This window comes from Streptomyces sp. NBC_01003, from assembly GCF_045162695.1.
GTDB lineage: Bacteria > Actinomycetota > Actinomycetes > Streptomycetales > Streptomycetaceae > Streptomyces.
Map to the genome: position 1 here is coordinate 7515217 of NZ_CP108707.1, position 56717 is coordinate 7571933.

Sequence of the window (56717 nt, forward strand, 5' to 3'; positions counted from 1 at the left end):
GTCGGCGACGACGGCGCGCACCACGTCGGACGACGAACAGATCCGCTTCCAGTGCGCCTCGAAGTGGCCCCAGTCGGACCCCCTGGGGGAGACGAACGCGGCGACGCGGGCCGCCTCCGGGTCGTTCATGTGCCGGAAGAAGGCGCGGATGTCACTCTCCTCGACGGCACGCAGCGCGACCTCCATCAGAGCCTCCGCGTCGCCAGCGTCAGCCGGTCCCGGGCGTCGAACAGCGCGTCCTTCACCATCTGCTCGTGCGCGGGGGTCAGGCGCGCCACCGGCACCGAGCAGCTGATCGCGTCACGCGCCGGTGTGCGGTACGGGATCGCGACGCCGAAGCAGCGAAGCCCCAGCGTGTTCTCCTCGCGGTCCACCGCGATGCCCTGCTCGCGCACCGTGTGCAGCTCCTCGATGAGCTTCTCGCGGTCGGTGATGGTGTGCTCGGTGAGCGCCGGGAGCGTCTCGGGGAGCATCTTGCGGACCTGCTCGTCGGTGTGGGTCGCGAGCAGTGCCTTGCCGAGGGAGGTGGAGTGCGCGGGCAGCCGGCGGCCGACGCGGGTGAAGGGCCGCAGATAGTGCTGCGACTGGCGCGTGGCGAGATAGACGACGTTCGTGCCGTCGAGGCGCGCCAGGTGGATCGTCTCCGTGGTGTCGTCGGAGAGCCGGTCGAGGGTGGGGCGGGCCGCGGCCACCACCTCGTCGCCGTCGATGTACGACGTGCCGACGAGCAGGGCGCGTACGCCGATGCCGTACCGCGTGCCCGTCGCGTCCGTCTCCACCCAGCCGAGCTCGACGAGCGTGCGAAGGAGCATGTACAGGCTGGACTTGGGGTAACCGACCGCTTCCTGGACGGCCGCCAGGGAGTGCATTCCGGGTCGGCCCGCGAAGTATTCGAGCAATTCCACGGTCCGTACCGCGGACTTGACCTGAGCCCCGCCGCCCGTCTCACCTGCCGACATTCCCTTGACCCCTTCGTTCGACCAGAATTAGTGTCCTGAGTCCGTAGCGTATTCATCATCAGGGACAGCGTTCAGCATATCGAACAGCTGCTGTTCATTGTCAGGTGAGCGGCACAAATCTGGAGGAACCCGCGGTGGCAGCAGCACCAGTCTGGAGTGTCGACCCCCGAACCGGGAAGCAGCGGGAGCAGGTTGCGGTGGAAGCCACAGCCGAGGAGGTGGACCAGGCGGTCCGCGCCGCGCACGCCGCCACGGGCGCCCTCGCGGACCGCACCGTGCGCGCCGCCTTCCTGCGCAGCGCCGCCGAGCTCCTCGACGCCTCCAAGGACCACCTGGTGGAGGCCGCGGACGCGGAGACCGCGCTCGGTCCCGTCCGCCTCACCGGTGAACTCGCCCGCACCAGCTACCAGTTGCGTGCCTTCGCGGACATCGTCGACGAGGGCGCCTTCCTGGGCATCGTCATCGACCACCCGGACGACTCGGCGACCCCGCCGATCCCGGACCTTCGTCGCTACAAGGTGCCGCTGGGCGTCGTCGCCGTCTACTCGGCGTCGAACTTCCCGTTCGCCTTCTCCGTGCCCGGCGGCGACACCGCGAGCGCGCTCGCCGCGGGCTGCCCCGTCGTCGTCAAGGCCCACCCCGACCACCCGGCCACCTCCGAACTGGTCGCCTCGGTGCTGCGCAGGGCCGCCGCCCAGCACGGTATTCCGGAGGGCGTACTCGGCCTCGTCCACGGCTTCGAGGCGGGCGTCGAGCTCGTGAAGCACCCGCTGGTCTCGGCCGCCGGATTCACCGGTTCCGTACGGGGCGGGCGCGCCCTGTTCGACGCGGCGGCCGCCCGCCCCGTGCCGATCCCCTTCCACGGCGAACTCGGCTCCCTCAACCCCGTGGTCATCACGGCGGAGGCCGCGGCCGAGCGTGCCGAGCAGATCGGCGCCGGGCTCGCGGGCTCCATGACGCTCGGCGTCGGCCAGTTCTGCGTGAAGCCCGGCCTCGTCTTCGCGCCCAACGGTGCCGACGGCGACCGCCTCGTCAAGTCCCTCACCGACGCCGTCAGCGACACCGACGCGGGTGTGCTCCTCGACCACCGCATGCGTGACAACTTCGTCGCGGGCGTCGCCGAGCGCGCGGAGCTGCCCGACGTGGACGCCCCCGTGACCCCGGGCGCGGGCAGCGAGCACACCGTCAGTCCCGGCTTCCTCACGGTCCCGGCCCAGCGCCTGGCCACCGACGGCGGCGACCACGACCTCCTCCTGGAGGAGTGCTTCGGTCCGGTGACGGTCGTCGCCCGCTACGAGTCCGACGCCGAGGTCACCTCCGTGCTCTCGCGGCTGCCCGGCAACCTCTCGGCCACCGTCCACCTGTCCGAGGGCGAGGCCGCGGGCCAGGGGCGCGGCGCCGAGATCCTCGCCGAGCTCACCCCGCTCGCGGGCCGCGTCCTGGTCAACGGCTGGCCCACCGGCGTCGCCGTCGCCCCCGCCCAGCACCACGGCGGCCCGTACCCGGCCACGACGTCCACGTCGACGTCCGTGGGCGGCACCGCCGTCGAGCGCTGGCTGCGCCCGGTCGCGTACCAGAACACCCCCGAGGCACTCCTGCCGCCGGAGCTGCGCGACGACAACCCGCTGGGCCTGCCGCGCCGCTACGAAGGCCGCCAGGAACTCTGAACCCGCCCGCCCCTCACCGGGGAGCGCCCCTCACCGGGAAGCCCGACCCGCACCTGGAAAACTGACCCGATGGACATCGAACTCCCCGAACTCCCGTTCCCGCTGCGCACCTACGGCCCCGACGGGCACTGGTCGTACGAGGACGGGGTGCTCACCGGCTGGGCCGGACCCCGCCAGGACCGCTTCGTGCCGCCCACCGGCACGGCCCTGGACCCGGCGTCCGACGCGCCCCGCCTGCTCGGGGCGCCGAAGGGCGACTTCCAGCTGCTCGCCCGCGTCACGGTCGGCTTCACCGCCGCCTTCGACGCGGGCGTGCTCTATCTGCACGTCGGCGAGCGTGAGTGGGCCAAGCTCTGCCTGGAGCGCTCGCCCGACGAGCCGACCGTCTGCACCGTCGTCACGCGCGGCCACTCCGACGACGCGAACGCGTTCGTCGTGGGCGGCAGCACGGTGTGGCTGCGCATCAGCCGCACCGGTTCGGCGTTCGCCTTCCACGCCTCGCCGGACGGCGAGAAGTGGACCTTCGTCCGGATCTTCTCGCTGGGCGACGAGGAGTCCGCGGGCGCGGCCCTGGTCGGCTTCATGGCGCAGGCCCCGGTCGGTGACGGCTGCGTCGTCACGTACGAGGCCATCGAGTTCCGCCCGAGCTGGCCGCAGGGACTGAAGGACGGTTCCTGACACCTCGGGAACCCAGGGGCACCCGACCGCCCGGCCCGGGGAATGAGCCGCCGGAGCCGGGCGTTGAAGGGGGTCGCAGGGCACACCCTGCGCCGTACGAATCTGGAGTGACCCCCATGCGCGTCGAGATCTGGTCCGACATAGCCTGCCCCTGGTGCTACGTCGGCAAGGCCCGCTTCGAGAAGGCCCTGGCCGCCTTCCCGCACCGTGACGGTGTCGAGGTGGTCCACCGCTCCTTCGAGCTCGACCCGACGCGCGCCAAGGGCGACAGCGGACTCGTCATCCCGATGCTCGCGCAGAAGTACGGCATGACCGAGGACCAGGCGCAGGCCGCCGAGCGCAACCTCGGCGAGAACGCCGCCTCCGAGGGCCTCGCCTACCTCACCGAGGGCCGCGACCACGGCAACACCTTCGACATGCACCGCCTCCTCCACTTCGCGAAGGAGCAGGGCCGCCAGGACGAGCTGATCGGCCTCCTGTACCGAGCGAACTTCGCCGACGAGCGGTCCGTCTTCGCCGACGCCGACGAGTACCTGATCGGCCTTGCCGCCGAGGCCGGACTCGACGCCGACGAGGCCCGCGCCGTCCTCGCCGACCCCGCCCGGTACGCCGACGACGTGCGCGCCGACGAGCGCGAGGCCGCCGAGCTCGGCGCGAACGGCGTGCCCTTCTTCGTCCTCGACCGCAAGTACGGCGTCTCCGGCGCCCAGCCCGCCGAGGTCTTCGCCCAGGCACTGGAGCAGGCGTGGGGCAGCCGCTCGCCGCTCCAGGTCATCGACAGCGGCGACGCCGAGGCCTGTGGCCCGGACGGATGCGCGGTCCCGCAGAACTGACACGGGCCGCGGGAGCGGCACGCAGCCCCGGGAGCAGCACTTATTAGAGACGCTTAGGGGTACTGCTCAACAACGCGCAATGGACCGATAGTTGGCCAGGCGGCACAGTGGACCCATGGAGACTCTCGATCACGCGCTCGTGCGCGCCGAGTTCGCACCCGTCACCAGCTATCTGAACACCGCGAGCAGCGGGCTGCTCCCGTCCCGCACGGTGGCGGCCATGACGGACGCGGTCGCCTCCGTCGCGGCCGGCCGCCCCGCCGACATGTTCGCGGACGTCGAGGCCGCCCGCGCCGCCTTCGCCCGGCTCGCCGGGGTTCCGGCCGACCGGGTGGCGGCCGGCGCCTCGGTGGCCGTCTACACCGGAGTCATCGCCGCCTCGCTCCCGGCGGGCGCCGAGGTCCTCACCGCGCAGGACGACTTCAGCTCCACCGTGAACCCCTTCTACGTACGCGGCGACCTCAAGGTCCGCACCGCGCCCCTGGAGGGGATCGCCGACGCCGTTCGGCCCGGCACCGCGCTGGTCGCCGTCAGCGCGGCCCAGTCCGCCGACGGACGCGTCGCCGACCTGCCCGCGATCCGCGAGGCGGCACGCGCGCACGGCGCCCGCACCTACATCGACTTCTCCCAGGCCGCGGGCTGGCTACCTGTCGACGCGGACGCGCAGGACTACACGTCCGCCGTCGCCTTCAAGTGGCTCCTGTGCCCGCGTGGCGTGAGCTTCCTCGTCGTTCCGGAGGACATGGGATCCCTCAGCGCGGTCTTCGCGGGCTGGGTCGCGGGCGAGCGCCCGTGGGACAGCTGTTACGGACCCGTCGAGGAGCTCGCCCACTCCGCGCGGCGGTTCGACGAGAGCCCCAGCCTCTTCTCGTACGCGGGCGCGCGGCACTCCCTGGCGCTCATCGAGGAACTCGGCGTCGACGCGATCCGCGCCCATGACCTCGCCCTGGCGGAGCGCTTCCGCGCGGGCCTCGCCACGCTTGGCCACGAGCCCGTGCCCGCGCCGGGCTCGCCCGTGGTCTCCGTCCCGGGCCTCGGCGCACGGCAGCCGGAGCTGAGCCGGGCCGGCATCGAGGTCTCCGACCGCGCGGGCAACCTGCGGGCGGCCTTCCACCTGTACAACACGGATTCCGACGTCGACCGGCTCCTTGAGGCGCTGTCGGGCTGAACCTGCCGGCGCCGACCCTGCCCGTCGGGCCTGCTCCGGCCTCCGCCACCCGTCCGGAGCGGGCCCGCCCGCAATCCCCGGATCACCCGTCGGCCGGCTCCGCCCCCGGGCAGCTCGCCGGATCCGTGCACAAATTCGCCTCGACCTTGGTGAGCAGCCGCAGGAGTTCGGTCCGCTCCTCCTTGTCGAGGCCGCGCAGCGTGTGGTCCTCCAGGTCGCCCCACTTGTGCTGCACGTCGCCGAGCAGACCGCAGCTGGCGTCCGTCGTCTCCACGAGCACGGCCCGCCGGTCGCGCGGGTCGGGGGAGCGGCGTACATGACCGGCCTGTTCGAGCCGCTGGAGCATCTTCGTCACCGTGGACGGGTCCAGGTCGACCGCCTTGATGAGCTCCGACTGGCGCACAGGCCCCTTGTCCCACAGGTGCATCATCAGGAACTCCTGGCCCGGATAGAGGCCGAGCCCCCGCAGCAGCTTGCCCGCGGTGATCCGGTGCAGCCGCGCCACGCGCGAGAGCGCATGGCTGACGGGACCGCAACGGGCGGCCTCGGGCAGGTGCTCACTACAGGCTGGCTCGTCCGTCATGGCGACTCCTGATCGGTTCCGGCCTCGCCGTGGAGTCCGGTCTCTCCACGGGGGTTCGGTCTTCACACAGAGATTACCTTGGTCGGCCAATGAATGGGGTTACAGTGGTGCACGGCTCAATTACTTGGCCGACCACATATTGGTCGGCGTTACGTTGCCTGCCCTTGGATGGAGTAGCCATGACCACCGCCTTCGACCCGATCGACCTCTCCGGCGTCCAGCTCGCCAACCGCATCGCCATGGCCCCGATGACCCGCAGCCGGGCCGGCGAGGGCGGCACCGCCACCGACCTGACCGCCGAGTACTACGCGCAGCGCGCCTCGGCCGGCCTGATCATCACCGAGGGCATCCAGCCGTCCGCCGTCGGGCAGGGCTACGCATGGACCCCGGGCCTGCACAGCGACGAGCAGATCGCCTCCTGGCGCAAGGTCACCGACGCCGTGCACGCCAAGGGCGGCACGATCTACGCGCAGATCATGCATGCGGGCCGGATCGGCCACCCCGTGCTGCTGCCCGAGGGGGAGACCCCGGTCGCCCCGTCCCCGGTCGCCCCGGCGGGACAGGTCTTCACCACCGAGGGCATGAAGGACTTCACCACCCCGCGCGCGCTGACCGGCGACGAGGTCCGCGCCACCATCGCCGACTTCGCCACCGCCGCCCGCAACGCGATCGAGGCCGGCTTCGACGGCGTGGAGCTGCACGGCGCCAACGGCTATCTCATCCAGCAGTTCCTCGCGCCCAACACCAACCTGCGCGACGACGAGTGGGGCGGCAGCGTGGAGAACCGCATCCGTTTCGCCGTCGAGGTCGTCAAGGCCGTCGCCGCCGAGATCGGCGCCGAGCGGACCGGGCTGCGGATCTCGCCCGGCAACCCGTACAACTCCATCGAGGAGAGCGACCCGGCGCCGACGTACACCGCGCTGGTCAAGGAGATCGAGCCGCTCGGCATCTCCTACCTGCACGTCCTCGAGGGCTCCGACATCCGCGAGCTGACCCTGGAGCTGCGCAAGCAGTTCTCGGGCACGTTCGTCATCAACGTCCTCAGCGACGGGCCCACCGGGCACGGCGACCTCTCGGTGATCGAGGACGGCATCGCCGACATCATCACGTTCGGCGCGCTCTTCCTCGCCAACCCCGACCTGCCGTCCCGCCTGAAGACGCAGGGTCCGTACAACACCCCGGACCCGGCCACGTTCTTCGGCGGCGACGCGAAGGGCTACACGGACTACCCGGCGCTCACCGGCTGATCCCGTCCGCCTGACCGCTTCCGCATACGCGAGTTGAGGCGGCCCCCGACCGGGAGCCGCCCCAACTGTGCGTGTACGAAGGTCACTTCACCGGCGTGAAGTCCCGCGCCCCGATGCTGTGTCTTTCGGGGGGCGACCGCCGAACCTCCAGCCGGGAACAGTGCTACCTCACCGGGGTGAAGTCCCGCGCCCCGATGCTGTGTCTTTCGGGGGGCGACCCCCGAACCTCCAGCCGGGAACAGTGCTACCTCACCGGGGTGAAGTCCCGCGCCCCGATGCTGTGTCTTTCGGGGGGCGACCCCCGAACCCCCAGCCGGGAACAGCGCTACCTCACCGGCGTGAAGTCCCGCGCCCCGATGAACTCGGGCCGTCGCACCGGAGCCGCGAACGGCTCCACCGCCGTGTTCTCCACGCTGTTGAACACGATGAAGACGTTCGAGCGCGGATACGGGGTGATGTTGTCCCCGGAACCGTGCATGGCGTTGCAGTCGAACCATGTCGCCGAGCCCGCGCTGCCCGTGAACAGGCGGATGCCGTGCAGGTCCGCGAACTTGGTCAGCGCCTCGTCCGACGGCGTGCCCGCGTCCTGCATCTGGAGGGACTTCTTGTAGTTGTCCCTCGGCGTCTCGCCCGCGCAGCCCAGGAACGTCCTGTGCGACCCCGGCATGATCATCAAGCCGCCGTTGGTGTCGTAGTTCTCGGTCAGCGCGATCGAGACGGACACGGTCCGCATGTTCGGCAGGCCGTCCTCCGCGTGCCAGGTCTCGAAGTCGGAGTGCCAGTAGAAGCCACTCGCCCCGAAGCCCGGCTTCACGTTGATCCGTGACTGGTGGACGTACACGTCCGAGCCGAGGATCTGCCGCGCCCGGCCCACGACCCGCTCGTCGCGCACCAGCTTCGCGAACACCTCGCTGATCCTGTGCACCTCGAAGACGGACCGCACGTCCTGCGACGTGGGCTCGACGACGGAACGCTCGTCGGCCTTGACCGCCGGATCCGTGATCAGCCGGTTCAACTCGGCCTGGTACGTGCCGATCTCGTCCGGCCCGATCAGCTCCTCGATCGCGAGGAAGCCGTCCCGCTCGAAGCCCGCGAGGTCCGACTGGGGGATCGGACCGCGCGCGCCCGGCGGCGACCAGACGACGGGGTCGACGCGGGGCGTCGCCACCTCGGAGACGCCGCGGGTCGGGTAGAGGTCGGTACGTGTCTCCGTGCTCATAAGGGTCAGGCCTCCTCGGTCAGCAGCGGGTAGACGCCGTTCTCGTCGTGGTCCTCCCGTCCGGTCACGGGAGGGTTGAACACGCACACGCAGCGGAAGTCGGTCTTGGGGCGCAGGGTGTGGCGCTCATGGCCGTTCAGGAGGTACATCGTGCCCGGCTCGATCCAGTGCTTCTCGCCGGTCTCCTTGTTGGTGAGCTCGGCCTCGCCCTCGACGCACAGCACGGCCTCGATGTGGTTGGCGTACCACATGTCGGTCTCCGTGCCCGCGTAGAGGATCGTCTCGTGCAGTGAGAAGCCGACCTTCTCCTTGGCAAGGACGATGCGCTTGCTCTCCCAGGTGCCGGTCGCCGACTTCACGTGCCGGTCGGTGTTCTCGATCTCCTTGAACGAACGGACGATCACGGTGAGTTGCTGCCTTTCTCTTCTACGTGGTGAGGGGGCGCCTGCCCGCTCGAGCGGAAATCAGGCGGTCTCGCGCACGGCCCGGGTGAGCGTGCGCAGTCCCTCTTCCAGCTCCTCGGGCGTGATCGTCAGCGCCGGAAGCAGCTTGACGACCTCGCTCTCGGGGCCGGAGGTCTCGATGAGCAGACCGAGCTCGAAGGCGCGCTTGGCGACCTTGCTCGCCCGGTCCTTGTCGCGGAATTCCAGGCCCCACACCAGGCCGCGTCCGCGGTACTCGACGGTGTCGTCGCGGAACTCGTCGCGGAGCGCGCCGAGGGCCTCGTCAATCTGCTGGCCGCGGGCGAGCGTCTGCTTCTCCATGGCGGGGCCGTCGGTCCAGTACGCCTCCAGGGCGGCGGCGGCCGTCACGAACGCGGGGTTGTTGCCGCGGAACGTGCCGTTGTGCTCGCCCGGCTCCCAGACGTCGAGTTCCGGCTTGAACAGGCACAGGGACATGGGGAGCCCGTACCCGCTGATGGACTTCGACACGGTCACGATGTCCGGTGTGATGCCCGCCTCCTCGAAGGAGAAGAACGCACCGGTGCGGCCGCAGCCCATCTGGATGTCGTCGACGATCAGGAGCATGTCCCAGCGCTTGCAGACATCGGCCAGCTTGCGCAGCCACTCCGCGCGGGCGACGTTGATGCCGCCCTCGCCCTGCACCGTCTCGACGATCACGGCGGCGGGCGTGTTCAGGCCCGAGCCCGAGTCCTCCAGGAGGCGCTCGAACCAGATGAAGTCCGGGGTCTGCCCGTCGAGGTAGTTGTCGAACGGCATCGGGGTGCCGTGCACCAGCGGGATGCCGGCGCCCGCGCGCTTGAAGGCGTTGCCGGTCACCGCGAGGGAGCCGAGCGACATGCCGTGGAAGGCGTTCGTGAACGACACGATCGACTCGCGGCCCTTGACCTTGCGGGCCAGCTTCAGGGCCGACTCGACGGCGTTGGTGCCCGTCGGGCCCGGGAACATGACCTTGTAGGGCAGGTCGCGCGGGCGCAGGATGATGTTCTGGAACGACTCGAGGAAGGCGCGCTTCGCCGTTGTCGACATGTCGAGCCCGTGCGTGACGCCGTCGCGCTCCAGGTAGTCGATCAGGGCGCGTTTGAGGACCGGGTTGTTGTGCCCGTAGTTGAGCGATCCCGCGCCCGCGAAGAAGTCGAGGTACTCGTGTCCGTCCTCGTCGAACATGCGGCTGCCCTGCGCCCGGTCGAAGACGGTGGGCCAAGCACGGCAGTAGCTGCGCACCTCCGACTCAAGGGTCTCGAAGACGCTCAGGTCCGGCTGGGTGATGGTCACAGCGAATCTCCTGGGAGATGGGAGTGGGGGTGGCGTGGAAGTGGTCGTGCGGTCTGCGGTCCTGCGCTGCAGAGAAGTGATGGGGGCCGGTCGTGGGTCAGACGATCGGCCCGATGCGGTGGAGCACCTCGGGCTCGTGCCCGTCGTCCGGGAAGAGGCCCACGTCGAACAGCACCGTCTGTGCGACCTGTGCGCCGTTACGGCGCGCGAACGAGGCGAACAGGCGCTGCGAGGCGGTGTTGTCGGGCGAGATCGTCGTCTCGAGCACGGTCGTCGCGCGGTCGGCGGCGACCTTCGCCCAGAGCCCGTCGAGCAGTGCCCCGGCCAGACCGCGCCCCCGGTGCGCATGGTCGACGGCCACCTGCCACACCACGAGGGTGCGCGGGTTCTCCGGCCGGATGTACCCGGTGATGAACCCGGCGACGGAGCCGGCGGCGTCCCGCGCCACGACGGACGTGGCGGCGAAGTCCCGGCACCACAGCAGATAGCTGTACGAGGAGTTGAGGTCGAGCACCTTCGAGTCGCGGGCGATACGCCAGATTGCGGCTCCGTCGGCCACCTCGGGCCGATCGATCCGCAGGCTCTCGGGCATTTCCAGGAATTGCGCGGTCATGTGAATTCAATTTACCGAGCAATTTCTGGGATTGCATCGCGAGCAGGGGTTACGTAAACGACCCTTCTGTGTTATCGCGCGGGTGGGGGTGCGCACGCGAGATCTGGAGGGTATGTACTGATTCGACTGGGGCAAAATACGCAAATCGCGTAGGGTGTGGAGTGCGTCACAGCGGCGTAACCCGGACGAGACGCGTCCGAATTACGCCGTTTCCCGTTGTTGAAATCTTAGTGTTTACGTCCCCGGAAAGCGGGCAGAAGAATATGGGAAGCTGCGCTGAGAAATGCGCGAGAATTGACTCGGAAAAGAAAAGAAGGCGCCACCCCATTGAAGGGGCGGCGCCTCACTTTGTGAAGTCGCGGGACTACAGGGGCTGCACCCAGGCCGCCGCGACGGCCCTGCGCGCGCCCTCCAGGTCCACCGGCGCGCCGGCCCCCTCAATCTCGGCGAGCGCGCCGCCGAGCGCCGCGAGCGAGGACTGCACGACGCCCCGGGTGGCCTGCGGGCCGTAGTGATTGACGCGGATCATCTCCTTGGCGAGCGCCCCGCCGCCGGCCACCAGCGGCAGCACCGGGTCCACCGCCAGCGCCCGCGCGACCAGTTCCGAGGCGTCGATCCCCGCCGGGGCGCGCAGCGTCGTCGCCACCGGCGCCGCGTCCCGCGCCTCGTACACGTACGGCTCGATGCCGCCGCCCAGCGCGAGCGCACCCGCCCGCGTGGCCGCGGCAGCGGCGGCGTGACGGGCCGTCAAAGCGTCGAGGCCCTCCGCGTCGATGCGCTCGACGCACGCCTCCAGAGCGAGCATCTCCAGCTGCGCCGGAGCGTGCAGGAGCGCCTTGCGCCCGCCGTCGATCCAGCGGTGCTTCCAGTCGAGCAGCGACAGGTACGAGTGGCGCGGCGCCTGCGGGTTGGACTCCATCCGCTCCCACGCCCGCGCGCTGACGGACACCGCGGAGACGCCCGCCGGGCCGCCCATGGCCTTCTGCGCGCCGATCACGCACAGGTCCACGCCCCACGCGTCGGGCAGGACCGGCTCGGCGGCGATCGACGCCACCGCGTCCAGGTAGAACAGCGCGCCGTGCTCCCGCACCACCTCGCCGATCTCGGCGACCGGGTTCGTGTTGCCGGTCGCGGCCTCCGCGTGCACGAGCGAGACGAAGTCGGTCTCGGGGTGCTCGGCGAGCGCGTCGCGCACCTGCTCGGCCGTCACGGCGGTGTGGAACGGGACCGCCAGGTCGTGCACCGTCGCGCCGCTGTCCCGCAGCCAGTCGCCGAAGGTCTGTCCGTAGGGGCCCGTGATGATGTTCAGGGCCACGGTGCCGGGGCGCGCGGTGCCACGGATCGCGCCTTCGAGGGGCAGCAGCGCCTCGCCCTGCATGATCACGACGTCCTGCGAGGTGTCGAGCAGCCCGGCCACGCGCCGCTCGATGGAGGCGAAGTGCTCGGCGCTCAGGGGGGCCAGGTCAAGAAAAGGGTGGGTCACGATCGTGCTCTCTTCGCTCTCTTCGCTCACGTCGCCCGTGATCTTCGTTCACGAGTTCGTACGGCGGGCTGCCGTTCCGAGCGTACCCACCGGCCTCATAGGCTTCCGACATGAGTGAGCGCGCGGTGCTGCACGTGAAGGGGCGGGTCCTCGTCGGGCCCGAGGACGTCAGGGACGAGCTGTGGGTCGTGGGCGGGCGGGTGACGTACGACCGGCCTGCCGGGCCCGGCCTCGACATCACCACCGTCGACGGGTGGGCCATGCCCGGACTCGTCGACGCGCACTGCCATGTCGGCCTGGACACGCACGGCCCGGTGCCCGCCGACGTCGCCGAGAAGCAGGCCCTCACCGATCGCGAGGCCGGCACGCTCCTGATCCGCGACGCGGGCTCCCCCTCCGACACCCGCTGGATCGACGACCGCGAGGACCTGCCCAGGATCATCAGGGCCGGGCGGCACATCGCCCGCACCCGCCGCTACATCCGCAACTACGCGCACGAGATCGAGCCGCCCGAGCTGGTCGCCTACGTGGCGCGGGAGGCGAAGCGCGGCGACGGCTGGGTGAAGCTGGTGGGCGACTGGATCGACCGGGACGCGGGCGACCTGACCGCGTGCTGGCCCCGCGAGGAGGTCGAGGCCGCCATCGCTCAGGCGCACCGGCTCGGCGCACGCGTCACCGCCCACTGCTTCGCCGAGGACTCGCTGCGCGACCTCGTCGAGGCGGGCATCGACTGCATCGAGCACGCGACGGGCCTCACCGAGGACACCATCCCGCTGTTCGCCGAGCGCGGCGTCGCGATCGTCCCGACCCTCGTCAACATCGCCACGTTCCCGCAGATCGCGGCGGCCGGCGAGACCAAGTTCCCCCGCTGGTCGGCCCATCTGAACCGCCTGTACGAGCGCCGCTACGACACGGTGCGCGCGGCGTACGACGCCGGGGTGCCGGTCTACGTCGGCACCGACGCCGGCGGTTCACTCGCGCACGGCCTGGTGGCCGGGGAGGTCGCCGAACTGCTCAAGGCCGGACTCCCGGCCGTGGACGCGCTCTCCGCGACGGCGTGGGGCGCCCGCGCCTGGCTCGGTCGCCCCGGCCTCGAGGAGGGCGCCTCGGCCGACCTCGTGGTCTACGAATCGGACCCCCGCGCCGACGTACGGGTCCTGGCCTCGCCCCGGCGCGTGGTGTTGCGCGGCCGCATCGTGGGCTGAACCGGCCGCTGGCGGACGCGGGTTGACGGAACGTGACGCCGACGCCCGCCCGCTCGTTGCACATCACTCGTGCGCGCCCGCGCGGCCGACCGGCGCGTTCGGCAAGCGCCGGTCGACCGGGTGACAACAGTGGGGCAACAGGGAACAGCCGAGCCCAAAGATTCGAAGACCAGCTCGGAAACCCCACTTTGGAGTGAACTCACGTCAGGTCGCTGCCCGTTCACTCTCAGTGCGTAAAGATTCCCTCCATCGAGGCCGACGGCGCGCCCCAGCGATGTCCCCCATGGCGGGGCGGGGCCGACGGCTCCAATTCTCTCGTGGGGGTCCCATCAGCATGCCCAGCACCACCTTCCGCGCGCCCGCCCGCCGCCTCGCCGCGTCGGCAGCCGCCACGGCCCTGGCAGTCGCCCCGGCGCTGCTCGCCACCGCGGGCACCGCGCACGCGACGGGCGGCCACGGCGGCAGGTCGAGCGCCGTCGTCCTGCGCACCGGCCTGAATGTCTCCCTGCTCAACAAGACCGTGAACGTCCCGCTCACGGCCACGCTCAATGAGGTGCAAGCCCCCGCCAGTGCCGAGAAGACCGCCCTCACCGTCAAGCTGGACGGTGTCGACCGCGGGCGGCCGTTCAGCGTCCTTCGGGCGGACGTGGCCACGGCGAAGGCCACCGTCGACGAACACAAGGCGGAGGGGTACAGCAACCTCGCCCACGCCAAGGTCCACATTCCGGGCCTGCCGCTGCTCTCGCTCATCGAGGTCGGCCAGGTCACGTCGAAGGCGGTCTGCGAGACGGGCAAGCGGCCCGTCGCCGAGTCGAACGTCCTGGGCGGCGTCACGGTCCTCGGCAAGAAGGTGACGCTCTCGGCGGGCGGCACCACCGAGGTGAAGGTCCCCGGCGTCGGAGAGGTCAGGCTCGACCTCTCGAAGACGCACACCACATCCCGTACGGCTGCTGCCTCGGCGCTCGAACTGAAGGTGTCCGTCAACCCGCTCAAGCTGAACGTGGCGGAAGTGGAGGGCACGGTGACCCTCGCCGGCGCGACCTGCGAGACGCCCGCGGCGGCGCCCTCGCAGAAGCCCCCGGCCAAGCCGGCCGACGACGTGAAGCCCCAGGGCGGCGCCGCCGAGCCGATCGCCAAGCCCGCCGCCAAGGCGGACCTCGCGGAGACCGGGGGGAACTCGATGACGCCGTACATCGCGGGCGGTGCCATCGTGCTGCTGGTCGCCGGTGGCGGAGCCGTCGCCGTCGCCCGGCGCGGGCGCTCCTGACCCGAGGGCCCGAGGGGGGACCGGAGGGGAGCGGGTGGGCGGGAGTCGGGGACTCCCGCCCACCCGCATGCGCCCCTCAGACGCTCGTCAGCGCCTGGTCGAGGGCCTGGAGGAACCGGCCCGTGGTCGCCCTGTCCCGCACCGCGAGACGCAGCCAGTCCGTGCCGAGGCCCGGGAACGTGTCGCCGCGCCGCACCGCGAAACCCCGCTCCCGCAGCCGCGCGCGCAGCGCCGCCGCCCCGGGGGCCCGCACGAGGACGAACGGACCCTCCGCGGGACCCGCCACCGACACGCCCTCCGCCGCGAACTCCGCGAGCCCCGCGACCAGATGGGCCCGGTCCGCCGCGATCCGGTGCGCCGCGTGCGCCGCCTCCGCGAGGGCGCGCGGCGACACACACGCCTCGGCCGCGGCCAGCGCCGGCGTGGACACCGGCCACAGCGGCTGCGCCCGCTCCAGCTCCGCGATCGTGTCCGGCTCCGCCAGCACGTAGCCGATCCGTAGCCCCGCCAGCCCCCATGTCTTCGTCAGGCTGCGCAGCACCACGAGCCCCGGCACGTCGCTCCGGCCCGCGAGGGCCTCCCGCTCGCCGGGGACCGCGTCCATGAATGCCTCGTCCACCACCAACACCCGCCCGGGACGGGCCAGTTCAGTGATGAGCGCGGCCGGGTGCAGGACCGACGTCGGGTTCGTCGGATTGCCGATCACCACCAGGTCCGCGTCCTCGGGCACGGCCGCCGGGTCGAGCCGGAAGCCGTCCTCCTCGCGCAGCAGCACCCGGTCCACGGCATGTCCCGCGTCCCGCAGCGCCGCCTCCGGCTCCGTGAACTGCGGGTGCACGACCACCGGGTGACGGACCTTCAGGGCGCGGGCGAGCAGCACGAACGCCTCCGCCGCCCCCGCCGTGAGCAGCACCCGCTCCACGGGAAGCCCGTGCCGGCGGGCCACCGCCTCGCGGGCCGCCCGCCCGTCCGGATAGGCGGCGAGCCCGCCGAGCGAGTCCGCGATGTGCTCGCGCAGCCACACCGGGGGGGTGTCCGCGCGGACGTTCACCGCGAGATCCGTGAGGTCCGCACCCGTGCCGCGGACCTCCGCGTCGCCGTGGTGGCGCAGATCGTGACCGTCGTCAGTGCGCATGCGAGTGCGAGTGCCCGTGGCCGTGCGCGTGGCCGTGGCCGTGGTGGTCGCCGTCGTCGTCCGGGTGGAAGTGCGGCTGCTGCGGAAGCCCCACCTTGTCCTCGAAGCCCGGCAGCGCGATCCGGTACACGCAGGTGTCGCAGTTCATCCGCAGATCGCCGCGGACGGCCTCCTCGTACCGCTCCATGACCAGGTCGATCAGCTCCGGCTCCGGGCCGATCACGTCGGCGGAGAGCACCTCGACGTCCGGGTGGGCCGACGCCCAGCCCTCCGTCTGCTGCCGCACCCGGTCCGGCAGGATCCCCGTGAACAGGAAGTACGGCAGGACGACGACGCGCCGCGCGCCGAGCTTCACGCACCGGTCGAGGCCCGACGGCACGTCCGGCGCGGCCAGCGACACGAACGCCGTCTCCACGCCCGCGTAACCGCGGCCCTCCCACAAAAGCCGCGCCGCCTTGTGCACCTCGGCGTTGGCGTCCGGGTCCGTCGAGCCGCGGCCCACGAGCAGGACCGTCACATCGGCCCGGTCCTCCGGCGTGCGCGCCCCGCCGCCCAGCGCCTCGTCGAGACGCCGCTCAAGCACCTGGAGCAGCGACGGGTGCGGACCCAGCGGACGCCCGTACGTGTAAGAGATCCCCGGGTGCCGCTCCTTCTCACGGGCGAGCGCCGCCGGGATGTCGCCCTTGGCGTGCCCCGCCGACACCAGCATCAGCGGCACCGCCGCGAAGCGGCGCACCCCGCGCTCCACGAGCTCGCCCACCGCCTCCGTCAGCGGCGGCGGCGACAGCTCGATGAAGCCGCCCGCCACGGGCAGGTCGGGACGGCGGCGGCCGAGCTCCCTGACGAAGTCGCGGAAGGCTTCGGCGCCGGCCTCGTCGCGGGTGCCGTGTCCGGCGATGAGCAGAGCGGGAGGGGTGGTCACGAGGACTCCTTACGGGTGGTGCTGGTGGTGTTGTCGGGAGCGGCGGCGGCCGGCTGCTGCCAGCGGTAGCCGCGCGGGGTGACCATGCGGCCCGCGATCCGCCGCGTGGCCGTGTTGCCGACGGTGACGACGGTCATCATGTCGACCCAGGCCGGGTCGAGTTCGCCGAGCGTGGTCAGCCGGCTCGACTCGTCGGCGCGGGACGCGTTGCGCACCACGCCCACGGGCGTGCCCGGCTCGCGGTGCCCGGCGAGAATGCCGAGGGCCTTCGGCAGCTGCCAGTCGCGGCCCCGGCTGCGCGGGTTGTAGAACGTGACCACGATGTCCGCCTCGGCCGCCGCACGCACCCGGCGCTCGATGACCTCCCACGGTGTGTGCAGGTCGGACAGGCTGATCGAGACATGGTCGTGGCCGAGCGGCGCGCCCAGGATCGCGGCCGCCGCGAGTGCGGCCGTCACACCCGGTACGCCCACCACGTCGATGTCGTCGGAGGCCTCGGCGAGCGCGGGTGACGCCATCGCGTACACGCCCGCGTCCCCGCTGCCGATCAGCGCGACGGCCTGCCCCTTGCGGGCCTCGGCGACCGCCGTGCGGGCCCGCTCCTCCTCGGCGCCGAGCCCGGACTCCAGGATCCGGGTGCCGGGCCGCAGGAGGTCCCTGATCTGGTCGACGTACTGGTCGAGGCCGACGAGTACGGACGCGGCGCGCAGCTCGTCGCGGGCGCGCGGCGTCACCAGGTCACGGGCGCCGGGGCCGAGCCCGACGACGGCGAGCCGGCCGCGCGGCGCGGAACGCACGACGGCGCACGTCGCCATGGCCGGCTTCCCGTCGGCGCGCACCGACTTCCGCTTCGGTACGAGGAGTTCACCGCCGGCGACCAGCGCGGCGGCCTCCGCCACGGAGGGTGTGCCGACGGCGTCGAGCGGCGCGTCGGACGGGTTCGGCACGGCGACGTCGGCGAGGGTCTCGGCGCCGTAGGTCACGACGGGCACACCCAACTGCTCGGCGGCCTCGACGATGCCCGGCTCACCGGCCTTGGCGTCGACGGTTGCGAGCCGCGCCACGGACAGCGGCGAGAGCCCGGCGTCCCGCAGCGTCTCGCGTACGAGCCCGAGCACCTCGTCGACCGGGGCGCCCTTGCTGGCGCCGACGCCCACGACGAGCGACGGGGGCCGCAGGACGACCTCGCGGTCGGCGGGCTCCACGGCGCGGTCGGTGACGCGGATCGTGTGCGCGGCCACCTGGTCCGGCGCGACATTTCCCGGCAGCGCGGGCAGCGGGTGGGCCAACTCGGCGTGCAGGGCGACCGGTTCACCGTCGAGGACCGCCCGGGTGACGGAGGCGACGTCACCCTCGACGGGCAGGCCGAGCGTGTCGAGCCCCGGCACGTCCACCGCGTCCGTCGCCGTGGTCACCACCGGCTCGGCCTCCAGGACGGCGGCCACCTCGCGCGCGAGCGCGTTCGCCCCGCCCTCGTGCCCGCCGAGCAGCGACACCGCGAACCGCCCGGCCTCGTCGACGCACACCACGCCCGGGTCCACGTGCTTGTCCCGCAGCAGCGGCGCGACGAGCCGGACCACGGCCCCCGTCGCCAGGAAGCACACCACCTGCTCGCACTCCGTGAACGCGCGCCGTACGGCGTCCCCCACAGAACCCTCGTACACGCGCGTACGCGACGGCCACGCCGACGCGAGCCGGTCGCGGGACACCGCCCCGGCCGCCGTGGCGGAAATCAGGCCGATCACTCAACTACTCCTTCGTTCAAGGAAGTCACGGAAGACAAGGAAGTCGCGGAAGTGGCGCTCTCCGTATCGGGCCGTACGCCCCACACCAGGAACACCGGATTGGCCGCGGCGAGCCGCGAGACGTCGCCCGGCAGCGGCGCGAGCCGGGACGACTGGAGCAGCACCCCGTCGGTGACGAACCCGGCCGCGCCCAGTGCGTCCCGCACCGCGGCCACCCGGTCCACCGCCGCCACCGCGACCACCACGGACCGTCGCGTGCGTCGGGCGCACGCCGTCACGATCGCGGTCAGCTCACGCCCGCCCCCGCCGATGAACACGGCGTCGGGGTCGGAGAGATCGGACAGGACGGTGGGCGCCGCGCCGTGCACGACGCGTACGTCGACACCGTGGGCGGCGGCGTTGTCCCGGATCCGGGACACGCCGTCCACGGTCTTCTCGACGGCCACGGCCGCGGCACCGAACCGCGCGCATTCCACGGCGACCGAGCCGGAACCGGCCCCGATGTCCCACACCAGGTCGCCCGGGCGCGGCCCGAGCCGAGCGAGCGCGAGCGCCCGCACCTCGAACTTGGTGATCATGGAGTCTCGGTGCTCGAACTCGCCCTCGTCCAGGGCCCACCGGGACGGGGGGCGGCCGGGACCCGCGAGGGTGCGCACCGGTGCGAGCACCCGCTTCTCGTCCAGGCACAGCACCACGCTCACCGCGTCGCCCCAGTCACGGGCGGCGGCCTCCGACGGCGTGACGCGTTCAAGACTCTCGTGCTCGGGGTCGCCGAGGCGGGACGCGACGACGAGCACGCGGTCGGCGCCGCGGTGCGCGAGTTCGGCGCCCAGCTCGGCGGGGCCCGCGCCAGGACCCGTCAGGACGGCGGTCTTGGGGTGCGCGCGGCACACGTTGATCGCGGTCCGCAGGTCACGGCCGTGCGCGCTGACCACCGCCGCGTCGTCCCACGGAAGGCCGACGCGCGCGAACGCCGTCGCCACCGACGACACCCCCGGCCGCACGTCGAGCGCCGCGGACCCGAACCGCTCGGCGAGCGCCCGCACGATCCCGAAGAACCCGGGATCGCCGGACGCCAGCACCGCGACACCCTGACCCTTCTCGTTCTCGATGTATCGCTCGACCGAGTCCAGCGCCGGAGCCAGCGGCCCGAGCACGACCCGCTCCGCCCCGGGAGCCAGCAGCGCCTCGGCCGCGTCGAGATGACGCCGCCCGCCGACGACGAGAGCGGCGGACGACAGGGCCGGATCCGGGGACAGCGGCGCCCCCGTCCCCGTACCGAAGACCGTGATCACGACTGGGCCTGTGCGGACTTCCCGGCCCGCAGCGCCGCCCGCGCCTCGGGGTCGGCCTTGCGGAAACCGTGGAAGTGGCCCGGGTGGTAGAGGTGCGAACGCGTGCCCTCCGCGTCCAGGGCCGGGCCGACCAGGAACAGCGTGTGCTTCCACAGCTTGTGCTGCTTCACGGTCTCCTCCAGCGTGCCGATCGTGCACTTCACGATCAGCTCTTCCGGCCAGGTCGCCTGGTACGCGACGACGACCGGCGTCGACGTCGGGTAGCCGCCCTCCAGAAGCTCACGCACCAACTGCCCGCTGCGCGCCGCCGACAGGAACAGCGCCATCGTCGTGCCGTGCCGCGCGAACTCCCGCACCTCCTCGCCCGGAGGCATCGGCGTCTTGCCGCCGCCGAGCCGCGTCAGGATCACGGACTGCGCGACCTCGGGGATCGTCAGCTCGCGCTGGGCGAGCGCGGCCACCGCCGAGAACGACGAGACACCCGGGATCACCTCCGTCGCGATACCGAGCCGCGCGCACCGGTCGACCTGCTCCTGCGTGCCGCCCCACAGCGCCGGGTCCCCGGAGTGGATGCGCGCGACCCGCAGCCCGTCGCGGTGCGCCCGCTCGTACACGGCGACGACGTCCTCCAGGGACATCGTCGCCGAGTCCAGGATCTCCGCGCCCTCGCGCGCGTGGTCGAGGACCTCCTCCTGCACCAGGCTGGCCGCCCAGATGACGACATCGGCGTCCGCGATGGCGCGCGCGGCGCGGAACGTGAGCAGATCGGCGGCGCCGGGCCCGGCACCGACGAAGGTCACCTTGCCGGTGGTTGCTTCGGGCATGACTGGGGTCCTCTCGGGGATGCAGCGTTGGGTCGTACGGAGATCGGTCGTACGGGTCGGTTCTACGGGTTCGTACGCGGTTCGGTCGTACGGAGGTACGGGAGCGGTATCGGACGGGTCGGAAGGTGCGGCTCAGCCGGTCCCGGGCGTGCGCGGACAGTACCGATCCGCTAGCAAGGGACCATGGCCGTCCTCGTCGCACTTGGCTCGTTCGTGATGACACTCGTCGGCGGCTGGACCGCCCACCACGTCACCGACCGGCGCCACTTGGTGCTCGGATTCGCCGGCGGCCTGATGCTCGGCGTGGTCGGCTTCGACCTGCTTCCGGAAGCCCTGCACGGCGCCGGCAACGAGATCTACGGAGTGCCCGCCGCGCTGCTCCTGTTCGTCGCGGGCTTCCTCGTCGCCCACATCGTCGAGCGGCTGCTCGCGATGCGCCAGGCCGCGCACGGGGCGCAGGAGGGCGAGGAACAGGTGCCCCAGGTGGGCCTCGGCGCCGCCTCCGCGATGGTCGGGCACAGCGTTGCGGACGGCGTCGCGATCGGCGCCTCGTTCCAGGTGAGCAGCACCATGGGGTACACCGTCGCGCTCGCCGTGATCACGCACGACTTCGCCGACGGCTTCAACACGTACACGATCACGCGCGCCTACGGGAACGCCCGCCGCAAGGCACTCGCGATGGTCGGCGCGGACGCGATCGCCCCGGTGGTGGGCGCCGCGTCGACGCTGCTGTTCACCATTCCGGCACAGGCACTCGCCTGCTACCTCGGGTTCTTCGGCGGCGTTCTGCTGTACATCGCGGCCGCGGAGATCCTGCCGGAGGCCAGCCACCACCACCCGGCGCGCTCCACGCTCCTGTGCACGATCGCGGGCGCCGCCCTGATGTGGCTGGTGATCGGCGCGTCGGGGGACTAGGGCCCGTTCCGAGTTCCCCGCCTGCGACAGGGAACTCGGAACAGGCCCTGGCGCCGGGTCCGCCCCCCGGCGGGTCACAGTTTCCCGCCCCGTCCGCCGTCGCGCCGAGCGGGCGCGATCAGCGTCGACAGGTACGGCAGCGCGGCGTCGGTCTCCAGTTCGGCGGCGGGCCTGATGGACTCCTCGGGCAGCCCGAGCGCGGACCCCCACACGGCGTCCTGCGTCCGCCCGGTCTCGCGCAGCGCCGCGGCGACCTCGCCCGCGAGCCGCCCGAACTTGTACGCGACGACGGTGCCGGGCCCCGCGAGCGCCTCCTTGAGCACGGCCGAACCGGCGGTCACCGGCACGAGCGTCAGCGGCTCGGTGCCCTCGGTGAGCACGGCGCCGGACCGCGCGGCGAGGTCCTGCATGGCGGTGATGCCCGGCACGGTCTCGACGACGGTCCCCGGCACCAGCTCCTCGACGGTCAGGGCGAGATACGTGAACGTGGAGTACACGTTCGGGTCGCCGATCGTCGCGAACGCGACGGAGCCGTGCTCCCGCAGGAGCGCCGCGACGCGCTCACCGGCCGCATCCCAGGCGGCCTCGCGCCGGGCCCGGTCCGAGCGCTCGTTGAGCGCGAAGACGACGCGGACGACTTTGTCGGCGGGCACGTAGTGCAGGACGGTCGCCTCGGCGCGGCCGGGCTCGCCGCCATCGGTCCCGTCGGCCGCGGCCATCACCGGTACGACGACGACGGCGGCCTCGCGCAGGGCGTTCACGCCCTTCACGGTCACGAGCTCGGGGTCACCGGGACCCACGCCGACGCCGGTCAGCCGGTGCGTGGTGTTGCTGGTCATGACGGGGTGACTCCTTCGGTTGCCCGCGCGACTTCGGTTGCCTGCGCGACGATGCGCCGCGCCGCCTGGGGCACGGCGGCCCAGTGCACATGCAGATACGAGGCATGCACCCCGCCCTGCACAAACCCTTCGACGCGCCGCCCGGGACGCGTGATGCCCCACGCGGGGGAGGCACCGGCCCCGGGTTCGACGACGGTGCGATGGAACTCGTGACCACGCACCCGCGTCCCGTTCGCGGCCAGCACGCTGTCGGACACAGCGACGGCGTCCCGGTACCCGAGCGTCAGCCGCTCCGACATCCGCGCGTCGGCGTCCAGAACCCCGCACATGGGCCGCCCGTCCAGGGACCGCGCCAGATACAGCAGCCCCGCACACTCGGCGACGACGGGAGCCCCGGACCGCGCGAGCTCTCCGACGGCCTTGCGCAGCGGTTCATTGGCGGACAGCTCGGAGGCGTACACCTCCGGAAAACCCCCACCGATGATCAACGAGCTTGCCCCGTCCGGGAGTTGCTCGTCCCGAAGCGGATCGAAGACGACAACCTCGGCCCCGGCGGCGGCAAGCAGCTCACGGTGCTCGGCATAGGAAAACGTGAAAGCGGCCCCACCGGCGAGAGCGACGACGGGCCGCGGCCCGTCGGTCCCCTTCAGCCCGTGGGGGTCCCCCCGGACGGAGTCCGGGGCAGTTCGAGGACCGGGGTCCGGGGCAGAGTCCCGGTTCCGGGAAGGGGCGGGCCGGGGGAGAGAACCCACCACCTCAGCCGCATCCCAAGCCGCACAGTCCAAGGGCCCGGCCCCACGAGCCACCGCATGGAGCGCGTCCAGGTCACATCCACCCCGCACCATCTCCCCCATCGCGGCGACAGCCGAAACCGCCTCCGCCCCCCGCTCAGCCACCGGCACGAGCCCCAAGTGGCGCGAGGGAGTCACCACTTCGCCACCCCGGCGCAAGGCGCCGAAAACGGGCACCCCCGCCTCGTCGAGCGCCTCCCGCAGCAGCTCCTCATGCCGCTCGGACCCCACCTTGTTGAGGATCACCCCGGCGAGCCGCACCTCAGGATCGAACGACGCGAAGCCATGCACGAGCGCGGCCACGGACCGCGCCTGGGACGACGCGTCGACGACGAGCACGACCGGCGCCCGAAGCAGCTTCGCGACATGCGCGGTCGACGCCAGCTCCCCCTGACCGGAGGCCCCGTCGAAAAGCCCCATCACGCCCTCGACGACGGCGAGATCGCACCCCCGCGCCCCGTGCGCGAAGAGCGGCGCCACCAGCTCGGGCCCGCACATGTACGCGTCGAGGTTGCGCCCGGCGCGCCCCGTGGCGAGCGCGTGGTACCCGGGGTCGATGTAGTCGGGCCCGACCTTGTGCGGCGACACGGCGAGCCCGCGTCCGGCGAACGCCGCCATCAGACCCGTCGCGACGGTCGTCTTGCCGCTGCCCGACGAGGGCGCGGCAATGACGAGCCGTGGCATGGACGAACTCACCACTCGATGCCCCTCTGGCCCTTCTGGCCCGCGTCCATCGGGTGCTTGACCTTGGACATGTCGGTGACCAGGTCGGCGAAGTCCACCAGCTTCTCGGGGGCGTTGCGCCCGGTGATCACGACGTGCTGGGTCCCGGGCCGGTCCCGCAGCACGGAGATGACCTCGTCCGTGTCGATCCAGCCCCAGTGCATCGGGTAGGCGAACTCGTCGAGCACGTACAGCTGGTACGTCTCGGCGGCGAGGTCACGCTTGACCTGCTCCCAGCCCTCGCGGGCCTTCTCCTCGTTGTCCATCTGCGCGTCGCGCTGGACCCAGGACCAGCCCTCGCCCATCTTGTGCCAGTCGACGCTCCCGCCCTCGCCGCTCGCGCCGAGGACGCGCAGCGCGTTCTCCTCGCCCACCTTCCACTTCGCCGACTTGACGAACTGGAACACCCCGATGGGCCAGCCCTGGTTCCAGGCGCGCAGGGCGAGCCCGAAGGCCGCCGTCGACTTGCCCTTGCCGATGCCGGTGTGGACGACGACGAGCGGCCGGTTGCGCCGCTGCCGCGTCGTGAGCCCGTCGTCCGGCACGACGCTCGGCTGTCCCTGAGGCATTACGCGACCCTCCTGCTGTTCGACTGCAGACCACCCTGTACGTCCTTCACGAGCCCGGCGATGGAATCGGCCCGCAGCTCGTCGAGCGTCACCGCCGTCCCGCCCAGCTCGCCCGCCAGCTGACCGGCGAGCCCGAGCCGCACAGGGCCCGACTCGCAGTCCACGACGACCGACGCCGTTCCCTCGGCGGCGAGCAGCCGCGCCGCACGCCCCGCGAGCGCCACCGGCTCGGGACCGCCCGTCGCGCGCCCGTCGGTCACCACGACGACGAGCGGCCGGCGCGCCGGGTCCCGCAGTCGCTCCACGCGCAGCACGTCGTGCGCCTTCAGTAGCCCGGCGGACAGCGGCGTACGCCCACCGGTGGGCAGCGACTCGAGCCGTACGGCGGCCGCGTCCACGGAGGACGTCGGCGGCAGTGCCACATCGGCCGAGGACCCGCGGAACGTCACGAGCCCCACCTTGTCCCGCCGCTGGTACGCGTCGAGGAGCAGCGACAGGACGGCGCCCTTCACGGCGCTCATCCGCTGCCGCGCCGCCATCGACCCGGAGGCGTCGACCACGAAGAGCACGAGGTTGCCCTCGCGGCCCTCCCTGGTCGCCTGCCGCAGATCGTCACGCCGCACCACGAGCCCGGGACCGGAACGTCCCCGCGCCCGCTGGTGCGGGGCGGCGGCCTGCACGGTCGCCGCGAGGTGCAGCTTGGTGAGCGCGCCACGCGGGCGCCGCGCACCCGTCGTACGCCCGTGCTCCGTGCGGGCCCGCGAGCGCCGCCCGGCGGCACCCTCACCGAGTCCGGGGACGCTCAGCATCTTCGTACGGAAGGGCTCGGCGGCCCGGGCGGCCGCCTGCTCGCCGCCGCCCGCGGGAGCCTTCTGCTCGCCGCTCTCGGCGGGCTCGCCCTGCGCGGGGATGTCGGCGGCCTGGTCGCCGCCCGTGTCGGGGCCGCCGCCCTCGGGCGCGTCCGGGGGCGGCTGCCCGCCCCCGCCACCGGGCCCGTCCCCGCCGCCGTCACCATCACCGTCACCGTCCGGATCCGGTTCTGCATCCTGACCGTCCTGCCCGCCGAACTCCTCCAGGGTGTCGTCGAGCTTGTCCTCGTCGAGCCCCGGCGCGTCGAACGGGTTGCGGCGCCTGCGGTGCGGCAGCGCGAGGAGCGCGGCCTGTCGCACGTCCTCGGCCAGCACATCCGTGCGGCCCGCCCATGCGGCGAGCGCCGTCGCCGTACGCGCCATCACGATGTCCGCGCGCATCCCGTCGACCTCGAACGCGGCGCATGTCGCGGCGATCTGCCGCAGCGCGGCGTCGCCGAGGCGCACCGAAGGCAGCAGGTCACGGGCCGCGACGATCCGCGCCCGTACGGCGGACTCCTCCTGCTCCCACTTCCCGGCGAAGCCCTCGGGGTCGTCGTCGTAAGCGAGGCGCCGCTTGACGACCTCGACGCGCTGGTCGGGCTCGCGGGAGGCGGCGACCTCCACGGTGAGGCCGAACCGGTCGAGCAACTGCGGCCGCAGCTCTCCCTCTTCGGGGTTCATGGTGCCGACGAGCAGGAAGCGCGCGGCATGCCGCACGGACACGCCCTCGCGCTCCACGTACGAGGCGCCCATCGCGGCCGCATCCAGCAGCAGGTCCACCAAGTGGTCGTGCAGCAGGTTCACTTCGTCGACGTACAGGATCCCGCGGTGCGCGTCGGCGAGGAGCCCCGGCTCGAAGGCCTTCACGCCCTCGGCGAGCGCCCGCTCGATGTCGAGCGCGCCGACGAGCCGGTCCTCGGACGCGCCGACGGGCAGCTCGACCATGCGGGCGGCACGTGAGGTGCCGGGTCCGGTCTCGTGCGGGCCGTCCGGGCACGCCGGGTCCGGGGCGCCGGGCGCACACGAGAAGCGGCACCCGGCGACGACCTGGACCTCGGGCATGAGAGCCGAGAGGGCGCGTACGGCCGTGGACTTGGCCGTGCCCTTCTCGCCGCGCACGAGCACCCCGCCGACGGCGGGGCTGACCGCGTTCAGCAGCAGCGCGAGCCGCAGGTCGTCCTGCCCGACGAGCGCGGTGAACGGATAGGGGGTACTCACTGGTCGTCGCCCTCCAAGTCGCCCTCAAGTTCCAGATATGTGGCTCGCAGCCGCTCCAGCGTCTGCGCGTCCGGCTCGGCCCACAGGCCGCGCTCGGCCGCTTCGAGCAGCCGCTCGGTGATGCCCCGCAGGGCCCACGGGTTGGACTTCTTCATGAAGTCCTGGTTCTCCGCGTCGAAGACGTACTCGGCCGACAGCTTCTCGTACATCCAGTCGTCGACCACGCCGGCCGTCGCGTCGTACCCGAAGAGGTAGTCGACGGTGGCGGCCATCTCGAAGGCGCCCTTGTAGCCGTGGCGGCGCATCGCCGCCATCCAGCGCGGGTTGACCACACGGGCGCGGAACACCCGGTGGGTCTCCTCGCCGAGCGTGCGGGTCTTCACCTGGTCGGGCACGGCGGAGTCGCCGACGTACGCCTCGGGGGAGGCCCCCGTCAGATGCCGCACCATGGCGACCATGCCGCCGTGGTACTGGAAGTAGTCGTCGGCGTCGACGAGGTCGTGCTCGCGGGTGTCGACGTTCTTCGCCGCCACGTTGATGCGGCGGAACGCCGTCTCCATGTCTCCGCGCGCCGCCCGCCCGTCGAGCCCGCGCCCGTACGCGTAGCCGCCCCACACCGCGTACACCTCGGCGAGGTCCGCGTCGGACTGCCAGTTGCGGGCGTCGATCAGCGGCAGCAGCCCGGCGCCGTACGCGCCCGGCTTCGACCCGAAGATGCGGGCCGTGGCCCGCCGCCGGTCGCCGTGCTCGACGGCGTCCTGTTCGACATGGGCGCGTACGTAGTTCTGCTCGGCGCTCTCGTCGAGCGCGGCGACGGCCTGCACGGCGTCGTCGATCAGGCCCACGACGTGCGGGAACGCGTCGCGGAAGAAGCCGGAGATACGGACCGTCACATCGATGCGCGGGCGCCCGAGTTCGGCGGCGGGCACGATCTCGAAGCCGGTGACACGGCGCGAGGCGTCGTCCCACACCGGGCGGCAGCCGAGCAGCGCGAGGATCTCCGCGATGTCGTCGCCCTGCGTACGCATCGCCGAAGTGCCCCACACCGTCAGGCCCACGGACTTGGGGTACTCGCCGGTGTCGGCCAGATAGCGCGCGACGAGCGAGTCGGCGAGCGCCTGCCCGACCTCCCAGCTCAGCCGCGAGGGGATCGCCTTCGGGTCGACGGAGTAGAAGTTGCGGCCCGTCGGCAGCACGTTGACCAGGCCGCGCGTCGGCGACCCGGACGGTCCCGCGGGCACGTATCCGCCGTCGAGCGCGCGCAGGATGTGCCCGATCTCGTCCGTCGTACGGGCGAGCCGCGGCACGACCTCGCGGCACGCGAACTCCAGCACCGCCACGGCGTCCGGGAGTTCGGTCCCGACGACGTCGCGGACGAGCGCGGGGACGGCAGCGGCGTCCCAGCCGCGCTCCTCCATGCCCTCGGCCGCGCGCCGGCACAGCTGCTCCAGGAGGTCGATCGCGTCGGCGGCGCTGCGGGCGGGACCGCTGACGAGGTCCGTCAGTTCGGCCGGCACCTTCACGGGGGCGCCGGGCTCGCCGAGCAGCTCCTTCTCGACCAGGCCGAAGTGCTCGGCCAGGCAGGCGCGCAGGCCGGGCAGCGCGTTCGCGGTGCCGCCCCACACCTGGGAGGCGCGCAGTACGGCGAGTACGAGGTTCACGCGCGGCTCGCCGACCGGACCGCCGCCCAGGATGTGCAGGCCGTCACGGATCTGCACGTCCTTGATCTCGCACAGATAGCCGTCGATGTGCATCACGAACTCGTCGAAGTCGCCGTCGTCCGGCTGCTCGTCGACATGCAGGTCGTGGTGGAGCTCGGCGGCCTTCACCAGGGTCCAGATCTGGGCGCGCACGGCCGGGGCCTTCGTCGGGTCCAGGTCGGAGACGAGCGCGTACTCGTCGAGGAGCTGCTCCAGCTTCGCGAGGTCGCCGTACGTGTCGGCGCGCGCCATCGGCGGCACCAGGTGGTCGACGACTGTGGCGTGCCCGCGGCGCTTGGCCTGCGTGCCCTCGCCCGGGTCGTTCACGATGAACGGGTAGATCAGCGGCAGCTCGCCGAGGACCGCGTCGGGCGCACAACTCCCGCTCAGGCCAAGGCCCTTGCCCGGCAGCCACTCCATGGTGCCGTGCTTGCCCATGTGGATGACGGCATCCGCGCCGAAAGAGTTCTCCAGCCAGCGGTACGCGGCCATGTAGTGGTGCGACGGCGGCATGTCCGGGTCGTGGTAGATCGCGATCGGGTTCTCGCCGAAGCCGCGCGGCGGCTGGATCATCACGACGACGTTGCCGAACTGGAGCGACGCGAGCACGATGTCGTCGCCGTCGACGTAGAGGGAGCCCGGCGGCTCGCCCCACGCCTCCAGCATCCCGTCGCGCAGCTCGGGCGCCAGCTTGTCGAACCAGGCGCGGTAGTCGGCGAGCGGCACGCGCGCGGGCGCCGACGCCAACTGGTCCTCGGTGAGCCACTCGACGTCGTGGCCGCCCGCCTCGATGAGCCGGTGGATCAGCTCGTCACCGTTGTCGGGGTAGCCGTGGACGCCGTAACCGGCCTCGCGCAGCGCGTCCAGGACGCGGACGGCGGAGGCGGGCGTGTCGAGGCCCACCGCGTTGCCGACCCGCGAGTGCTTGGTCGGGTAGGCCGTGAAGACGACGGCGAGCTTCTTCTCGCCGTTCGGCTTGTGGCCGAGACGCGCGTGGCGTACGGCGATTCCGGCGACGCGCGCGGCCCGCTCGGGGTCGGCCGCGTACACCGGGACGCCGTCGGGGCCCTCCTCCTTGAAGGAGAACGGCACGGTGACGATCCGGCCGTCGAACTCGGGGATCGCGACCTGCATCGCCGCGTCCATCGGCGACAGCGCGGCGTCCGACGCCTCCCAGGCCGCCTTCGACGACGTGAGGCAAAGACCCTGGAGGACAGGGATGTCGAGGTCGGCGAGCGCGCCGATGTCCCAGGCCTCCTCGTCGCCGCCCGCGGACGCCTGCGAGGCGTGCGTGCCGCCCGCCGCGAGCACGGTCGCGACCAGGGTGTCGGCCTCGCCGAGCAGCTCGTACAGGCCCGGGTCGGCGCCGCGCAGCGAACCGCAGTACACCGGAAGGGAGTTGACGCCGCGCGCCTCGATCGCGTCGCACAGCGTGTCCACGAACGCGGTGTTCCCGGACAGCTCGTGGGCGCGGTAGAACAGCACGCCGACGGTCGGGCGGCCCTCGACGCGGGCACGGCGGCCGTGCACCCCGTACTCGGGCATCTTCTGCGGCTCGGCGCTGTGCCGCTCCTGCGTGCTCCCGGCCCGGCCGTGCCCGTGGAGCAGCACGTCCTGGACGAGGAAGCGGGCCAGCTCGACGAGGTTGCCGGGACCGCCCTCGACGAGATAGCGCAGCGCCTCGGCCACGGCGCCCGCGTGCACGGTCGACTCGGCCATCAGCTCCGCGTCCGGGACGCTCTCGCCGCCGAGCAGGACCGTCGGCACGCCGGACGCCTTCAGCGCCGCCAGCCCGTCCTCCCAGGCGCGCTTGCCGCCGAGGAGCCGTACGACGGCGATGTCCACGCCGTCGAGCAGCTCCGGCAGCTCGCTCTGGACGTCCACGCGGGTCGGGTTCCCGATCCGGTAGGGGGCGCCGGAGGCCCGGGCCGCCAGCAGATCGGTGTCTGCGGTCGACAACAACAACACTGTGCTCATGCGGGCGCTCCCGGTGGAATGAAAGGCAGTCCTGACGGAGCGCCGGACTCGATGAGCCGCCACAGCGCGTCCGTGTCCGCGTGTTCTTCGATCAGATCGCCGAGCCGGTCGAGCTGCTCCTCGCGCAGCGCGCCGAACGACGTGTCGGGCGCCGGTACGAAACGGCGGCCCGCGGCGGCCGCGACCTCGCGCAGGAACGCCCGGCGGAAGCCGTCCGCCTCCAGCGAGCCGTGCCAGTGCGTGCCCCAGACGGAGCCGACGCGGCACCCGTCCAGGAACGCCTCGCCGCCATTGACCTCGGCGACCCCGTGATGGATCTCGTAACCCTCGACGCGCTCGCCGAGCGCCTCGCCGACGGGCCGGGCGAGGGTCTTCTCGCGCTCGAACCGCACCCGTACGGGCAGCAGTGCGAGCCCGTCCACGGCGCCCAGGCGCGACTCGACGTCGTCCTCGATGCGCTCGCCGAGCACCTGGAAGCCGCCGCAGATCCCGAGGACCGGCCGGCCCTCGGCGGCCCGGCGCGCGAGGGCGTCGGCGAGGCCGCGCTCGCGCAGCCACTGAAGTGCCTTGACGGTGCCGCGCGTTCCCGGCACGACGACCAGGTCCGCGTCGACGAGCTCCTCGGCCCGGTCGACGAACCGCACGACGACGCCCGGCTCCGCGGCCAGTGCGTCCACGTCGGTGAAGTTCGACATCAGCGGGACGGCGCAGACGGCGACGCGCAACACGTCCTCGCCGACCGGGGCCGCGGTCCGCGACTCGCGCACGGAACCGCGCAGCGACACGCGCAGCCCGTCCTCCTCGTCGATGCCGAGGCCGTGCTGGAAGGGGAGAACCCCGTACGTGGGGCGCCCGGTCAGGTCCTCGAGCATGTCGAGGCCGGGCTCGAGGAGCGAGACGTCCCCGCGGAACTTGTTGACCAGAAAGCCGGCCAGCAGCTCCTGGTCCTCGGGGGCGAGCAGCGCTGTCGTGCCGAAGAACGACGCGAAGACGCCGCCGCGGTCGATGTCGCCGACCACGAGCACGGGCAGCCGCGCGGCCCGGGCGATCCCCATGTTGACGATGTCGGTACGGCGCAGGTTGATCTCGGCGGGAGAGCCCGCCCCTTCACAGATCACGGCGTCATAGCTGCCCCGGAGTTCCTCCAGGCATCCCACGACGGTGTCCAGAAGTGCCGCCTGCCGTCCCCCGTGCAGCGCCTTCCCGGGGGACACAGCACCTGACAGCGGCTTCGCCGCGGGCCCGGACTCCCCGAAGAACCCCCGGGCACTCAACTCGCCCACCGGCTTGCCCATGAGCACCACCTGGCTGCTCCGGTCACTGCCCGGCTTCAGCAGCACGGGGTTCATCAGGGCGCTCGGCTCGACGCGGGCGGCCTGCGCCTGCATGGCCTGCGCCCGCCCGATCTCGGCGCCCTCGCGCGTCACGAAGGAGTTGAGGGACATGTTCTGCCCCTTGAACGGCGCGACCTTCACCCCCTGCCGCACCAGCCACCGGCAGATCCCCGCGGTGACGACGCTCTTCCCGGCATCGGACGTGGTCCCTGCCACCAGCAGTCCGCCACCACTCACGACTTCCCCCTCCGCAACAGTGCCCGCCCGGCGACACACACGCCGAGGGCCAGCCAGCTCACGCGCCGCGAGAGCCGCGCCGCCCGCTCGACGTCGGCGGTCTCCACGGCCCGGCCCGACGCGTTCAGTACGGGCCGGTGCTCGACCCGCCCGCCGTACGACAGAGTCCCGCCGAGCCGCACCCCGAGCGCCCCCGCGAACGAGGCCTCGACGACACCGGCGTTGGGGCTCGGGTGCAGCCGCGCGTCCTCGCGCCACGCCGTGAGCGCGCCGCGCGGACGGCCGCCCGCGACGGCGGCGAGCACGCCGGTGAGCCGCGCTCCCGGCCAGCCCGCCACGTCGTCGAGGCGCGCGGAGGCCCAGCCGTAGCGGCGGTACCTGGCCGACTTGTGCCCGACCATGGCGTCCAGCGTGTTCACGGCGCGGAACGCGACGAGCCCGGGGACGCCGGCGACGGCGCCCCACACGAGCGCGCCCACGACGGCGTCGGAGGTGTTCTCGGCGACGGATTCGACGACGGCCCGCGCGATCCCGTCCGCGTCCAGGGCCTGCGGGTCACGCCCGCACAGATGCGGCAGCCGCTCGCGCGCCGCGTCCACGTCACCGGCGGCCAGCGCGCCCCCGATGGCGCGCGCCTCGCGCCCCAGCGACGTACCGCCGACGACCGCCCAAGTGGCGGCGGCGGTCAGCACGATGGAAGCGGCGGGGGAGCGGCGCACGGCGCGCGCGGCGAGGCCACCGGCGACGGCGGCGCCCCCGGCGCACACGGCGGTGTGCACGGCGCCCCACCCGCGGTGGTCACGCCACAGCACGCGCTCGACGGCGCCCGCGGCCCGCCCGAACGCGGCGACCGGATGCCCGCGGCGCGGATCGCCGATCAGGAGGTCGCCGAGGAGTCCGGCGGCGCTGCCGTACGCGAAGACGCGCTCGGCCCGCACGGTCAGCCCGCCGCTACGGCGAGGGGAACCCTTGTACTCGTTCTCGGCGGGAGCACCCGCAACTGGCAGCCGCGCATGGCGATATGTCCTCACTCAGGGTGTCCACGCCCTGGTTGGAAGAGACCGGCGGCGAGAGTTCCTGGCTCACGGGGATCACTCCCCGGTGACAGTGGCGGGACCGCGCCGGATTCGCACCGGCTTCCTCTCCTGCTGCCGTAGATGGCCCCGGAAGTCCACCACGCCCCGCGAACGCCCGTCAACTTGCCGTTGACCTGCGAAGGGAGAGTGTGCTGAGGCCCACACGAAGCGGGGTGCGGGACGCCTTCGCGTCCCGCACCCCGCACTCCTGCCGGTTACCTCCGGTCAGGCGACGATCAGGAAGATCCCGTACCCGACGGCCGCCGCGCACAGGGCGAAGCAGGCGTACGCGCCGGAGACGGCCAGCGCCGCCGAGTTGCCCTGGGCCGCCGCCGACTCCCGCTTGGTGAGGCCGACGATGCCGAGGGTGAACAGGCCCACGAGGGCCACCGTGATCACGAGGCTGACTCCGAACACGGAGCCGAGTGCTGCCCAGTCGATGTGCATAGCGCTGCTGCTTCCTTAGACCGTGGCCGGGCGCGCGGGCTCCGCCGAGGGCGGGGCGGGCGAGGCGGGGATGGTGGTCTTCACGTCGGTGTCCAGGGCCGTGACCGTGCCGGCGGGCGGCGGGGTGACGGCCGCGATCGCGGTGGTCACGACGCCTGCGGGCTCGTCCGGGACGTCGACGCCGTCGATGTCGTCGTCCGTGACGTTCGTGTGGTCGACCGAGTTGCGCCGGGACAGCGCCCAGATGGTGCCCGCGCCGGCGATCAGGAGCAGCGCGGTGACGGCGACGCCCCACGAGCCCTGCTTGGTGAGGAACTCGGCGCCCGCGCCGACCAGACCGGCGGCCGGCAGGGTCAGGCCCCAGGCGATGAACATGCGGGTCGCGGTCGACCAGCGGACGACGCCGCCCTTGCGGCCGAGGCCCGAGCCCATGACGGCGCCGGAGCAGACCTGCGTCGTGGAGAGCGAGAAGCCGATGTGCGAGGAGGCGAGGATCGCGGTCGCGGCGCTGGTCTGGGCGGCGAAGCCCTGCTGCGGCGCGAGGTCCGTGAGGCCCTTGCCCATGGTGCGGATGATGCGCCAGCCGCCGAGGTAGGTGCCGAGCGCGATGGCCGCACCGGCCGAGACGATGACCCACATCGGGGGGTTGGCGCCGGGGCTGAGGACGCCGCCCGTGATCAGGGCGAGCGTGATGATGCCCATCGTCTTCTGCGCGTCGTTCGTGCCGTGCGCCAGCGAGACCAGGCCCGCGGAGGCGATCTGCCCGGCGCGGTAGCCCTTGGCGGTCGCCTTCTGGTCGGTCTTGCTGCCTATCCGGTACGTGAGCCGGGTGGCCAGCATCGCGGCGATGCCCGCCACGAGCGGCGCGGCGACGGCGGGGAGGAGGATCTTGGTGACGACGGTGCCGCCATTGATCGACGACCAGCCCATCGACATCACGGCGGCGCCGATGAGGCCGCCGAAGAGCGCGTGGGACGAGCTTGAGGGGAGGCCCACCAGCCAGGTCAGGAGATTCCAGAGGATGGCGCCCACCAGCGCCGCGAAGATGACCTCGGTCTTGAGTCCGTCCTCGTTGATGATGCCGCCGGAGATCGTCTTGGCGACCTCCACGGAGAGGAAGGCTCCGACGAGGTTCAGCACGGCGGACATGGCCACCGCCGTCTTGGGCTTGAGAGCGCCGGTCGAGATGGTGGTGGCCATCGCGTTGGCTGTGTCGTGGAAACCGTTCGTGAAGTCGAACACGAGAGCGGTAACGATCACGATCCCGAGGAGAAGCGTGATGTGTTCCATTTACCCAGGCTTCTGTTGGACGTCAGTGGCTCGGTGAACGTAGGCAACCTGAGTGAACGGAAGATGAACTGAGGCGGGCGGTGCGGTGACTCAAAGTGGAGTGCCGCCACTCCGTTGGAAACGGGGTGGCGGCACGGGGTCGTTCGTGAAGCGGAACGGTGGCCCAATCAAGCGGAAGTGAGCCTTCCGTTAGCCGCGGGCGAACCTCCGCAACTGCGTCTGTGAACCGTTGAAGAGATTCTGGTCACCCGGCAGTCCACCGCTGTTGTCGTACTGCCAGAACGTCCAGTAGGACCAGCCCGACGGCAGCGCCCCGGCGGACTCGTCGTAGCGGGCGAGCCATAGCGCGTGGTTGCCCGCGAAGGCCGTGCTGTTGCCCGTGCACCTCTGCCACCAGCGGTAATTGGTGTAGATCACCGGCCGGCGGCCCGTCCTGCGCCGCACCTCGTCGCTGAACGACCTGATCCAGGAGATCATCTTCCCCTTGCTCAGGCCGTAGCACTTCTTCGAGCTGTACGGGTTGTACTCGATGTCGAGCGCCGGCGGCAGCGTCCAGCCGTCCGCCCGCCACCCGCCCCCGTTGCGCACGAAGTACGAGGCCTGCGTCCGGCCGGACGACTTGTTCGGGAGCGCGAAGTGGTACGCGCCGCGGATGATGCCCGCGCTGCGCGCTCCGTTGTACTGCCGGCTGAAGTAGGGATTGAGATAGGTGGTGGACTCGGTCGCCTTGACGTAGACGAACCGTGCGCCCTTGCTCTTGGCCTTCTGCCAGTTGACGTTCTTCTGGTGCGACGAGACGTCGTGCCCCTTGGTGCCGCCCGCCGCGGACGCCGGAGCCTGTGCGAGAGCGGTCCCCCCGAACGTCAGGGCGGCGAGTGATGCCGCGGTCGCGATGTGCGCGCGGCGACGGGACGGTTTGTGACCACGAGCCATATTTCCCCCCGGAATGGCGACGTGCATGACAAATCCCACCGGAGGCTACCGGAAGATCCCTCTGAGCCCGTCGATCTCCAGCCAATCGTTACCAGGCGGGCATTCATGCCCATTCGTGCGCTTCCGGACTCCTCGGCTCCGCACTAAAGTGCCCGGGCGTCACGATCCGCGCCGGCCCGCCGAGCGGCTGGCAGGATGCGGGCATGGCGCAGGAACCGGGCGAGGCAGGGCAGGACGCGGACGGACTCGCGCAGGCGTGGAGCGCGCTCGTGGCGACGGCCCGGCGCACCGTCACCGACGGCCTCGTCGTCGGGACCTCGGGAAACGTCTCGGTGCGCATCGGCGACACCGTCCTCGTCACGCCCAGCGGGGTCCCCTACGACGAGCTCACCCCGGACGACCTCGTCGCCGTCGGCCTCGACGGCGGGCAGCGCGCCGGAACCCTGACCCCGACCAGCGAACTCCCGATGCATCTGGCGGTCTACCGCGCGACGTCCGCCCGCGCCGTCGTCCACACCCACGCGGTCCACGCCACCGCCGTCTCCACCCTCGTGCCCGAGCTCCCGCTCATCCACTACATGGCCGCGACCCTCGGCGGACCTGTCCGGGTTGCCCCGTATGCGACGTACGGCACCGAGCGGTTGGCCGGGAACGTGCTCGACGCTCTCAAGGGGCGGACAGGCTGCCTGCTTCAGAACCACGGCACCCTCACCTACGGCGACACCCTCGCCGCCGCCTACGACCGCACGGCCCAGCTCGAATGGCTGTGCCGCGTCTGGCTCACCGCGAGCGCCCATCCCCACCACACGCCGACGCTCCTCACCCGCGACCAGGTGCGCGAGGTGGAGGAGAAGCTGCGGGGGTACGGGCAGCCGGGCTGAACCGGCACCCGGCGGCCCCCGGCCCCGCCCCACTGGCCGGTCGGAGCCCGGGCGCGGACACTGGGACGGTGCGCACCGCCAGAGCGACGGCCGCTGCCGTCACCGCAGTCATCGGTGCCGGCGCAGCCGCGATCGCGGCCGGCCGGTTCGCCAGCGATGCCGCCCTCAAGGCGCCCGCGGGCCGGCCCCTGCCCACCGAGCCACGCCTGACCGTCCACGCCACCGCCGCGGGCCAGATCACGCTCACCCGCGACCTGGCCTCCCTGCGCCCGGGCACGTACGGCCTGAGCGGCGACGGATTCCACGCCGTGGTCGGGCCCGTGCTCGAGTCCGCCCCGCACGCGGCGGACGCCGTCGTACGGCGCCTGGAGCGCGTCACCCACGGCTCCCTCGAACCCGGCGCCAAGGCCTGGCTCACCCCCCAGGTCCACATCGGCGACCCCAAGGCGGCACTCGGCCTCGACCACGCCGACATCGACATCCCCGGCGAACTGGGTGCGCTCCCCGCCTGGTTCGTCCCCGGCGCCCGCGACACCTGGGTCATCACCGTCCACGGCCTGGGCACCACACGCGAGCACCCCATGGTCCTCATGGACTTCCTGCACCGCCACCGCTTCCCCGTACTCGACCTCGCCTACCGCGGCGACCTCGGCGCCCCCCGCTCCCCGGACGGCCTCGGCCACCTCGGCGAGACGGAGTGGCGCGACCTGGACGCCGCGATCCGCTATGCCGTGCGCTACGGCGCGCAACGCGTCATCGTGCACGGCTGGTCGACCGGCGCCGCCATGGCCCTGCACGCGGCGGCCCATTCCGCTTTGCGGGACCGCATCTCCGGGCTCGTCCTCGACTCACCCGTCCTCGCCTGGGACGTGACGCTGCGTGCCCTCGCGGAGGCCCGCCGTATCCCCGGGCCCCTGCTGCCCCTCGCGGTCCGCGCCGCCCAGGGCCGCACCGGGCTGCACGGCGACCGCCTCGACACCGCCGCCCACCCCGAGGCGCTCAAGGTGCCCACGCTCGTGATGCACGGCCCCGACGACGAGATCGCCCCCTGGGTCCTGTCCCGCGAACTGGCCGCCCGGCGCCCCGACTTGGTCTCGCTGCACACGGTGGACAACGCCCCGCACGGAGCCATGTGGAACGCCGACCCGCAGACGTACGAGGAGACGCTCCGCCGCTTCCTCACCCCCCTCATGTAGTTCCTCACGGCTCCGTCAGGTGCACGGGACAGATGTGCAGGAAGGCCCGCGTAGACCCCCGGCGCACGCCGGTCCGCGGACCCTCCCGCGACGCCCGCAAAGAGCCCCGAAACGATTCCGTTTGGGTTTTCGGACCGTCAACCGGAAGACTGCCCCCGTGACGTCCCGTATCCCGCGCGACTCCAGGCTCCGACTCGTCCGCCCGCGCACCCTCGCCGCCGCCCCCGTGCGGACCGACGGAGTGGTGACCCAGGCACGCCCGCCCCGCCCGGCGCCCCGCCCGCCGGAGGGCACCCCACCCCCGGCGGAACTGGCCCGCATGGCCCGCCGCGGCCTCGCCGACGCCGTCCGCGTGGCCCGCTGGGCCGACGCCGTCCTCAGCCCCGGCAGCGGCCGCGGCACCCCCGACGGCAGGGGCGCCCTGTCCCCGCCCACCGCCGAACGCGCGGCGGCCGACCTGGACCTGACCCCGCGACAGGTCCGCGCGGACTGGGACACCGCACGCCTCGCCGGCCTCGTCGAGGTGCACGGCGACAGCGCGCGCCCCGGCTGGCGCCTGCGCGCCTGGGACCGTGACGACACCGCCGTGCTGCGCGGCTGGGTCGCGCTGTTCGACGCCTGGTCCCTGGCCCACCCCGCCGGCAAGAGCCTGGAGGCCGCCGCGGTCGCCGAGGTCGTCGAGGCGATGCCCCAGGTGCTCTCGCTCCTCCAGCTCTCGGCCGGCCCGGTCCCCGTACCGCAGCTCCTCGATCTGCTCGGCCAGCGCGTCGAGGAACTGCGCACGGAACGCTGCGAGATCCCCTACGGCCCGCAGCCCGAGCCCACCGACACCGCGACCGCCACCACCGGCACCACCCTTCCCCCGCTCCTCGACTGGGCCCTGCACGGCCTCGCCGCCGTCGGCGCCCTCACCTACGCCGACGGCCAGGCCACCCTCACGCCGCTCGGCAGCTGGGCGGTCTGGGTCAAGCTGGAGCAGATCTGCGTGGCCGCCCAGTCCCCGGCGGGCAACATCGAGCAGTCCGCCGATGCCATGCTCAGAGGCTGCGCACGGCTGCGCCCGAACGCGGCCCGCGCCGAATACCGCGCCTGGCTCGCCGCCCGCCCCGTCGGCAGCGCCGTCACCGAGCTGATCGCCGCCGCCCGCGGCGAGGACGCCCTGCTGCGCGGGCTCGCATTCGAGGCCCTGCGCGTCGTCGGAGCCCCCGCCGAGCCCGTCGTCCGGTCCGTCGCCGACGAGCCGCCCCTGCGCCCCTACGCGCTGCTGTGGCTCGCCGAGTACGAGGGAGCCGATCCCGAGGACGTCCACATGGTGCTGACCCGCGAGGAGACGACCTGGCTGTGGGTGGACACCGCGGCGGCCGTCGCGGACCACGGCGAGGCGCAGCTCCTCGTACGCCACCTGGAGTCCGCCGTGCAGCCCACCGTGCCGGCCCTCCTCGACGAGGTCCGGGCCGCCGGGCACCCGCGCACTGTCCAGGTCCTCGTCGCGCTGGCCGCCGCGCACCCGGACCCGGCGCTCGCCAAGGCTGTCCGCCGGGCCGCCTTCCAGGTGCACACCGGAGGCGCGTGACGCCGCGCCCCTGCGATCAGGCCGGTATCTGCGGCGCGTACGTCCCGAAGCTCCACACGTTGCCCTCGGCGTCCTTGGCCATGTAGTCCCGGGAGCCGTAGTCCTGGTCCGTCGGGGGCATCAGGATCTCCACGCCGTGCTCGACGGCCCGGCGGTGATGGGCGTCGACGTCGTCCACGACGACATAGATCCCGGTCGGGCCCGCGCCCTTCATGGCCTCGTCGAAGCGGCCGCCGCGGCCCTTCGAGCCGAGCATCACCGCGCCGTTCCCGTACGTCAGCTCGGCGTGCATCACGGAGCCGCCCTCGCCCTCGTGCACGGCCGCGGCGGTGAAGCCGAACGCCGAGGTCAGCTGCTCGATCGCGGCCTTCGCGTCGGCGTACAGCAAGGACGGGTAGAAACTCGCGCGCCCCTCCCCCTTCGTACCGCTCACTGTGCTCACTCCTTCGTCACCCTCTTCGCCGGTCGGGACTGTGCTGCCGAATCCAGACTGGCACCCGGCACTGACAATCCGCCCGGCGAGCCGGCCGCGCTCACCGGAATGTGTTGCACCGCGCCATGTCGCCGGTGCGGTAGCCCTCGTAGAACCACTCCTGGCGCTGCTGGGCCGAGCCGTGCGTCCAGGACTCGGGCGTCACCCGGCCCTGGAACTTCTCCTGGATCCGGTCGTCGCCGACGGCGGCCGCCGCGTCCAGGCCGTCGCGGATGTCCGCGTCGGTGAGGTTCGTGATCAGCGGCTTGCCCGTCTTGTCGTCGGGCGTCGTCGTCGCGTGGTGCGCCCACACCCCGGCGTAGCAGTCCGCCTGGAGTTCGACCCGCACCGCGTTGCTGTTCTGGCCGGTACGCCCGTCCTGGGAGCGCTGGAGCGTCCCCATCAGGTTCTGGACGTGGTGTCCGTACTCGTGCGCCACCACGTACGCCTGCGCGAAGGGTCCGCCGCTGGAGCCGAACTTGGTGCGCAGGTCGTTGAAGAAGCCCAGGTCCAGATAGACCTTGCGGTCGCCCGGGCAGTAGAACGGCCCGACCGCCGAGGTCGCCGTGCCGCACGCCGTCTGGACCTGGCCGGTGAAGAACACGGTCTGTGCGGGGGAGTAGGTGCCCCTGCGGTCGCGGAACTCCTGACGCCAGTAGTCCTGGACGCTGTTGACGACCGCCACGATGCGGCAGTCCTCCTTGCTGTTCGCGTCCTGGCCCGTACGGCAGTCCTGGCTGACCTGGGCCGCGGACGAGACAGTGGTGTCGGGTTCGCCGCCGCCGGAGGACAGGCCGAATTCGTCGGTGCCGAAGAAGAGGCCGACCAGAAGGGCGAGCAGCCCCGCGAGGCCGCCGCCGATGGTCCGCCGGCCGCCGGGGACCCGGCGCCTGTCCTGGACCTCGGAGGTGTCCAGGTCGGCGTCGTCGTCGAACTGCATGGCCGCGCCGCCCTCTGCCGCAGGTCAGGGGCGGCGGCCCGCCGCCCAACGCCCACTATCGGACACTTCGTGGCGGTCTGCCCCTCAGCCCCGGAACAGCACGGCGGAAACCTGTTTGCATCGTCCCGTTAGACTTGGCCCATGGCCATTCTCCGCACGCACTAGACGGCTCATCGCCCTCAGTAGCCCTTCCGCCGTCCATTCCCTGCTCAGGAGTCTGTCCGTGATCACCGCTTCGGCCATCGAGTTGCGCGCCGGCGCCCGCATCCTCATCGAGAACGCCACCTTCCGTATCGCCAAGGGCGACCGCATCGGCCTGGTCGGACGCAACGGCGCGGGCAAGACGACCCTCACCAAGTGCCTCGCCGGTGAAGGCACCCCGGCCGGCGGCACGATCGCCCGCTCCGGAGAGGTCGGCTACCTCCCGCAGGACCCCCGCACCGGCGACCTCGACGTCCTGGCCCGCGACCGCATCCTGTCCGCGCGCGGCCTGGACACCCTGATCCAGAAGATGCGGGACAACGAGCAGCGCATCGCCAACGGCACGGGCGCCACGCGCGCGAAGGCCCTCAAGCAGTACGAGCGCCAGGAGACGGAGTTCCTCACCAAGGGCGGATACGCCGCCGAGGCCGAGGCCGCCACCATCGCCGCCGCGCTCAACCTGCCCGACCGCGTGCTCGGCCAGCCCCTGCACACGCTCTCCGGCGGTCAGCGCCGCCGTATCGAGCTGGCCCGCATCCTCTTCTCGGACGCCGACACCCTGCTCCTCGACGAGCCCACGAACCACCTCGACGCCGACTCCATCGTCTGGCTGCGCGACTACCTCAGGACGTACCGCGGCGGCTTCATCGTGATCTCCCACGACGTCGACCTCGTCGAGACGGTCGTCAACAAGGTGTTCTACCTGGACGCGAACCGCTCCCAGATCGACGTCTACAACATGGGCTGGAAGCTCTACCAGCAGCAGCGCGAGGCCGACGAGAAGCGCCGCAAGCGCGAGCGCCAGAACGCCGAGAAGAAGGCCGCGGCCCTCAACTCCCAGGCCGACAAGATGCGCGCCAAGGCGACCAAGACCGTCGCCGCGCAGAACATGGCCAAGCGCGCCGACCGGCTGCTCGCCGGGCTCGACGCGGTCCGCGTCTCCGACAAGGTCGCCAAGCTGCGCTTCCCCGAGCCCTCACCGTGCGGCAAGACGCCGCTGATGGCCGAGGGCCTGTCGAAGTCGTACGGCTCCCTGGAGATCTTCACCGACGTCGACCTGGCCATCGACAAGGGCTCGCGCGTCGTCATCCTCGGCCTCAACGGCGCCGGCAAGACCACCCTGCTCAAGCTGCTCGGCGGAGCCGAGAAGCCCGACACGGGCGAGATCATCGAGGGCCACGGCCTCAAGCTCGGCTACTACGCGCAGGAGCACGAGACCCTCGACCCCGAGCGCACGGTCCTGGAGAACATGCGCTCCGCCGCCCCCGACCTGGACCTGGTCGAGGTGCGCAAGACGCTGGGCTCGTTCCTGTTCTCCGGGGACGACGTCGACAAGCCGGCCGGGGTCCTGTCCGGCGGCGAGAAGACCCGCCTCGCGCTCGCCACGCTCGTCGTGTCCTCCGCGAACGTGCTGCTCCTCGACGAGCCCACCAACAACCTCGACCCGGCCAGCCGCGAGGAGATCCTCGGCGCGCTGCGCACCTACAAGGGCGCCGTCGTCCTCGTCACCCACGACGAGGGCGCCGTGGACGCGCTCCAGCCGGAGCGGATCATCCTGCTTCCCGACGGTGTCGAGGACCTCTGGGGCCAGGACTACGCGGATCTGGTCAGCCTCGCCTGACCCGCCCGCGTCCGCTTCTGCGCCCGCTTCCGGGCGCGCACGATCACGGTCGGCCGTCAGCACGGCTTGATCGAAAGCCTGATCCACTCGGTATGGATCATTCGGCCGATCCGTGATCCATCATCTGAGTGAGATCTCCTCGTACCGCGGTGTGTCCTACACGCATTCCGTCGCCGCACCCCCGCCGGGGCCCTTGTGCCGCCTGGCAGGGCGCTGACCTGGCCCTTCGTGGGGAACCCCGTTTCCGGCCCCACCCGACTGTGCCCGGAACCCTCCGTTCCGCTCGTGTCGGCCGCTTCCCGACCGCACAAGCTCGTCGTACGGACCTTGCCGAATGGGTGGCCAGGAAGCCCGGGAGGGGTGATCATGAGAAGTCCAGAGCGCACTTCCCATGAGGAGGCACGGGTGGCCGAGACTCTGAAGAAGGGCAGCCGGGTAACCGGCGCCGCGCGCGACAAGCTCGCGGCAGACCTGAAGAAGAAGTACGACTCCGGTGCGAGCATCCGAGCGCTGGCCGAGGAAACCGGCCGCTCGTATGGGTTCGTGCACCGGATGCTCAGTGAGTCGGGAGTCACGCTGCGAGGTCGCGGCGGGGCTACACGCGGCAAGAAGGCGACCGCGGCCGGCTGACCCGGGCAATGCACAGGCTTCGATGGTGACCACCCGGTCGGTCCGCCGACCGGCCGGTTGGTTACTGTGCAGTAGTTTCGAGGGCGTCGAAACGTCCTCGACCGACTGCGCACACCATCGGAGGCACACATGGCTTCGCCCGACAGCGGATCCGGCTCGCTCGCGCCGGTACTCGACAAGGACGGGGTCCGCCTCACCGTCGACGGCTCCATCGCCACGGTGATGCTGACCAACCCGGACAAGCGCAACGCCCAAAGTCCCGCTCTGTGGCGGGCGTTGGCCGATGCCGGGAAGTCCCTGCCGGGCAGCGTGCGCGTCGTCGTACTGCGCGCGGAGGGACTCTCGTTCTCCGCGGGCCTCGACCGTCAGGCGTTCACGCCCGAGGGTTTCGACGGCGAGCCGTCCTTCATCGACCTGGCGCGCGGCTCCGACGACGTGCTCGACGACACCATCGCCGAGTACCAGGAGGCGTTCACCTGGTGGCGGCGCAGCGACCTCATCACGGTCGCCGCGGTGCAGGGACACGCGATCGGTGCCGGCTTCCAGCTCGCCCTCGCCTGCGATCTGCGGATCGCCGCCGAGGACGTGCAGTTCTCCATGCGCGAAACCAGCCTCGGTCTGGTGCCCGACCTCACCGGCACGCACCCCCTCGTCTCCCTCGTGGGATATGCGCGCGCCCTGGAGATCTGCGTCACCGGCCGCTATGTCCACGCCGACGAGGCCGGCCGCATCGGCCTGGCCAACCTCGTCGTGCCCGCCGACCAGCTCGACGCCGCCGCGCGCGACCTCGCCGGCGCACTCATCGCCGCGCCCCGCGACGCCGTCATCGAGACCAAGGCCCTGCTCCAGGGCGTCTCCGGACGTTCGTACGAGGAGCAGCGCACCGCCGAGCGTGCCGCACAGGGACGCCGGCTCCGGGACCTCGCGGGCCTCGGCGACTGACGCGACCCACGCATGACCCGGGCCGGACGGCCCTCAGCTCACGGCGGTCACCAGAACGGCCACTGACGGATCATCCGCCAGGGCCTCGGTGACCGCCGTCCGCACGTCCCGCGCCACATCGAGCACCCGCCGCCCGCCCGACACGGCCAGTTCGATCCGCACATGGCGGCGCGGCAGCGTGGCCGCACCCTCGGGAAGCTCCCCGATGTGCACCGCGTGCCCCAGGCCGCCCAGCGAACCGGTCAGCCGCGCCACCCCCGGCACGGAGAGCGCGGCCTGTCCGGCCCGTTCCTCGTCACTGTCAGCCTTCGCCCGCCCGCCGTCCGCGATATCTGACTCTGCATCTCCTGAGGCGGTCTCGGCTTCCGGACCGTCGTCGAGCAGCGCCGTCACCCGCAGGTCCACCTCCGCCACCGCGAGCCCGAGCCTGTCGGACGCCGCGCCGTTCAGGGCCGCGCGAAGCCGGGACGCGGCCGTGGGCAGCGGTTCGTCCGGCGCCGCCGCACACTCCGCGACAATCCTCAGCGGCCCCGGCGGCAGGGCACTCGGCGGCGCGGGCACCGCGGCCTCGTAGGAACCGTCGGGGTCGGCGAGCTCGACGCGCAGGCTTCCCAGCCGCACCCCGTGCACCGATTGGGCTGCCTGGCGCAACGCCGACCGCGCCGCCGACTCGGCCAGCCAGCACCCGTCGCGCGGCCCTCCGAGCGGCACCAGCCTGCCGAGTCCGAGCTGGTGCCGTACTGCCTGCATCCATCGGTCAGCGCTCATTGCCCCAGCCTGCCGCATCCCTGGCGCGCGACCGGGCAACCGCACTTAGTGTGGGCGAAAGAGCAGTGACTCCCAGAGAACGGCCTGAGAGAACCTCTTCGAAAGGGACGACCCGCGATGAGCGACACCGTAGAGAAGCCGGGCGAAGCGACCGGGGGCAGGACCAGTGTGACCAAGCGGGGCGGGGGATCCGCCGGAGCGCGAGGGCGCACCACCATCGCCGACGGTGTGGTGGAGAAGATCGCCGGCCTCGCCGCGCGGGACGTCATGGGCGTGCACGCGATGGGCAGCGGCCTGTCCCGCACCTTCGGAGCCGTACGCGACCGGGTGCCCGGCGGCACCAAATCCGTGTCGCGCGGGGTGAAGGCCGAGGTCGGCGAGGTGCAGACGGCGCTCGACCTGGAAATCGTCGTGGAGTACGGGGTGTCGATCGCCGACGTCGCCCGCGACGTGCGCGAGAACGTGGTCGCGGCCGTCGAGCGCATGACCGGCCTCGAGGTCGTCGAGGTCAACATCGCGGTGAGCGACGTGAAGCTGCCCGACGAAGAGGACGAGGAGCCGGAGTCCCGGCTGCAGTAACCATCCGCTCGCGAGCTTGCCCTTGAGGAGGAGCGCTCGATGAACCTGGCCGTGATCGGCATGATCGCCGGAATGGCTCTCGGATTCGCCGGATACTTCGGCGGCTTCGGGGCCTTCCTGCTGGTGGCGGCGCTCGGCGCCGTCGGCTTCGTCGCCGGCCGGTTCCTCGAGGGGGACCTGGAACCCGGCGACTTCTTCCGCACGCGCGGCGACCGGCGGCGGTGACCGGTGGCGACGCAGGTCGCGCCCGCCGAGCGCGGCGCGACCCGGATCGCCGACCGGGTCGTCGCGAAGATCGCCGCACAGGCGGCGCGTGAGGCGCTCCCCGCCGTTCCCACGGGCGGCAGCGCCCCGCACGCCACCGTCTCCGTGCGCCACGACATCGCCCATGTGCGCATCAGTCTCGAGCTGGACTACCCCGGCGACATCGGGACGCAGTGCGGTGCCGTGCGTCGTCAAGTCGCGGAGCGGGTATGGGCGTTGGCGGGGATGGAGGTGCCCGAGGTGGCCGTCCAGGTGGAGCGGCTGCACTCGGAGCACGATCGCGGCGCGGCACAGCGGAGGATCCGATGAGCGAGCCCACACAGTCCCTGCCCGTCGTCGAACGCGGGCAGGGCGAGCTCGACCAGTTCGGCCAGTCGGGGTCTGCTGCCACGTACAAGGCGCTGCCCACGCCGGAGGGCGGGCGCGGCAGCGGCCGCTTCTGGTCGCCGCGCCGGATCCCCGCCGCACTGGTCGCGGTCGTCCTCCTCGGTGCCTCCGGGATTTTGCTGTACGACATCGCCGCCGTGCGTGCCGGTCACTCCGCGATGCACTGGCGGCGCGCCCTCGCCCGTGAACTCGCCGAGCGGCCCCTGGACAACGTGTGGGTGCTGGTCGGCGCCGGGGTGGCCGCCGCGCTCGGGCTGTGGCTGATCGTGCTCGCCGCGACACCCGGCCTTCGCGCTGTCCTGCCGATGCGCCGCACCCACACCGACGTACGCGCCGGACTGCACCGCGACGCGGCCGCCATGGTCCTGCGCGACCGGGCCATGGAGGTGGCGGGCGTGCAGTCCGTACGCGTCCGGATGAAGCGCTCCAAGGTCGAGGTGCGGGCCCTCTCGCACTTCCGTCAACTCGACGACGTACGCGCCGACTTGGACACCGTGATCGGCGAGGCCGTCAAGGGTCTCGGTCTCACCTCCACGCCCGGCCTCGCCGTGCACGTGGCGCGGCCCGGAAAGAAAGGATGAGCCCCGTGCTCAGGACCGTGAACCGGGTCGTCGTCGGCCTCGCCGGACTGATCCTCGTCGTGTTCGGAGGGTCCGTACTCGCCGTCGGACTCGGCGCGCCCCCGCCGTCCTGGTGGATCTACGACGGCCGGCACGACGTGCTGCTGAGCAAGGCGGACCGCTACCGGTGGCGCGACGACGGCTGGTGGTGGCCGGTCGTCATCGCCGTGCTCGCCGTCTGCGTGCTGCTCGCCCTGTGGTGGCTGGTCGCTCAGCTGCGCCGGCGCCGGCTCACCGAGGTCCTCGTCGACACCGGGGACGGCGAGGGCGCGCTGCTGCGCGGCCGCGCGCTCGAAGGGGTCCTCGCCGGTGAGGCGGAGTCGCTCGACGGCGTGGAGCGCGCCGGGGTCGTCCTGACCGGTCGGCGCTCCGCACCCCAGGTACGCATGGGCCTGCTCCTCGAACCGCACGCGGAGCCGGGAGCGGCCCTCCAGCAGATCAGCGAGGAGGCCCTGGGCCACGCGCGGGACTCCGCCGGGCTCGCCGCCCTGCCGGCCGAGGTGCGGCTCCGCGCGGTGAAGCACCGCGCGGAGCGCGTGAGCTGACTCCGTGACTCAGACTCCGTGACTCAGACCCCGTGACTCGGAGCCCGACTGCTCAGAAGCCGTGTCGGAAGCCGCCGTCCACCGGGAGCATCACGCCCGTGAGGTACGACGCGGCGGGCGAGAGGAAGAACGCGGCGGCGCGGCCGAACTCCTCCGGTCGTCCGTAGCGGCGCAGCGGGATGCGCGCCTCGTTGGCGGCGCGGGCCGCCTCCGGGTCGGCGGACAGGCCGTCGAGCTCGCGGACCCGGTCCGTGTCGATGCGCGCCGGGAGCAGCCCGAGGACGCGGATGCCGCGCGGACCCAGCTCGTCCGCGAGGGACTTCGCGAAGCCGGCGAGCCCGGGGCGCAGACCGTTGGAGATGGTCAGGCCGGGGATCGGCTCGTGCACGGAGCCGGAGAGCACGAAGCCGATGACACCGCCCTCACCGAGCTCGGCCGCGGCCGAGCGGGCGAGCCGCACGGCGCCGAGGAAGACCGACTCGAAGGCCGACTCCCACTGCTCGTCGGTGTTGTCCGCCAGGAAGCCGGGGGCCGGCCCGCCGACGCTGATCAGTACGCCGTCGAAGCCGCCGAAGTTCTCGCGCGCGGCCTCGATCAGGCGCCGCGCGACGTCGGGGTCGGCATTGTCGGCGGCGACGCCCACGGCGTTCTCGCCGAGCGCTTCGGCGGCCTCGGCCACCCGCTTCTCGTCCCGCCCGGTGATGATCACCTTCGCGCCGTCGGCGACGAGCTCACGCGCGGCGGCGTTGCCCAGGCCACGGGTGGCTCCGGTGACGACGTAGACACGGTCCTTCAGTCCAAGATCCATGGGTCCTATCCTGCCTCGCCGGTCCCGAACAGCGTGAGGGCGGTCCCCACCAGGCCGATATGGCTGAACGCCTGCGGGAAGTTCCCGAGCTGGCGCCCCGACACGGGGTCGTACTCCTCGGCGAGCAGCCCCAGGTCGTTGCCGATCCCGCAGAGCTTGTCGAACAGCTCGCGGGCCTCCTGCGTACGCCCCGTCAGATGCAGCGCGTCGGCGAGCCAGAACGAGCAGACGAGGAACGTGCCCTCGCGGCCGGGGAGTCCGTCCAGGCCGGTCGCCTCGGCGCTGTAGCGGCGCACGAAGCCGTCGTGGGAGAGCTCGTCGTGGACCGCCTCGACGGTGCCGATGACGCGCGGGTCGTCGGGCGGCAGGAAGCCGACGCGGGGAATGAGCAGCAGCGAGGCGTCGAGCGCGGTCGAGCCGTAGTACTGGGTGAACGTGTTGCGCTCCGGGTCGTATCCGCGCGCCAGCACGTCACGGTGGATGTCGTCGCGCAGCTGCCTTATGGCGTCGAGATCGCCCGAAAGACCGGGCTCGTCCTCCAGGGCGCTGACGATACGGTCGGCGGCCACCCACGCCATCACCTTGGAGTGCACGAAGTGCCGGCGCGGGCCGCGGACCTCCCAGATCCCCTGGTCGGGCCGGCGCCACGCGGTGCTCAGAAACCCCACGAGGGCCAGCTGCAGCCGCCACGCGTGCGGTTCGGACGGCATGCCCGCCTGCCGCGCCAGGGCGAGCGAGTCGATCACTTCCCCGTACACGTCGAGCTGGAGCTGGTGCGCGGCGTCGTTGCCCGCGCGTACGGGGATGGAGTGGCCGTATCCGGTCAGCCACGGGAGCTCGATCTCGGGCAGGCGGCGCTCGCCCGAGAGTCCGTACATGATCTGCAGGTCCGCCGGGTCGCCCGCGACCGCGCGCAGCAGCCAGTTCCGCCATGCCATGGCCTCGTCCAGATAGCCGGCCGACACGAGCGCGCCCAGCGTGAGCGTCGAGTCGCGCAGCCAGCAGTAGCGGTAGTCCCAGTTGCGCACGCCGCCGAGCTCCTCCGGCAGCGATGTCGTCGGCGCGGCGACGATCCCGCCGGTCGGCTCGAACGTGAGCGCCTTCAGGGTGAGCAGGGAGCGCAGGACCGCGTCCTTCTGCGGGCCCTCGTAGCGGCACTGCGCCGACCACTCCTCCCACTCCTCCTGGGAGCGGCGCAGGGACTCGAACGGGTCGACGAGGTCCGGGCGCGGCTTGTGCGACGGGTGCCAGGTCAGCACGAACGCGACGGACTCACCCTCCTCGACGGTGAACTCGGAGTGCGTGGTGAGGTCCTTGCCCCAGGTGCGCACGGGGGGTTCGCTGCGCAGCCACATCGAGTCGGGCCCCGCGACGGCCACGCGGTGGCCGTCGGACTTGCGCACCCACGGCACGATCGACCCGTAGTCGAAGCGCAGACGCAGAGTGCTGCGCATCGTGACGCGGCCCCTGAGTCCCTCGACGACGCGTACGAGGTCGGGGGCCTCGTCGCGCTGCGGCATCAGGTCGGTGACCCGGACACTGCCCTCGTCGGTGTCCCACTCCGAGTCGAGGATCAGGGTGCCGGGGCGGTAGGAGCGGCGCGTGCAGTCGCCCCCGCCCTTCGGGCCGAGCTGCCAGTGGCCGTTGTCCTCCTTGCCCACGAGCGCCGCGAAACACGCCGCCGAGTCGAAGCGCGGGAGGCAGAGCCAGTCGACGGAGCCGGCACGGGAGATGAGGGCGGCCGTCTGCTGGTCGCCGATGAGCGCGTAGTCCTCAAGGGGTCGGTGCACGTGAGCCGGGTTCCCGGCGGACGGGGCCGCCAATCCCACCGGGGGCCGGGCGGGTGAGGGCGAATGCGCGTGCGGCGGTGGGCCCGGGCCTACACGGTGGCGGGCTCGGGGCCCGCCGGGGTCTCTTCCGCCGTCGCCGCCTCGGCGCGGTCGCGGCGCTCGCGCCGGACGAGGACGACGAAGCCGACGGGCACGGCCGCGGCGAACAGCCACCACTGGACCGCGTACGCCATGTGCGGGCCGATGTCGCTGTGGTTGGGCGTCGGGATCAGCTGGGGGGTGTTGTCCTTCGGCTCGGGCGACGTCTGCTCGATGAAGCCGCCGAGGACCTGCTTGCCGAGTGCCTTGGCCTGCTGGCCGCTGCTGATCAGCATGATCTGACGGTCCGGCAGGCCCTTGATGTCCTTGATGCCGCTCGCGGCGGTCGTCTCGTCGGCCATGAGGCGGCCGGTGACGGTGATCTCGCCGCGCGCGGGCGCCGGGATCTTCGGGAACGCGGTCTGCGCGCCGTCGGCCGGGATCCAGCCGCGGTTGACCAGGAGCACCTTGCCGTCGTCGAGGACGAACGGGGTCAGGACATGGAAGCCGACCTCGTCGTCGGTGTTCGTACGGCGCCGCACGACGACCTCGTGCGCGGTGTCGAACGTCCCCTTCGCGGAGACCCTGCGGTGGATCTCGGCCTTGGGAACGGGCTTCCCGGGGGAGGTGAGCTGCTCGGCGGGCAGCGGCTTCGCGGCGAGCGCGGCACCGATCTGGTCGTTCTGCGCGACGCGGTGCTCGTGACGGTGCAGCTGCCAGAAGCCCAGCTCGATCATCGTGGGGATGAGGAGAAGGGTGATGAGGGTGAGGATCACCCACTGCCGGGACAACAGGAAGCGGTACACCCCACGACCGTACAACTCGGTCGTGGGGCGACATCACGGGGGTGTGCCCGAGGGGTCAGACCTTGTCGACGATCCCCACCTTCCCCTCCGCGCGGGAGCAGTGCGCCCCGCAGTACCAGTGCCCGTCGACCTCTACTCCCTGCCCGACGATGCGGCACCGGCAGTGCTCGCAGATCGGTGCCATGCGGTGGATGGCGCAGGAGAAACAGTCGAAGACGTGCACCGCGCCCTGCGCGTGCACCTCGAAGGACATTCCGTAGTCGTTTCCGCAGACCTCACAACGTGCCATGCGCCACAGGGTGGGCGTCGCGGTCGCGCGGGGCGAGCGGCGGGCGGGCGAGTCGCCGCGCAATCACCCGTCTGACGCCGGGGCCACGTCCCGCAGGAGCTGACCGAAAGCCGCCTCGTCGATGACCGGTGTCCCGTACTGCTTCGCCTTGACGGCCTTCGACGTGTACGAGTCGGGGTCGTTCGTGACGAGGACGCTGGTGAGCCGGGACAGGCTCGTCGCAATGTGCAGTCCGGCCTCGACGGCGCGGTCCTCCAGGAGTTCGCGGTCCACCGAGGTGTCTCCGGAGAACGCCACCCGCATGCCCTGCTTGAGCTGTTTGCCCGGTTCGTACCGTCCGGGGTTCGGGTACGGGCACGGCTGCCGCTTGCGCGAGGGGCGCCACGTCCCGCCGCCCCCGTACGAGGACGACGACGGGGCCGAGCCCTGGCGGCCGATCCGTGCCGCGCCGTCCGTCCACTCCGTGAGCGGCCTGCACTCGAGCAGGGGCAGGCGCACCCCGCCGCTCGCGGCGGCCCGCAGGCTCGGCCGGAACGCCTCGGCGAGCACGCGCGCGTCGTCGAGCGCGTGGTGCGCGTTGCGCTGGACGACGCCGAAGTGTGCGGCGAGGGACTCCAGCTTGTGGTTGGGCAGGGGGAGTCCGAGCTCCTTGGACAGTGCGATGGTGCACAGGCGCTGGCGGACGGGGGCGGTGCTCTCCGCGCGGGCGTACTCGCGGGCGATCATCGACCAGTCGAAGACCGCGTTGTGCGCGACGAGGACGCGGCCGTCGAGCCGGGTCGCGAACTCCTCGGCGATGTCCTTGAAGAGGGGCGCGCCTTCGAGCGCGTCGTTCGTCAGGCCGTGGATCCAGACGGGGCCCGGGTCGCGCTCGGGGTTGACCAGCGTGTACCAGTGGTCCTCGACCTCGCCCCGCGCGTCGAGCCGGTAGACGGCTGCGGAGATTATCCGGTCGTCCCGGGAAAGGCCGGTGGTCTCCACGTCGACGACCGCGTATCCCTGCGGATACGCGGCCGGCCACGGAGCGGCGGACGCGGCGGTCGTCTGGTCTTCGAGCATGGTCCATGAGGATACGGGCCACGACTGACACCTCCGTCGCCCGGCCCCGCGGCTGCGTCCGTTATGTCCGCAACAGGCCTGACACCAGAGCCCTGACGGAGACGTCGAACACCTTCTCCGGGTCGGCCGGAAGGCTGAGCGCGCGGGCCAGCGTGGCGTCGTCCTCCGCCGTCCGTGCGCCCCACAGCTCCTCCTCGCCGGGCCGCTGCACGGGCGCGCGCTCGCGTTGACGCTCCACCAGGACATGGCCGACGACGTGGAACTGCACCGCCCGTACGACCCCGGCGGCGCGGGTCCCGCGCAGGCCCGCGGCGTGCACCTCGCGCACGAGCACCTGTTGCGCGGGCAGGAACATCCGTTCGGTCAGGCCGCGTTCGTGGACCATCGCGACGAGGTGGGGATGGTCGCGCAGCTGCCGGCGCAGCGCGCGGGCGGCGGAGACGACGCGCGCCTCCGGTGTGGCGCCGCGGGGGCGGATCTCGCCGAGGTCGGCGACGGTGCGCTCGACGAGGGCTTCGAGCAGCGACTCGCGGTTGCCGACGTGCCAGTAGATGGAGGTGACGGCGGTGCCGAGCTCGGCGGCGAGCTTGCGCATCGTCAGGGACTGCGGGCCCTGCTGTTTCACCAGCTTTGAGGCGGCGGCGAGGACCTGTTCCCGGTCGAGATGTGTGCGCGTGTCTTTACCCTTCACGCAAGCTGTTGTAACTGTGTTACAGAGCATCCGCAAGTGCACGCCCGTCCAGGCAAGTCCGCGCCGACGAAGGGTGGTACGACATGGCACGCATTCGATACGGAGCACGCACGGAGGCGGAGATCTCCGCCGCGCGCACCGCGAGCTCGAAGCTCCCCGACATCTGGTCCACGGGGGTGGTGGCCGTCTGGGAGAGCGACCCGGACGCGGTAGCTGCGGTACTTCCGCCCCCGCTCAAGCCCACCGAACGCCCGCTGGTGCGGGCCAACATCAGCAAGGTCGACCTGCCCGGCTACCCCCTGGGCGCCGGCTCGGTCGCCGTCGCCGCCGAGCACGGCGGCGTCGAGGGCTGGTATCCGCTCGTCATGCCGATGACGCACGAGCGCGCCCTGATCGGCGGCCGTGAGGTCTTCGGCGAGCCCAAGAAGCTCGGCGAGGTGAGCGTCGAGCGCCACGGCCTCGTGGTGAGCGCGGCGCTCGCCCGGCACGGCATCGCCTTCGTGGAGGTGCGCGGCGCGGTGAGCGGCGCGCTGCCGCTGCCCGAGCCGGCGCTGAAGACGGATTTCTACTTCAAGTTCCTGCCCGCGGTGGACGGTTCGGGCTTCGACGTGGAGCCGGTGCTCGTGCACTGCCAGCGCAACGAGAAGGTCCGCAAGCTGGAGCGGATCACCGGGGACGTGGTCCTGCGGGAGTCGATGTACGACCCGGTCGCCGACCTGCCGGTGCGCGTCCTCGTCGAGCTCACCATCGGCGAGAAGACCACCGACCAGAAGGGCCGGGTCGTCGAACGCGTCAGTGCGCAGGCCCTGCTGCCGTACATCCACCAGCGCTACGACGACCCGCAGCAGGTCCTCGACGGGCCACCCGAGGGGAGCGTCTGATGCGGCTGGAGGCGGGACAGGTCGCCGTCGTCACGGGCGCGGCGAGCGGCATCGGCCTGGCCATGGCACGGCGGTTCGCGGCCGACGGCCTGAAGGTCGTGCTCGCGGACGTCGAGGAGTCCGCCCTGGAGAAGGCCGCCGCCGGCCTGCGCGAGGACGGCGCCACCGTGCACGCGCGCGTGGTCGACGTCGGGGACCGCGGCCAGGTCCTCGCCCTCGCGGACGCGGCGTACGAGAGGTTCGGCGCCGTCCATGTCCTGTGCAACAACGCGGGCGTCGGCTCGGGCGCCGAGGGCCGCATGTGGGAGCACGAACCGAACGACTGGAAGTGGGCCTTCGAGGTCAACGTGTGGGGCGTCTTCCACGGCATCCAGGCCTTCGTGCCGCGCATGATCGAGGCAGGCGCGCCCGGCCACGTCGTCAACACGTCCTCCGGCGACGGCGGCATCGCCCCGTTGCCCACCGCCTCCGTGTACGCGGTCACCAAGGCGGCCGTCGTGACGATGACCGAGTCCCTGTACGCGCACCTGAAGGCGGAGCACGCGCGCGTGGGCGCCTCCGTGCTCTTCCCCGGACCCCACATGCTGCGCACCGGGCTGTGGGAGTCGCACCGCAACCGGCCCGAGCGGTACGCCAAGGAGAGGCCGCGCAGGACCCCGTACCGCAGCCTCGGCCAGTGGGAGTCCGCGATGAAGGAAGCGGGCCAGGAGGTGGAGTTCACGCCGGTCGAGGAGGTCGCGGACTTCGTCGCCGAGGGCATCGCGGCCGGCCGCTTCTGGCTGCTGCCCGAGAGCGAGCACAGCGACCGGCAGATCAAGGCCAGGTCCGCCTCGATGCTGGAGCGCGCGAACCCGGCGTACCTGGAGAGCTTCATTCTGGACTGAAGGGCATGTGATGACCGACCAGGATCCCTACTTGATCATCTCCTCCGACTGCCACGCCGGGCTGCCCACCGAGGAGTACCGGCCCTATCTGGACAGCCGTTTCCACCGCGCCTTCGACGAGTTCCTCGGCGAGCGGGGCGCCCGCCGCGAGGAGGCGACGCGGCTCGGCATCCGCAACGACGCGTTCGCCGCCAAATGGTTCGCCGACAACTCAGAAGGCCTGCGCGGCGGTTGGGACTCCGCGCAGCGCGTCAAGGAGCTGGACGGCGACGGGGTGGCCGCCGAGGTCGTCTTCCCCGACGCGGACGCCGTGGACAGCCGGACGGCGGCGCCCTTCGGCGTCGGGCTCGGGCTCTCGGGTGACCAGGACCCGGAGCTCGGCATGGCGGGCGCCCAGGCGCACAACCGCTGGCTGGCCGACTTCGTGTCCGAACACCCCGAACGGCACTGCGGTGTCGCCCTGTTGCCCATCACCGGCGAGGTCGAGCGCGTCGTCGCGGAGATCCACCGCGCCAAGGAGTCCGGGCTGGGCGCGCTGATGATTCCCTCCATGTGGGTCGACAAGGCGCCCTACCACGACCGGCGTTACGACCCCGTGTGGGCCGCGGCGGCGGAGTGTGCGATGCCCGTGGTCACGCACTCCGGGGCGGCGCCCCGCCACGAGTACGGCGACCACCTCGGGATCTATGTCTCCGAAGTGACGTGGTGGCCGGCGCGACCACTGTGGTTCATGCTCTGGTCGGGCGTCTTCGAGCGCCACCCGGGCCTGAAGTTCGGCGTCGCGGAGTCGGGCTGCTGGTGGCTGCCCAACCTGCTGTGGTTCATGGACCGCCTCTACCTGGGCGCGCACGGCGGCAAGAAGCTCTCGCCGTTCGCCGAGCTCAAGCGCTCCCCGCACGAGTACCTGGACCGCCAGGTGTTCATCTGCGCCACCAACACCAAGCGCCGCGAACTCGCCCAGCGCTACGAGATCGGCGTCGACAACATCCTCTGGGGCAGCGACTTCCCGCACCCCGAGGGCACCTGGCCCGACACGCGCGCGTGGCTGAGGAAGACCTTCCACGACATCCCGGTGGCGGAGACCCGGCGCATGCTGGGCCTCGCCGCCGCCGAGGTCTTCGGCTTCGACACCGGGAAACTGGCCCCGCTGGCCGCCCGTATCGGCCCGACCCCCGCCGAACTCGGCCAGGACACCGACCAGTCGGCCGTCGAGGCCTCCTGGGCGCGCTCGCGTGAGGTGGGCCGCCACTGGCTGACCGACCACGACTTCCCCACTCTGGGGGTGACCTCATGAGCGAGCGCTACACCGTGATCTCCGCGGACTGTCACGCGGGAGCCGATCTCCTCGACTACCGGCCCTACTTGGAGTCCCGCCACCACGACGCGTTCGACGCGTGGGCGGCGAGCTACATCAATCCGTACGCCGACCTGCTCGCGGACACCGCCGACCGCAACTGGAACTCGGACCGGCGCATCGCCGAGCTCGAACAGGACGGGATCGTCGCGGAGGTCGTCTTCCCGAACACGATCCCGCCGTTCTTCCCGTCCGCGTCCCTGATGGCCCCGGCCCCGACCCGCGAGGAGTTCACGCGGCGCTGGGCGGGGCTGCGTGCCCACAACCGCTGGCTCGCCGACTTCTGCGCCGCCGCCCCGGGGCGCAGGGCGGGCGTCTTCCAGATCCTCCTCAACGACGTCGACGAGGCCGTCAAGGAGATCAGGTGGGCGGCTGCCGCCGGGCTCAAGGGCGGCCTGCTGCTGCCCGGCACACCGCCGGGCTCGGGCCTTCCCGAGCTGTACTCGGCAGCGTACGACCCGATCTGGGCCACCTGCGCCGAGCTCGGTGTGCCGGTCAATCATCACGCGGGCTCGGCGTCCCCGCCGCTCGGCGACGAACCGGCGGCGCGCGCGGTGTTCATGGTGGAGACGACGTGGTTCTCGCACCGGGCCCTGTGGCACCTGGTGTTCGGCGGCGCGTTCCGCCGCCACCCCGGCCTGAAGCTGGTCCTCACCGAACAGGGCTCGGGCTGGATCCCCGGGGTCCTGGACATGCTGGACTACTACCACGGGCGACTCGTGGCGGCGGCGACGCGGGCGAACACGGCGGAGTCCAAGTTCGGTGCGGGGCTCGCCGATTCGATGGGCAAGGGGCCGTCCGAGGTGTGGCGTGAGAACTGCTACGTGGGGGCCAGCTTCATGCGCCCGCACGAGGTGCCGCTGCGCGACCGCATCGGCCTCGACAAGATCATGTGGGGCAGCGACTACCCGCACGACGAGGGCACGTACCCGTACACCCGCGAAGGGCTGCGGATCGCGTACGCGGGGCTGCCGCGAGA

The 56717-nt window shown here is 72.2% G+C and carries 55 protein-coding genes and 1 riboswitch (2 of these 56 only partly in view); of the genes, 23 read left to right on the plus strand and 32 right to left on the minus strand.

From position 1 onward, the window contains the following. Nucleotides 1–186, minus strand: partial view of a GNAT family N-acetyltransferase gene (locus tag OG698_RS34270; RefSeq protein WP_406107633.1) — the beginning only. 285 nt of this gene lie to the left of the window's left edge; 186 of the gene's 471 nt are visible here — the first part of the coding sequence; the start codon lies at nt 184–186; its stop codon lies beyond the left edge, outside the window. Beyond that, the gene (locus tag OG698_RS34275; RefSeq protein WP_100592459.1) at nt 186–959 is read right to left on the minus strand and encodes an IclR family transcriptional regulator; all 774 of its coding nucleotides are present in this window, start codon (nt 957–959) and stop codon (nt 186–188) included. Before OG698_RS34275 ends, OG698_RS34270 begins: the two co-directional genes overlap by 1 nt. A gap of 134 nt (nt 960–1093) precedes the next feature. On the opposite strand from OG698_RS34275, the gene OG698_RS34280 reads away from it, so the two are divergent. The 4 genes from OG698_RS34280 (at nt 1094) to OG698_RS34295 (ending at nt 5305) form a co-directional block, all read left to right on the plus strand. After that, nucleotides 1094–2626, plus strand: a complete 1533-nt coding sequence (locus OG698_RS34280; protein WP_406107635.1) for an aldehyde dehydrogenase (NADP(+)) — start codon at nt 1094–1096, stop codon at nt 2624–2626. A gap of 69 nt (nt 2627–2695) precedes the next feature. Next, nucleotides 2696–3304, plus strand: coding sequence for a DUF1349 domain-containing protein (locus OG698_RS34285; RefSeq protein ID WP_100592461.1), 609 nt, complete (start codon nt 2696–2698; stop codon nt 3302–3304). Between the two features lie 116 nt (nt 3305–3420). Further along, the gene (locus tag OG698_RS34290; protein ID WP_356274805.1) at nt 3421–4137 is read left to right on the plus strand and encodes a DsbA family oxidoreductase; all 717 of its coding nucleotides are present in this window, start codon (nt 3421–3423) and stop codon (nt 4135–4137) included. Nucleotides 4138–4252: 115 nt separating this feature from the next. Then, nucleotides 4253–5305 carry an aminotransferase class V-fold PLP-dependent enzyme gene (locus tag OG698_RS34295; RefSeq protein WP_406107637.1) on the plus strand — a complete coding sequence of 351 codons (1053 nt, stop codon included), beginning with the start codon at nt 4253–4255 and terminating at the stop codon, nt 5303–5305. A gap of 82 nt (nt 5306–5387) precedes the next feature. Here the strand turns inward: OG698_RS34295 and OG698_RS34300 are convergent, their stop codons facing one another. Beyond that, nucleotides 5388–5888 (minus strand): MarR family winged helix-turn-helix transcriptional regulator, encoded by a 501-nt coding sequence (locus OG698_RS34300; protein WP_406107638.1) that lies wholly within the window; start codon nt 5886–5888, stop codon nt 5388–5390. 179 nt (nt 5889–6067) lie between these two features. On the opposite strand from OG698_RS34300, the gene OG698_RS34305 reads away from it, so the two are divergent. Next, nucleotides 6068–7135, plus strand: coding sequence for an alkene reductase (locus tag OG698_RS34305; protein WP_406107639.1), 1068 nt, complete (start codon nt 6068–6070; stop codon nt 7133–7135). 325 nt (nt 7136–7460) lie between these two features. Here the strand turns inward: OG698_RS34305 and thpD are convergent, their stop codons facing one another. The 5 genes from thpD to OG698_RS34330 all read right to left on the minus strand — a co-directional run bounded on the left by thpD (nt 7461) and on the right by OG698_RS34330 (nt 12186). Then, nucleotides 7461–8354: an ectoine hydroxylase gene (gene thpD / locus OG698_RS34310; protein WP_406107641.1), complete on the minus strand. Its 894-nt coding sequence runs from the start codon at nt 8352–8354 to the stop codon at nt 7461–7463. A 5-nt stretch (nt 8355–8359) separates the two neighbouring features. After that, entirely contained in the window at nt 8360–8758 is a 399-nt protein-coding gene (locus OG698_RS34315) for an ectoine synthase (protein ID WP_100592467.1), read from the minus strand. Between the two features lie 60 nt (nt 8759–8818). After that, nucleotides 8819–10090, minus strand: coding sequence for a diaminobutyrate--2-oxoglutarate transaminase (gene ectB / locus OG698_RS34320; RefSeq protein WP_406107643.1), 1272 nt, complete (start codon nt 10088–10090; stop codon nt 8819–8821). 97 nt (nt 10091–10187) lie between these two features. Further along, the gene (gene ectA, locus OG698_RS34325; protein ID WP_406111462.1) at nt 10188–10682 is read right to left on the minus strand and encodes a diaminobutyrate acetyltransferase; all 495 of its coding nucleotides are present in this window, start codon (nt 10680–10682) and stop codon (nt 10188–10190) included. A 385-nt stretch (nt 10683–11067) separates the two neighbouring features. After that, on the minus strand, nt 11068–12186 hold the full coding sequence (locus tag OG698_RS34330) for a pyridoxal-phosphate-dependent aminotransferase family protein (protein ID WP_406111463.1): 1119 nt from the start codon (nt 12184–12186) through the stop codon (nt 11068–11070). Between the two features lie 110 nt (nt 12187–12296). Between OG698_RS34330 and OG698_RS34335 the strand changes: the two genes are divergently transcribed. Then, a complete protein-coding gene (locus tag OG698_RS34335; protein WP_406107644.1) occupies nt 12297–13391 on the plus strand; it encodes an amidohydrolase family protein in 1095 nt (364 codons plus the stop codon). 334 nt (nt 13392–13725) lie between these two features. Further along, complete coding sequence (locus tag OG698_RS34340; protein WP_406107646.1) at nt 13726–14658, plus strand: SCO1860 family LAETG-anchored protein; 933 nt, start codon at nt 13726–13728, stop codon at nt 14656–14658. A 76-nt stretch (nt 14659–14734) separates the two neighbouring features. On the opposite strand, the gene cobC is transcribed toward OG698_RS34340, so the two are convergent. From cobC to cobM, 5 genes are read right to left on the minus strand one after another with little or no spacing between them, the layout of a single operon-like run. Further along, nucleotides 14735–15793, minus strand: coding sequence for an Rv2231c family pyridoxal phosphate-dependent protein CobC (gene cobC, locus OG698_RS34345; RefSeq protein WP_406107647.1), 1059 nt, complete (start codon nt 15791–15793; stop codon nt 14735–14737). Next, entirely contained in the window at nt 15783–16715 is a 933-nt protein-coding gene (locus tag OG698_RS34350; RefSeq protein WP_384251911.1) for a sirohydrochlorin chelatase, read from the minus strand. Before OG698_RS34350 ends, cobC begins: the two co-directional genes overlap by 11 nt. Then, nucleotides 16712–18460 (minus strand): precorrin-3B C(17)-methyltransferase, encoded by a 1749-nt coding sequence (cobJ, locus tag OG698_RS34355; RefSeq protein ID WP_406107649.1) that lies wholly within the window; start codon nt 18458–18460, stop codon nt 16712–16714. Before cobJ ends, OG698_RS34350 begins: the two co-directional genes overlap by 4 nt. Continuing rightward, nucleotides 18457–19755, minus strand: a complete 1299-nt coding sequence (cbiE, locus tag OG698_RS34360; RefSeq protein ID WP_406107650.1) for a precorrin-6y C5,15-methyltransferase (decarboxylating) subunit CbiE — start codon at nt 19753–19755, stop codon at nt 18457–18459. The genes cobJ and cbiE overlap by 4 nt, the downstream gene beginning before the upstream one ends. Next, on the minus strand, nt 19752–20579 hold the full coding sequence (cobM, locus tag OG698_RS34365) for a precorrin-4 C(11)-methyltransferase (protein ID WP_406107652.1): 828 nt from the start codon (nt 20577–20579) through the stop codon (nt 19752–19754). Before cobM ends, cbiE begins: the two co-directional genes overlap by 4 nt. A 183-nt stretch (nt 20580–20762) precedes the next feature. Here cobM and OG698_RS34370 point away from each other — a divergent pair, with 183 nt between their 5' ends. Next, a complete protein-coding gene (locus tag OG698_RS34370) occupies nt 20763–21494 on the plus strand; it encodes a ZIP family metal transporter (RefSeq protein ID WP_406107653.1) in 732 nt (243 codons plus the stop codon). A gap of 74 nt (nt 21495–21568) precedes the next feature. On the opposite strand, the gene cobI is transcribed toward OG698_RS34370, so the two are convergent. The 10 genes from cobI to OG698_RS34420 form a co-directional block, all read right to left on the minus strand. Then, a complete protein-coding gene (gene cobI / locus OG698_RS34375) occupies nt 21569–22333 on the minus strand; it encodes a precorrin-2 C(20)-methyltransferase (RefSeq protein ID WP_329574571.1) in 765 nt (254 codons plus the stop codon). Beyond that, nucleotides 22330–23808 carry a cobyrinate a,c-diamide synthase gene (locus OG698_RS34380; protein WP_406107655.1) on the minus strand — a complete coding sequence of 493 codons (1479 nt, stop codon included), beginning with the start codon at nt 23806–23808 and terminating at the stop codon, nt 22330–22332. The genes cobI and OG698_RS34380 overlap by 4 nt, the downstream gene beginning before the upstream one ends. Before the next feature lie 8 nt (nt 23809–23816). Next, entirely contained in the window at nt 23817–24416 is a 600-nt protein-coding gene (gene cobO, locus OG698_RS34385; protein ID WP_329574575.1) for a cob(I)yrinic acid a,c-diamide adenosyltransferase, read from the minus strand. Further along, a complete protein-coding gene (locus tag OG698_RS34390; RefSeq protein WP_406107657.1) occupies nt 24416–26485 on the minus strand; it encodes a putative cobaltochelatase in 2070 nt (689 codons plus the stop codon). The genes cobO and OG698_RS34390 overlap by 1 nt, the downstream gene beginning before the upstream one ends. Continuing rightward, the gene (cobN, locus tag OG698_RS34395) at nt 26482–30162 is read right to left on the minus strand and encodes a cobaltochelatase subunit CobN (RefSeq protein WP_406107658.1); all 3681 of its coding nucleotides are present in this window, start codon (nt 30160–30162) and stop codon (nt 26482–26484) included. Before cobN ends, OG698_RS34390 begins: the two co-directional genes overlap by 4 nt. Further along, on the minus strand, nt 30159–31733 hold the full coding sequence (locus tag OG698_RS34400) for a cobyric acid synthase (RefSeq protein ID WP_406107660.1): 1575 nt from the start codon (nt 31731–31733) through the stop codon (nt 30159–30161). Before OG698_RS34400 ends, cobN begins: the two co-directional genes overlap by 4 nt. Then, nucleotides 31730–32671 (minus strand): cobalamin biosynthesis protein, encoded by a 942-nt coding sequence (locus tag OG698_RS34405; protein ID WP_406111465.1) that lies wholly within the window; start codon nt 32669–32671, stop codon nt 31730–31732. Before OG698_RS34405 ends, OG698_RS34400 begins: the two co-directional genes overlap by 4 nt. 112 nt (nt 32672–32783) lie before the next feature. Then, a riboswitch (cobalamin riboswitch) is annotated at nt 32784–32925 on the minus strand. Between the two features lie 109 nt (nt 32926–33034). Further along, complete coding sequence (locus OG698_RS34410) at nt 33035–33256, minus strand: hypothetical protein (protein WP_100592482.1); 222 nt, start codon at nt 33254–33256, stop codon at nt 33035–33037. Between the two features lie 15 nt (nt 33257–33271). Next, nucleotides 33272–34546 carry an anion permease gene (locus OG698_RS34415; protein WP_406107661.1) on the minus strand — a complete coding sequence of 425 codons (1275 nt, stop codon included), beginning with the start codon at nt 34544–34546 and terminating at the stop codon, nt 33272–33274. Nucleotides 34547–34735: 189 nt separating this feature from the next. Further along, complete coding sequence (locus OG698_RS34420) at nt 34736–35479, minus strand: lysozyme (RefSeq protein WP_406107662.1); 744 nt, start codon at nt 35477–35479, stop codon at nt 34736–34738. Nucleotides 35480–35682: 203 nt separating this feature from the next. Between OG698_RS34420 and OG698_RS34425 the strand changes: the two genes are divergently transcribed. The 3 genes from OG698_RS34425 to OG698_RS34435 all read left to right on the plus strand — a co-directional run bounded on the left by OG698_RS34425 (nt 35683) and on the right by OG698_RS34435 (nt 39129). Then, a complete protein-coding gene (locus tag OG698_RS34425; protein ID WP_406107664.1) occupies nt 35683–36360 on the plus strand; it encodes a class II aldolase/adducin family protein in 678 nt (225 codons plus the stop codon). A 68-nt stretch (nt 36361–36428) separates the two neighbouring features. Then, on the plus strand, nt 36429–37556 hold the full coding sequence (locus OG698_RS34430; protein ID WP_406107666.1) for an alpha/beta hydrolase: 1128 nt from the start codon (nt 36429–36431) through the stop codon (nt 37554–37556). Between the two features lie 157 nt (nt 37557–37713). Continuing rightward, nucleotides 37714–39129, plus strand: a complete 1416-nt coding sequence (locus OG698_RS34435; RefSeq protein WP_406107668.1) for a hypothetical protein — start codon at nt 37714–37716, stop codon at nt 39127–39129. Between the two features lie 16 nt (nt 39130–39145). Here the strand turns inward: OG698_RS34435 and OG698_RS34440 are convergent, their stop codons facing one another. Together OG698_RS34440 and OG698_RS34445 are read right to left on the minus strand one after the other, a co-directional pair. After that, a complete protein-coding gene (locus OG698_RS34440; RefSeq protein ID WP_398374488.1) occupies nt 39146–39562 on the minus strand; it encodes a VOC family protein in 417 nt (138 codons plus the stop codon). A 100-nt stretch (nt 39563–39662) separates the two neighbouring features. Next, nucleotides 39663–40541 carry a neutral zinc metallopeptidase gene (locus OG698_RS34445; RefSeq protein ID WP_326776405.1) on the minus strand — a complete coding sequence of 293 codons (879 nt, stop codon included), beginning with the start codon at nt 40539–40541 and terminating at the stop codon, nt 39663–39665. 223 nt (nt 40542–40764) lie between these two features. Here OG698_RS34445 and OG698_RS34450 point away from each other — a divergent pair, with 223 nt between their 5' ends. From OG698_RS34450 to OG698_RS34460, 3 genes are all read left to right on the plus strand, one after another. Continuing rightward, complete coding sequence (locus tag OG698_RS34450) at nt 40765–42363, plus strand: ABC-F family ATP-binding cassette domain-containing protein (RefSeq protein WP_326776406.1); 1599 nt, start codon at nt 40765–40767, stop codon at nt 42361–42363. Between the two features lie 405 nt (nt 42364–42768). Continuing rightward, nucleotides 42769–42993, plus strand: coding sequence for a helix-turn-helix domain-containing protein (locus OG698_RS34455; RefSeq protein ID WP_189492003.1), 225 nt, complete (start codon nt 42769–42771; stop codon nt 42991–42993). Between the two features lie 129 nt (nt 42994–43122). Continuing rightward, a complete protein-coding gene (locus tag OG698_RS34460) occupies nt 43123–43935 on the plus strand; it encodes an enoyl-CoA hydratase/isomerase family protein (RefSeq protein ID WP_406107670.1) in 813 nt (270 codons plus the stop codon). 33 nt (nt 43936–43968) lie between these two features. Here OG698_RS34460 and OG698_RS34465 read toward each other — a convergent pair whose 3' ends face one another. Continuing rightward, nucleotides 43969–44703 carry a nucleopolyhedrovirus P10 family protein gene (locus OG698_RS34465; protein ID WP_406107671.1) on the minus strand — a complete coding sequence of 245 codons (735 nt, stop codon included), beginning with the start codon at nt 44701–44703 and terminating at the stop codon, nt 43969–43971. A gap of 117 nt (nt 44704–44820) precedes the next feature. On the opposite strand from OG698_RS34465, the gene OG698_RS34470 reads away from it, so the two are divergent. Genes OG698_RS34470 through amaP form a run of 5 tightly spaced genes read left to right on the plus strand, consistent with a single transcriptional unit; the run spans nt 44821 to nt 47098 of the window. Beyond that, a complete protein-coding gene (locus tag OG698_RS34470; protein ID WP_326776409.1) occupies nt 44821–45282 on the plus strand; it encodes an Asp23/Gls24 family envelope stress response protein in 462 nt (153 codons plus the stop codon). 39 nt (nt 45283–45321) lie between these two features. Beyond that, the gene (locus OG698_RS34475) at nt 45322–45507 is read left to right on the plus strand and encodes a hypothetical protein (RefSeq protein ID WP_100592493.1); all 186 of its coding nucleotides are present in this window, start codon (nt 45322–45324) and stop codon (nt 45505–45507) included. Between the two features lie 3 nt (nt 45508–45510). After that, entirely contained in the window at nt 45511–45855 is a 345-nt protein-coding gene (locus tag OG698_RS34480; protein WP_406107673.1) for a hypothetical protein, read from the plus strand. Continuing rightward, complete coding sequence (locus OG698_RS34485; RefSeq protein WP_406107675.1) at nt 45852–46514, plus strand: DUF6286 domain-containing protein; 663 nt, start codon at nt 45852–45854, stop codon at nt 46512–46514. Before OG698_RS34480 ends, OG698_RS34485 begins: the two co-directional genes overlap by 4 nt. Continuing rightward, nucleotides 46511–47098, plus strand: a complete 588-nt coding sequence (gene amaP / locus OG698_RS34490) for an alkaline shock response membrane anchor protein AmaP (protein WP_399979648.1) — start codon at nt 46511–46513, stop codon at nt 47096–47098. The genes OG698_RS34485 and amaP overlap by 4 nt, the downstream gene beginning before the upstream one ends. Nucleotides 47099–47150: 52 nt before the next feature. Here amaP and OG698_RS34495 read toward each other — a convergent pair whose 3' ends face one another. From OG698_RS34495 to OG698_RS34520, 6 genes are all read right to left on the minus strand, one after another. Continuing rightward, a complete protein-coding gene (locus OG698_RS34495) occupies nt 47151–47906 on the minus strand; it encodes an SDR family oxidoreductase (protein WP_406107677.1) in 756 nt (251 codons plus the stop codon). A gap of 5 nt (nt 47907–47911) precedes the next feature. After that, on the minus strand, nt 47912–49696 hold the full coding sequence (locus OG698_RS34500; protein WP_406107679.1) for a glycoside hydrolase family 15 protein: 1785 nt from the start codon (nt 49694–49696) through the stop codon (nt 47912–47914). A gap of 89 nt (nt 49697–49785) precedes the next feature. Further along, the gene (locus tag OG698_RS34505) at nt 49786–50580 is read right to left on the minus strand and encodes an SURF1 family protein (RefSeq protein ID WP_406107681.1); all 795 of its coding nucleotides are present in this window, start codon (nt 50578–50580) and stop codon (nt 49786–49788) included. A 55-nt stretch (nt 50581–50635) separates the two neighbouring features. Continuing rightward, complete coding sequence (locus OG698_RS34510; RefSeq protein WP_100592621.1) at nt 50636–50869, minus strand: hypothetical protein; 234 nt, start codon at nt 50867–50869, stop codon at nt 50636–50638. A gap of 63 nt (nt 50870–50932) precedes the next feature. Then, complete coding sequence (locus OG698_RS34515) at nt 50933–51928, minus strand: DEDDh family exonuclease (RefSeq protein WP_329574614.1); 996 nt, start codon at nt 51926–51928, stop codon at nt 50933–50935. A 61-nt stretch (nt 51929–51989) separates the two neighbouring features. Beyond that, on the minus strand, nt 51990–52619 hold the full coding sequence (locus OG698_RS34520; protein ID WP_406107684.1) for a TetR/AcrR family transcriptional regulator: 630 nt from the start codon (nt 52617–52619) through the stop codon (nt 51990–51992). An 83-nt stretch (nt 52620–52702) separates the two neighbouring features. On the opposite strand from OG698_RS34520, the gene OG698_RS34525 reads away from it, so the two are divergent. The 4 genes in view from OG698_RS34525 to OG698_RS34540 are tightly spaced (at most 10 nt apart) and all read left to right on the plus strand, a layout consistent with a single transcriptional unit that may run on beyond the window. After that, nucleotides 52703–53500 carry an acetoacetate decarboxylase family protein gene (locus OG698_RS34525; RefSeq protein WP_406107686.1) on the plus strand — a complete coding sequence of 266 codons (798 nt, stop codon included), beginning with the start codon at nt 52703–52705 and terminating at the stop codon, nt 53498–53500. Continuing rightward, nucleotides 53500–54384, plus strand: a complete 885-nt coding sequence (locus OG698_RS34530; protein WP_406107688.1) for an SDR family NAD(P)-dependent oxidoreductase — start codon at nt 53500–53502, stop codon at nt 54382–54384. The genes OG698_RS34525 and OG698_RS34530 overlap by 1 nt, the downstream gene beginning before the upstream one ends. A gap of 10 nt (nt 54385–54394) precedes the next feature. Further along, nucleotides 54395–55678 carry an amidohydrolase family protein gene (locus tag OG698_RS34535; RefSeq protein ID WP_406107690.1) on the plus strand — a complete coding sequence of 428 codons (1284 nt, stop codon included), beginning with the start codon at nt 54395–54397 and terminating at the stop codon, nt 55676–55678. Further along, a protein-coding gene (locus OG698_RS34540; RefSeq protein WP_406107692.1) for an amidohydrolase family protein crosses the window boundary here: on the plus strand, nt 55675–56717 show its 5' portion. It continues 184 nt past the right edge of the window; the window shows 1043 of its 1227 coding nt (coding positions 1–1043); it begins with the start codon at nt 55675–55677; its stop codon lies off the right edge, out of view. The genes OG698_RS34535 and OG698_RS34540 overlap by 4 nt, the downstream gene beginning before the upstream one ends.

Coding starts and splice junctions, on each gene's coding strand:
- OG698_RS34275 (WP_100592459.1), bottom strand. CDS start 959: ATGTCGGCAGGTGAGACGGGCGGCGGGGCTCAGGTCAAGTCCGCGGTA.
- OG698_RS34285 (WP_100592461.1), top strand. CDS start 2,696: ATGGACATCGAACTCCCCGAACTCCCGTTCCCGCTGCGCACCTACGGC.
- OG698_RS34290 (WP_356274805.1), top strand. CDS start 3,421: ATGCGCGTCGAGATCTGGTCCGACATAGCCTGCCCCTGGTGCTACGTC.
- OG698_RS34295 (WP_406107637.1), top strand. CDS start 4,253: ATGGAGACTCTCGATCACGCGCTCGTGCGCGCCGAGTTCGCACCCGTC.
- OG698_RS34300 (WP_406107638.1), bottom strand. CDS start 5,888: ATGACGGACGAGCCAGCCTGTAGTGAGCACCTGCCCGAGGCCGCCCGT.
- OG698_RS34305 (WP_406107639.1), top strand. CDS start 6,068: ATGACCACCGCCTTCGACCCGATCGACCTCTCCGGCGTCCAGCTCGCC.
- thpD (WP_406107641.1), bottom strand. CDS start 8,354: ATGAGCACGGAGACACGTACCGACCTCTACCCGACCCGCGGCGTCTCC.
- ectA (WP_406111462.1), bottom strand. CDS start 10,682: ATGCCCGAGAGCCTGCGGATCGATCGGCCCGAGGTGGCCGACGGAGCC.
- OG698_RS34335 (WP_406107644.1), top strand. CDS start 12,297: ATGAGTGAGCGCGCGGTGCTGCACGTGAAGGGGCGGGTCCTCGTCGGG.
- OG698_RS34340 (WP_406107646.1), top strand. CDS start 13,726: ATGCCCAGCACCACCTTCCGCGCGCCCGCCCGCCGCCTCGCCGCGTCG.
- cobC (WP_406107647.1), bottom strand. CDS start 15,793: ATGCGCACTGACGACGGTCACGATCTGCGCCACCACGGCGACGCGGAG.
- cobM (WP_406107652.1), bottom strand. CDS start 20,579: ATGCCCGAAGCAACCACCGGCAAGGTGACCTTCGTCGGTGCCGGGCCC.
- OG698_RS34370 (WP_406107653.1), top strand. CDS start 20,763: ATGGCCGTCCTCGTCGCACTTGGCTCGTTCGTGATGACACTCGTCGGC.
- cobI (WP_329574571.1), bottom strand. CDS start 22,333: ATGACCAGCAACACCACGCACCGGCTGACCGGCGTCGGCGTGGGTCCC.
- OG698_RS34380 (WP_406107655.1), bottom strand. CDS start 23,808: ATGCCACGGCTCGTCATTGCCGCGCCCTCGTCGGGCAGCGGCAAGACG.
- cobO (WP_329574575.1), bottom strand. CDS start 24,416: ATGCCTCAGGGACAGCCGAGCGTCGTGCCGGACGACGGGCTCACGACG.
- cobN (WP_406107658.1), bottom strand. CDS start 30,162: ATGAGCACAGTGTTGTTGTTGTCGACCGCAGACACCGATCTGCTGGCG.
- OG698_RS34410 (WP_100592482.1), bottom strand. CDS start 33,256: ATGCACATCGACTGGGCAGCACTCGGCTCCGTGTTCGGAGTCAGCCTC.
- OG698_RS34415 (WP_406107661.1), bottom strand. CDS start 34,546: ATGGAACACATCACGCTTCTCCTCGGGATCGTGATCGTTACCGCTCTC.
- OG698_RS34420 (WP_406107662.1), bottom strand. CDS start 35,479: ATGGCTCGTGGTCACAAACCGTCCCGTCGCCGCGCGCACATCGCGACC.
- OG698_RS34425 (WP_406107664.1), top strand. CDS start 35,683: ATGGCGCAGGAACCGGGCGAGGCAGGGCAGGACGCGGACGGACTCGCG.
- OG698_RS34445 (WP_326776405.1), bottom strand. CDS start 40,541: ATGCAGTTCGACGACGACGCCGACCTGGACACCTCCGAGGTCCAGGAC.
- OG698_RS34460 (WP_406107670.1), top strand. CDS start 43,123: ATGGCTTCGCCCGACAGCGGATCCGGCTCGCTCGCGCCGGTACTCGAC.
- OG698_RS34465 (WP_406107671.1), bottom strand. CDS start 44,703: ATGAGCGCTGACCGATGGATGCAGGCAGTACGGCACCAGCTCGGACTC.
- OG698_RS34470 (WP_326776409.1), top strand. CDS start 44,821: ATGAGCGACACCGTAGAGAAGCCGGGCGAAGCGACCGGGGGCAGGACC.
- OG698_RS34475 (WP_100592493.1), top strand. CDS start 45,322: ATGAACCTGGCCGTGATCGGCATGATCGCCGGAATGGCTCTCGGATTC.
- OG698_RS34485 (WP_406107675.1), top strand. CDS start 45,852: ATGAGCGAGCCCACACAGTCCCTGCCCGTCGTCGAACGCGGGCAGGGC.
- amaP (WP_399979648.1), top strand. CDS start 46,511: ATGAGCCCCGTGCTCAGGACCGTGAACCGGGTCGTCGTCGGCCTCGCC.
- OG698_RS34495 (WP_406107677.1), bottom strand. CDS start 47,906: ATGGATCTTGGACTGAAGGACCGTGTCTACGTCGTCACCGGAGCCACC.
- OG698_RS34510 (WP_100592621.1), bottom strand. CDS start 50,869: ATGGCACGTTGTGAGGTCTGCGGAAACGACTACGGAATGTCCTTCGAG.
- OG698_RS34515 (WP_329574614.1), bottom strand. CDS start 51,928: ATGCTCGAAGACCAGACGACCGCCGCGTCCGCCGCTCCGTGGCCGGCC.
- OG698_RS34525 (WP_406107686.1), top strand. CDS start 52,703: ATGGCACGCATTCGATACGGAGCACGCACGGAGGCGGAGATCTCCGCC.
- OG698_RS34530 (WP_406107688.1), top strand. CDS start 53,500: ATGCGGCTGGAGGCGGGACAGGTCGCCGTCGTCACGGGCGCGGCGAGC.
- OG698_RS34535 (WP_406107690.1), top strand. CDS start 54,395: ATGACCGACCAGGATCCCTACTTGATCATCTCCTCCGACTGCCACGCC.